Below are 53,898 nucleotides of genomic sequence, written 5' to 3'. Positions count from 1 at the left end.
GAATTCCCTGTGAATTCCGGGCTTTTTCATGCGCGATGGCGCAGCGCAGCATGGCCATTGACTTGGGAACCAGCCCTTTCTAAACGGGCCGCGCCTTGGCGGGTCAGCTCGCCGCTTTTTGCGTGACTTTTCGGTTGTTGTAGCCTTTGGCCCAATAACAAGGAGTATGGCGAATGGCGGAGAACGAACCCGGGCAAGACCCTTCTGGCGGCGACGCGCGGATCGATCACATCGGTGATCGGCTGCGCGATATAACGCAGCGGGAGCAGGCCGATGTGAGCGGCAAAGGGGGCGCAGTCGATGCGAATTATCGGCTGGGCAACCGCGTGCTCGCCGATCTGCTTGGGGGTATTGCAGGTGGTTTGCTGTTCGGCTGGCTGTTTGATCGCTGGCTGTGCACATCGCCCTGGCTCCTGATCACGTTCCTCGCTCTGGGGATTTTCGTGGCCTTCAGGAACATCATCCGGGTTTCCAACGCATATTCGGCGGGGCTGAAAAATCAGCAGTCCCCGAAGGATAAGCCTGAAGATTGATACGAAGAGGTAAGGTTGTGGCAGCCGAGTCAGGCAAAATCGACCCAATGCACCAGTTCGAAATCGCGCCCATTTTCTCGGGTGGTTTCGACATTGCTGGGCAGACCATCGCCTTCACCAACAGCGCCCTGTGGATGCTGTTGACGCTGGTGGCGCTGTGGGTGTTCATGCAGGGTGGCATGAAGCGCGAGCTGGTGCCGGGTCGCTGGCAGCTGATGGTCGAAAGCTTCACCGGCTTCATCGACGACATGCTGGTGGCCAATATCGGCGCCGAAGGCCGCAAATACGCGCCTTATGTCTTCTCGCTGTTCATGTTCATCCTGTTTGCCAACATCCTGGGCCTGCTGCCCATCGGTGTGATCGGCGGCCATCCGTTCACCGTGACCAGCCATCTGACGATCACCGGCATCCTTGCCATCGTCAGCTTCTCGATCGTGCTGATCGTCGGCTTCACGCGCCACGGGTTCCACTTCTTCTCGCTGTTCGTGCCGCACGGCACGCCGCTGCCGATGATACCGTTCATCTTCCTGGTTGAGCTGCTGTCCTTCCTGGTCCGCCCGTTCAGCCTGGGTCTGCGACTGTTCGTCGCGATGACCGCAGGACACATCCTGCTCAAGGTGCTGGCCGGTTTCGTGATCAACTCGACCAATGCCGGGCTCGGCTATGGCCTGATGGTCGGGCTGCCCAGCCTGACGCTGATGGTCGGCATCAGCGCGCTCGAGATCCTGGTCGCCGTCGTGCAGGCCTATGTGTTCGCGCTGCTCACCTCGCTCTACATCAACGACGCGGTGAACCTGCACTAAGCTATTCTTTTCGCTCTCAATCTTTCCATCCAATCGAGTTTCTTAAGGAGTATTACAATGGACGCAGAAGCTGCAAAACTGGTCGGTGCTGGCCTGGCTGCAATCGGTGCCGGCATGGCCGCCATCGGCGTGGGTAACGTGTTCGGTTCGTTCCTGGAAAGCGCACTGCGCAACCCGGCAGCTGCCGATGGCCAGCAGGGCCGCCTCTTCATCGGCTTCGCCGCTGCCGAACTTCTCGGCCTGCTGGCGTTCGTCGTGGCGATGATCCTGATCTTCGTCGCCTGATTATTCGCGTTTCCGGGGCCGGCCTGCCGCCGGTCCCGGTTCGCACCTTCAAGATTCTGATCCACGGATAGCTTTGATATGCCCCAGATTGACCAGATCATGTCCACCTACGGGTCCCAGTTCTTCTGGCTGGTGATCACGTTCGGACTGATTTATTTCGTTATCGGGCGTTCGATGCTGCCGAAGATCCAGGGCACCGTCGATCTGCGCAAGGGCAAGATCGCCGGCGACATCGCGGCTGCCAAGGCCGCGCATGCCCGCGCTGACGAAATCGAGGAAGATTATCGTCAAGCCCATGCCCGTGCCCGCGACGCGGCTATGGCGGTCACCGCCGAAGCCAAGGCCAAGGGCATCCGCGAAGCCGAAGCCAAGGTTCGCGAGGCCGATGTCGGCATCGCCGCCCATCTGGCCGACGCCGAAGCCGCGATTGCTGCCCAGCAGGCATCTGCCCTGTCGGAGATCGAAGCTGTAGCGGTCGAAGCCGCACAGGATATCGTCGCCCGGCTGACCCCGGCAAAGATCACCAAGCCGCAGGTCAATCGCGCGGTCAAGGGAGCGCTGGCAGATGCTTGATCTCATCATCCTCGCGTCCGAAGCGGGCGAACATGCTGATCCCTCGATCGGCGGCGTCCACCTGCTCAACGCCACCTTCTTCGTCTCGGCGGCAATGCTGATCCTGATCGGCATCATCCTCTACAAGAAGGTGCCGGCGACGATCGGCGCTTCGCTCGATCGCAAGATCGCCAGCATCAAGGCCGAGCTCGACGAAGCCCAGGCGCTGCGTGCGGATGCCGAAAAGCTGCGCGCCGAATATGAGGCCAAGCTGGCTGCGGCAACGCAGGAAGCCGCCGACATGAACGCGCGCGCCGAGGCGGAAGCCGAAGCCATCCGCGCCAAGGCGCGCACCGATGCGGAAAACCTGATCGTCCGCCGTCAGAAGATGGCGACCGACAAGATCGCCGCCGCCGAACGCGCTGCCATCGCCGAGATCCGCAACAAGGTCGCCACCGCTGCAGCAGGTGCCGCCGCAACGCTGATCGCCGAAAACCACAACGCCGATGCGGACAAGTCGCTGGTCGACAGCACCGTCGCCCAGCTCGGCATGCGGCTGAATTGATTCTGTTGCCCCTCTCCCCTGCGAGGGAGAGGGAATTGCTGCAAGTCCGCTAGCCCATTGACCTGCCGCCGTCCTGACGCCACATCACGCGCACCATGGCAGGCCGTCCCGCTCATCCCAATGACACCAATCCGCGCGCGCCCGACCGCTTTCTCGAGGAGGCGGCGACCTATAGCGTGCGCGGGGCCGACACGCCCGATCTCGACACCGGAATCGCCGCGATCCGCAGCCAGCTGAAATCGCTGCCGACGCGGCCTGGCGTGTACCGGATGATCGATGCGCGGGGCGACGTACTCTATGTCGGCAAGGCACGCGCACTCAAGAATCGGGTGACCAACTACACTCAGGTCGACAAATTGCCGCGCCGCCTGCAGCGGATGGTATCGCTGACCCGTTCGATGATGATCGTTACGACCAACAGCGAGGCCGAGGCGCTGCTGCTCGAGGCGCAGCTGATCAAGCGCTATCGCCCGGCGTACAATGTGCTGCTGCGCGACGACAAGAGCTTCCCCTATATCCTGCTGCGCGAGGATCACGACTTCCCGCGGATGTCGAAGTACCGCGGCGCGCAGAAGTACAAGGGCCAGTATTTCGGACCCTTCGCCAGCGCCGGATCGGTGACGAGCACATTGAACTCGCTGCAGAAACTGTTCCTGCTGCGCTCGTGCTCGGACAGCTTTTTCGCCAACCGTTCGCGGCCGTGCCTGCTGTACCAGATCAAGCGCTGCTCGGCGCCGTGCGTAGACCGGATCAGCAAGGAGGAATATGCGGCCTTGGTGGGCGATGCGCGTGCGTTCCTTACCGGCAAGTCGACCGACGTCCAGGCCAAATTGGGCGCGCGGATGGAAGCGGCGGCGCAGGCGCTCGATTTCGAGAGCGCGGCGGCGTATCGCGACCGATTGAAGGCGCTGACCTTCATTCAGGGCAGCCAGGCGGTGAACGCGAACGGCATCGCCGACGCCGATGTGTTCGCAATGGCGAGCCAGGGCGGCACGGTGTGCATCCAGGCGTTCTTTATCCGTGCCGGGCAAAACTGGGGCCATCGCAGCTTCTTCCCCGCGCATGTGCAGGAACTCGACGAGGCCGAAATCCTCACCAGCTTCCTGATGCAGTTCTATCAGGACATGCCGCCGCCGCGGCTGATCCTCACCGACCGCGCGCCGTTCGAATGCGATCTGGTGGTCGAGGCGCTGTCGGCGAACATGGCGCACAAGCTCGAGCTGCTCGTCCCCCAGCGCGGCGAGCGCAAAAGGCTGATCGAGCAGGCACAGCGCAACGCGCTCGAGGAGCTGCAGCGCCGCGTCGCCGAAAGTGCAAGCCAGGCCAAGTACCTCGCCGAGATGGCCGACCTGTTCGGGCTCGATGGTCCGCCCGACCGCATCGAGGTCTACGACAACAGCCACATCCAGGGCACCAATGCGCTCGGCGCGATGGTGGTCGCGGGGCCCGAGGGCTTCCGCAAGGCCGCGTATCGCAAGTTCAACATCAAGCGCGCCGACACCGTGCCGGGCGATGACTATGCGATGATGCGCGAGGTGTTCGAGCGGCGGTTTGCGCGCGCGCAGAGCGAAGACCCCGATCGCAGCGGCGGCGACTGGCCCGATCTGGTTCTGGTCGATGGAGGCAAGGGCCAGCTCAAGGCTGCGATGGAAGCGCTGGCGGTGCTGGGGATCGAGGATGTCGCGTTGGTCGGCGTCGCCAAGGGCCCGGATCGCAATGCCGGGCGCGAGACCTTCTTCATGCCCGATGGCAAGGAGTTCACGCTGCCGACCAACAGCCCAGTGCTGTTCTACCTCCAGCGGCTGCGCGACGAGGCGCACCGCTTCGCGATCGGCGCGCACCGTGGCAAGCGCAAAAAGGCGATGACCAGCAGCCCGCTCGACGAGGTCCCCGGTATTGGCCCGGCGCGCAAACGCGCGCTGCTGATGCACTTCGGCACGGCGAAAGCGGTGCGCAGCGCTTCCTTGCAGGACCTGCAGATGGCCCCCGGCGTCTCCAAGGCGATGGCGCAGCTGGTCTATGACTATTTTCGGGGTTAGCTGAGCTTGCCCGTCATCCGCACCCCCGCGATCGTCTGCACGGTGCGCAAGCATGGCGAGCACGGGGCGGTGGCTCGGCTGTTTACGCCCGAGCATGGCCTGCAGGCGGGTTATGTGCAGGGCGGGCGATCGACGGCGATGCGACCGGTGCTGATGCCTGCCAATCTCGTGACGGCGGAATTGCGCAGCCGTTCGCCTGACCAGCTCGCCAGCCTCACGGTCGAACTCGCCAGCAGCCGCGCGCCGTATTATGCCGAGCCCCTCGCGGCGGCGGCTTTCGAGTGGGTGACGTTGCTCACCGCGACGGTCGCGCCGGACGACCAGCCTTTCCCGCGGCTTTATGCCGCGTTGGCAGCCTTGCTTGATCTTGTTTGCGTCGCCCCCTCGGCGCGGTGGTGGGCGCGGGCGATGGTGCAGTATGAGGCGTTGCTGCTGGCAGAGCTCGGCTTCGGGCTCGACCTCGAGCGCTGCGCGGTGACCGGTGAGCGCGAAGATCTGGCCTATGTCAGCCCGCGCACCGGGCGTGCGGTGTCGCTGCACGCCGCCGGAGTCTATGCCGAAAAGCTGCTGCTTTTGCCTCCCTTCATGACCAGCGATGCCGAGCCCGGCTGGGAGCAATTGCTGCAGGGGTTTGCGCTCACCGGGCACTTTATCGAGCGCCAGTTCTTCGCCGAACGTCGCGCCGATCCGCTGGCGGCGCGGGTGATGATGATCGACCGGCTCAAGCGCATTGCCGGCTGATCGCGCGCCTCCACGCAAAACAATGTTGCCTGAATGCGCCGCCGGACGCTATGCGCGCGGCGGTAGCTGACAGGGATACACCATGAAAATTGCAATTCTACCCGGCGACGGCATCGGGCCCGAGATCATGGCCGAAGCGGTGCGCGTGCTGCGCGCGCTCGATCTGCCGGGGATGGAACTGCACGACGGACTCGTTGGCGCTGCAGCCTGGCGTGTCCATGGACACCCGTTACCCCCCGAAACGTTGGCGCTGATGCACGATTGCGATGCTCTGCTGTTCGGCGCGGTGGGCGATCCCGCATGCGACGGGCTCGAGCGCCATCTGCGCCCCGAACAGGCGGTGCTGGGGATGCGCAAGGAGCTGGGCCTGTTCGCCAATTTGCGCCCGGCCAAGGTGTTTCCGGGGCTCGAGGCGCACAGCTCGCTTCGCCCCGAGGTCGCCGGCGCGATCGATCTGATGATCGTGCGCGAGCTCAACGGCGATGTCTATTTCGGTGAGAAGGGCATGCGCACCACCGCCGATGGGGGGCGCGAAGGCTATGACATCATGTCGTACAGCGAGAGCGAGGTGCGCCGCATCGCGCATGTCGCTTTCCGCACGGCGCAAGGTCGCTCGGGACGGCTGTGCTCGGTCGACAAGGCCAATGTGCTCGAAACCTCGCAGCTCTGGCGCGACGTGATGATTGAGGTCGCGGCGGAATATCCCGATGTCACGCTCGAGCATATGTATGTCGACAACGCCGCGATGCAGCTCGTTCGTGCGCCAGGCAAGTTCGACACTATCGTTACCGGCAACCTGTTCGGCGATATCCTGTCAGACCAGGCGAGCATGTGCGTCGGCTCGATTGGCCTGCTTGCCTCGGCGTCTCTGGGTGCGCAGCAGACCGCGTTCGGCACCAAGGGTGCCTATGAACCGATCCACGGCAGCGCGCCCGATATCGCGGGCAAGGGCCTCGCCAATCCGGTCGCGATGATCCTCTCCGCCGCGATGATGCTGCGCCACAGCTTCGGGCTGGAAGCGGAAGCCGCGCGGATCGAGGCTGCGGTGGCGAGTGCGCTCAATGCGGGGGCGCTGGGCGCGGACCTCGGCGGGACGATGGGGACGCGGGAGATCGGCGACGCGGTGTTGGCGGCGCTTTAACCCCGTTCGCGCGCAACTTCGCGCCAGCCGATGTCGCGGCGGCAGAAGCCGGTGGGGAAAGTGATCGCATCGACAGCGGCATAGGCGGCCTGCTGTGCCTCTGTGACGCTGCTGCCGGTGCCGGTGACGTTGAGTACGCGGCCACCATTGGCGACCAGCGCGCCGTCCTTGAGCGCGGTACCGGCGTGGAACACCTTCGCATTGCCCACATCGCCGAGTGAAATCGCGCCGCCCTTTTCGGGCGTGCCGGGATAGCCCTTGGCCGCCATCACCACGGTGAGCGCATAGTCGTCCGAGAAGCGGGGAGGGGGGCAGCTGGCCAGATCGCCCTTCGCGGTCGCCAGCAGCAATTCGGCCAGATCGCTCTGCAGCCGGGTCATCAGCACCTGGCATTCGGGGTCACCGAAGCGACAATTGTATTCGATGAGCTTCGGCCCTTCGCTGGTCAGCATCAGCCCGGCGAACAGAACGCCCGAATAGGGCATCCCCTCGGCGGCGAGCGTTGTCACGGTCGGCGCAATGATCCGCTCCATCACCTGCGCTTCAAGCTCCGGCGTCAGGACGGGAGCCGGGCTGTACGCGCCCATGCCGCCGGTGTTCGGCCCGGTATCGCCTTCACCCACCCGTTTATGGTCCTGCGCAGATCCGAACGCGACGACTGCGCTGCCATCGGTGATCGCGAAGAAGCTCGCCTCTTCGCCCGTCATGAATTCCTCGATCACCACCTCGGCCCCGGCGTCACCGAAGGCGCCTGCGAACATGTGCCCGATGGCGTCCTCAGCCTCCTCGGCGGTTTCGGCGATGATCACGCCCTTGCCCGCGGCGAGGCCATCGGCCTTGATCACCATCGGCAGGTCGAAATCGGCCAGAGCAGCGCGCGCCTCTGCTGCATGGCTCGCGCGGACATAGCGCGCGGTGGGGATGCCCGCGCGGTCGCACAGGGCTTTGGTGAAGCCCTTGGAGCCTTCGAGCTGCGCGGCCTTCGCGGAGGGCCCGAACACGGGCACGTCGGCAGCGCGCAGGCTGTCGGCAAGGCCGTCGACGAGAGGCGCTTCAGGCCCGATTACGACCAGCCCGATGCGATGTTCCGCACAGAACGCGACAACCGCCGGATGATCGGACACCGCGAGGCTAACGCATTGTGCATGCTCGGCTATCCCCGGATTTCCGGGCGCGGCGAAGATGCTTTCCACCTGCGGGGATTGCGCCAGTTTCCAGCACAGGGCATGCTCGCGGCCACCGCTCCCCACCAACAGGATATTCATGCCCGACCCCTTTTCAGATGATGCCAACTCGCGTTCCGGCGGGCTGTTAGCCCAGATGGCGCCGGGCGACAACGCTCCGCCGCTGTCGGTTTCGGAAATCTCGAACCTGCTCAAGCGCACGGTGGAGGACCGCTTTGGCCATGTCCGGATTCGCGGTGAAATTTCGGGCTTTAAGCGCGCCGCGTCGGGGCATTGCTATCTCGCGCTCAAGGACGACAAGGCGCTGATTGACGGGATCATCTGGAAGGGTACGGCGCAGCGGCTGAACTTCGCGCCAGAAGATGGGCTCGACGTCATCGCCACCGGCAAGCTGACGACCTTCCCCGGACGTTCGAAGTACCAGATCACCATCGAATCGCTCGAACTCGCGGGCGAGGGCGCGCTGATGCAGCTGTTCGAAAAGCTCAAGGCGCGGCTGGCGGGGGAGGGGCTGTTCGATCCCGCACGCAAGCGCGCGCTGCCTTTCCTGCCGCGCACCATCGGGGTGGTGACGTCGCCGACCGGATCGGTGATCCGCGACATTCTCCACCGGTTGGCGGACCGCTTCCCCAGCCATGTTCTGGTGTGGCCGGTGCTGGTGCAGGGCGAGGGCGCTGCTGCGCAGGTCGCAGCGGCGGTGCGCGGCTTTGGCGCGATGCCCGAGGACAGGCGGCCTGACCTGCTGATCGTTGCGCGCGGTGGCGGCTCGATCGAAGACCTGTGGGCCTTCAACGAGGAACCCGTCGTCCGCGCGATAGCCGAAAGCCCGATCCCGGTGATCTCAGCCGTTGGGCACGAGACGGACACCACGCTCGCCGATTTCGCCGCCGACCGCCGCGCGCCCACCCCGACGGCTGCGGCCGAAATGGCGGTGCCGGTGCGCGCCGATCTGCTGGCGGGTCTGGGCGAACTCGGCCTGCGCGCCACGCGGGCGATCAACCGTACCCAGGGGCTGGCGCGCGAGCGGCTCGAGTCGCGAGCCCAGCGGCTGCCGAAGCTGCAGGACCTGCTCAGCCCGCAACAGCAGCGCGCCGACGATCTGGGCGAGCGGCTGCGCGCGGCCTTGGGCCTGCGGCTCGCCGATGCGCGCGGTAAGCTCGCGCGCGCTTCGGGCGCATTGCGGCCAGCGGTGCTCGATGCGCGTGCTGGCCTGGCGCGCGAGCGGCTTTCGCGGCTGAGGCTCGATCCGGCGATGCTCGAGCGGATCGCCACGCGGGCAGGCGAGCGACTGGCCGGGCTCGAGCGGGTTCTGGCGCAGCTTGACCCCGACGCGCCGCTGCAGCGCGGTTATGCCCGGGTGACGGCTGCCGATGGCCGCACGCTGCTCGATCGCGCCTCAGCCCAGAACGAGCCCAGCCTGGCGCTGCATTTTCGCGACGGGGTGCTCGATGTCGTGCCCGCCGATGGACCGGTGCCGCCACCGCCGCGCACACCGCCGGCTGCGGCTCGTCCGAAACCGCAGGCCACTGAACCGCGCCAGTCCAGCCTGTTCTGACCGGGCGCAATTTGCACCTCGGCGCGCATTGTTATAGGCTGCAGGTCAAGGGCAGGGCATCCGCCGACCGAGCGGTAAACCTGCGATACAGATTTGATGGAGCATGATCTTTAGATGTTGATGTCCAACCGCGATCGGGCTGCGCGCCTGCATTATATGCCCAACGGCTTTCGTCTGCTCAGCCCGGGCGATCATGTGCTGTGCGCCGAAACCGGGCAGAAGATCGATCTGGAAGAGCTGCGCTACTGGAGCGTCGAGCGGCAGGAGCCTTATGCCAGCTGCGAGATTTCGGTGCGCGCCGCGCTGGGGCAGGGCTGAACCTGTGGCGCGGGGCGGAATCGCGCTGAGCCTGATCGCCGCGGCGCTTGCCGGTCCCGCGATCGGCCAAGCCGCGCCCGCCTCGCAAGACACGCCTTCTGCGGCTACGCAGGCCAGCGGACCCGACTTTCTCACCCGTCCCTTTGGCGCTGTGCGTCCATTGACCAGCGGCATCCGGCTGAGCGGCGCACCCGTGCAGGGCGCGCTGCTGCGTGGCACTGCGCCCCGCGGTGTGGTCGGGCTGGATCTGGACGGGGTGAAGGTGCCGCTGGCCGAGGACGGCCAGTTCCTGCTGGGGTTCAACCGCGATGCGCCGCCGCTGGGCGTGCTGACCGTCAGCTTTGACGATGGCGAGGTGGTGAGCGAGCCGCTCTCGATCGAGCCGCGATCCTGGCGGCGCGAGTTCATCGCGGTCGCCGCACGCGGCGGGGTGCCGAGCGAAGCGTTCATGGCGCGGCGCAAGCCCGAGCTCGAGCTGATCGCTGCCGCGCGGCTGCGCAGTTCGGACAGCGCCGGCTGGCGCCAGCCGTTCATCTGGCCTGCCACGGGGCGGGTGTCGGGGATTTTCGGGTCGCAGCGCATCTATGCGGGCGAGCCCGGCAGCTTCCACAGCGGTGTCGATGTCGCAGGGCCAGTCGGCGCGCCGGTGATGGCACCGGCGGACGGCGTGGTCATCCTGGCTGCGCAGACACCGTTCTCGCTCGAAGGCAATCTGCTGATGATCGATCATGGCATGGGGCTCAACAGCGCCTTCCTGCACCTGTCTTCGATCGACGTGAAGGATGGCGAGCGCGTGCGCCAGGGCCAGCAGATCGGCCGAATCGGCGCGACCGGGCGCGCAACCGGCCCGCATCTGCACTGGAGCATGAAGTGGAACGAGGCGCGGATCGACCCGCAGATGCTGGTTCCGCCAATGGGCCAGTGATTGCCCGTCAGTGATTGGCCGTCAGTGATTGCAAGTAACTGGCGCGCAACTTCGCGCGCCGACGCGATCACTCCACCCGGCGGACTCGGGTAAAGCCCGTGCGGCCTTCGATCTTGGCCCGATAGCCCCCCATTGCTCCGCGATCGATCACCAGCATCTGGCCGGGCTTGGGCGAAAAGATGTAGCTCGGTGGATCGGTCTGTTCCCAGCGGCTGCCATTCTCCAGCGTGATCGACAGACGGCCGCTGCCGGGCAGGGGGCGCAGCCCGGTGATCTTGGACGATAGCGACTTGAGCGGCTCTCCATCGGGACCGCGCAGCAGGGTGATTTCCCCCACCGCCAGGCCGAACGCGGATTCGCGCGCCTGTTCCACCACCTTGCGTTCCGCGACGATCACCTCGCCGGTCTTCTGGGCATCGGCAAAGGCGGCGACCTGCCGGTCGAAACAGGCGAGCCGGGCGGAATCATCGGTGATCGTCCGGCATTGCAGCATGCCCTCGAACACCGGTCCGGGATCTGCCCCAGCGGACTTCTTCTGGGCCTGGGCCGGGGTGGCCATGGCCACGATGGTCACAACGGAGAGGGCGGCAAGAGCCGAAAAATGACGTTGCCTGATCGCTGACATAAGCTTTGCTCCGGACTGTGGACCGACACCCTGAAGCCGCTTTTGAGCTTGCGCAAGAGAGGATTTGTTAACGAACAAAGCGGCTGCGACGCTTTCTGTGACCTTTTTGCTACAGCCCCATGGAAACAGTATGTCGGAGGGGCGACCAGTGTTGCGTTTTCAACGCGTTCTTGCGTAAGCAAGGCTCAAGAAGGGTGAAAATGCCTTTCCAACCATAATTTTTTCAAAAGACGGTCGCTCTCGACGGCGACGCTCCAAGGGGAAAAAAGCATGACGTCTCGTTTCAAACTCGGCCTGCTGACAAGCAGCCTGCTGGTAGCAGCTGGCAGCTTTGCAGCACCTGCGATGGCGCAGGATCAATCGGACGAAAGCGCAGCATCGGATAACCAGGCAATCGTGGTTACCGGTTCGCGTATCGCCCGTACCGACCTCAGCTCCACCAGCCCGACCGCTGTTGTGACCGCCGAAGAATTTCTGCTTTCTGGCGCCACCAACGTTGAACAGGTGCTGAACACCCTGCCGCAGGTTCTGCCTGGCGTGACCAGCTTCTCGAACAACCCCGGCAACGGCGCAGCTACGCTGAACCTTCGCAACCTGGGCGCGCAGCGTACCCTGGTGCTGGTCAACGGCCGCCGCTGGATGTTCTATGATACCAACCAGATCGTCGACTTGAACACCATCCCGCAGTTCCTGCTCGAAGGCGTTGACGTTGTGACCGGTGGTCAGTCGGCCGTTTACGGTTCGGACGCGATCGCAGGCGTCGTCAACTTCCGTCTGCGTCAGAACATCGACGGCATCATCCTGGGCGGCAACTACTCGCTGACCGGCAAGGGCGATGGCGCACGTTATGACGTGAACTTCGCAATCGGCACCCCGTTTGCAGACGGCCGCGGCCAGGTCACCATTTATGGTAACTACCTGCGTCGTGAATCGATCTTCCAGGGCGCCCGCGCCTATTCGCGTTTCGCTGCCGGTGACGGCTGCGTCCGCGCTGGAACCACCAACCCGCAGACCGGCGTTGGCGTCAGCCTCGGCGGCGCTCTGGGCACCTGCGTTGCTCGTGGCGGCGAAATCGGTCTCGTTCCCGGCGGTTCGGCTTCGACGCCGATCGCAACCCTGCCCGGTGTTGGCGGCGGCAACGGCCTGATCTTCAACCCGACCGGTGGCGGCACCCGTCCGTTCCTGAACCCGGAAGATCTGTACAACTTCGCACCCGACAACTACCTGCAGCTGCCCCAGGAGCGTTACCTGTTCGGCGGTTATGGTAACTTCCAGATCACCGACGGCATCGAAGCCTATGCTGAAGTCAGCTATGTCAACAGCAAGGTGAACCAGGAACTGGCTCCGACTCCGGGCGGCATCGCTGCCAGCCTGCAGATCAACAGCCCGTTCTTCAACGCTGGAACCCAGGCTGCGCTGGCTGCTGCTGCAACGCCTGCCGATCTCGCTCTTGGTCGTTCGACCCAGAACGTCGGCTTCCGTTTCAACCAGTCCGGTCCGCGTAACTCGAGCCAGGGTCGCTCGGCATTCCGCATCATGACTGGTGTTCGCGGCGAAATCGTCAGCAACATCAACTATGACCTGTACTACATGTACTCGCGTACCGAGAACACGCAGTTCCAGCAGGGCAACGTTTCGGTCAGCCGTTATCGCGCCACTCTGGAAACCGAAACCGTTGGTGGCGTGACCCGCTGCCGCGATGCTGCTGCCCGCGCTGCTGGCTGCGTACCGCTCAATGTGTTCGGTCAGGGTCTGGCTGATCCCGCCGCGCTGCGTTACGTCACGATCAACTCGACCAACCTGGAAACCTCGGATCTTCAGAACATCGTCGGTTCGATCAGCGGCACGCTCGGAAGCATCTTCGGCAACTCGGAACCGATCGGGTTCGCAGTCGGTGGTGAATATCGTCGCGTTTCGGCTTCGTACACGCCCGATACCTTCCTTGCTTCGGGCGACGTGATCGGCTTCAACGCCGGCCAGCCGACCGGTGGCAACTACAACGCCAAGGAAGTGTTCGCCGAGCTCCGTATCCCGCTGGTGAATGAATCCTTCATCCACCGTCTGGAACTGACCGGTGCTGCGCGTTACTCGGATTACTCGCTCGATAACGTCGGCGGTGTGTGGACCTATGCTGGTGGCGGTGAATTCGCTCCCATCCAGGACATCACCTTCCGCGGTCAGTATCAGCGTGCGGTTCGTGCACCGAACGTGCAGGATCTGTTCGGCGGCCAGTCGGTCGGCTTCCCGCAGGCAATCGATCCCTGCTCGAGCCGTACCCCGGTTGCGCTGCAGACGGCAGCCATTCGCGCACTCTGCGTCGCCAACGGCGTGCCGGCTGGCAACGTGTTCACCACTGCAGTTCAGCCGAACCAGCAGATCCAGGCACAGTTCGGCGGCAACCCGAACCTGGGCGAAGAAACCTCGGACACCTTCACCATTGGTGCGGTCATTCGTCCGAGCTTCATCCCCCGCCTGAATATCACGGTCGACTACTTCAACATCAAGGTGAAGGACACGATCTCGACCTTCGGTGGTGGTCTGAACAGCGCTCTGCAGCTCTGCTTCACCGTGGCTCAGGATCTGACCAACCCGATCTGCTCGATCTTCGCCGGTCAGCGCAACCCGACCACGGGTGCACTCGGCGAGACCTCGGGTGGACGTAACCCTCCGGTGCTGTCGGCCAACATCGCAAAGCTGGCGACCTCGGGCGTCGATATTCAGGTGGATTACAACATCCCGCTGAACTTCTCGCTCACCGGTTCGGACGAATCGCGCCTGACCTTCTTCTTCCTCGGGACCTATCTCGACGAATATCGCACCACTGCAGTGGCTGCGATCCCCGAGCGGGTCACGATTGGTGAAGGCACGATCGCTCTGCCGAAATGGCGTCACACCGCCCGTCTGGGTTATGTTGACGGTCCGGCTCAGATCTCGCTGCGTTGGCGCTATAACGGCCCCGGCATCGACAGCCGCATCATCAACACCTTCAACGGTCTGGTTCGCACCGAGCAGGATCCTGCTCTGTTCCCGAACCGTCGCGTTGGCGCGTTCAACTACTTTGACCTGACCGGCTCGTTCGCCGTGACGGACAACTTCCAGCTGACCGCCGGTGTGAACAACCTGTTCAACAAGACCCCCGTGGTTCTCGGAACGGCTCAGGAGCAGGGCAACAACGTCCCCGGCTTCTACGATCCGCTCGGCCGTGACTTCTTCGTAAGCGCACGTCTGAACTTCTGATCGGGTTCAAACCTAAAAGAGATGGCGGCGAACTTCGGTTCGCCGCCATTTTTTTGTGCCCGCCGCCCGGGGTTGGTCGGGGATAACCGGGCGCAGCAAAGCCTCCGGGAAAACTCCCGTCAGGCCGTGGTGCGCAGCGATGGAAAGAGGTTTAGCGGCTGAGGACCGCGTCGAACGCGACGGTCACCCGCTCGCCCTGGGCAAAGGGGCGGGTGCCATGGAACATGTAGCTGGGGAACAGCGCCAGCCGTCCCGGGACCGGCTGGATCGTCTCCAGCGGGTCTAGCGCGAGGCCCAGCTCGGTCGGCGCAGCGCCAACCTCCAGCCAACCCGCCTTGTCCGGGCCGTCGGCTTCCTGCGGCACCACGATATAGCAGGCCGAGCTCAACAGGCCCTGCGGATGGATGTGCGCGACATGATAGCCTGAGTCCGTCAGCCTGACCGACCACGAACCCGCGATGGCGAGGCTCTCGCCGCGGTGCTTGAGTAGTGGGTGGGTTGCGTCGCGCGGCGGCAGGCTTGCCCAATGCGCGGCAACCGCGTCCTCGATCGCCTGTCGCAGCGCCTGGATCTGCGGTTCCTGTCGCCAGAACAGCCGGCCCCGGGTCTGCGTGCCTCCCCGCAAGGACTGGCCGACGGGGTGCGATCGCGCGGTGTGGATCGACCGCAGGAGATCGGCGGTATCGGCGAGCGTTGCAGGATCGATGTCCAGCGCGCGTGCCTGCACCAGGCCCGGTTGTCCCGAAAGCCATTCGTGTCGGGGATCGCCTGTCACACGCCAGGCGAGGCCAAGATACGCCCAGGCGACGATGTCGTCGGGGGCGCGCGCGACCAGCGCTTCGAGCAGCGATGCCGCTTCATCCGGCCTGCGTAGCCCCAGCATTATGCGTCCGCGGGTGCACCGCGTCAGATCGGTATCGGGCAGCGCGGCGAGCATGGCGGCGGCGCGGTCGAACCGTCCGCATTCGCCCTCCAGCCGCGCAAGTTCGAACAGCCAGCCCTGTTGCGCGCCACACTGGCGCTCGCCATCGTGCAGGGTCTTTAGCGCAGGCTCGAATTCGCCGGCCGAGGCCTGGACGGCGGCCAATGCTTCGTACAGCCCGGGGTGCTTCGGGAACCGGCCGATCGCCTCGTGGATATGGTCGACATAAGCGTCGCCCTCGCCAATCTCGGCGCGCATCTTGGCGAACTCGTGATGCCCTTCGAGCCACAGCGGGTCTTGCTTGAGCACGTCTTCCAGCACGTCGAGGCCGCTGTTGTCGCCCTGTTCCATCATCGCCTGGACAATGCCCAGCACCAGCACTCGGTCGCCCTGCGATCGCTGCAGTGCCGCGATATGGCGGTCCTTCGCGTCCGCGGCGCCGGTTTCCAGCGCCATCCGGGCGCGTCCGGCGAGAGCCACCGGACGGTCAGGGTCGATCGCCAGCGCCTGATCGAATGCGGCGATGGCCTCCTGCGGGCGCTCCATGTCCTTCAGCACCGCGCCACGTGCGGAATGCACCTTGGCGGAGGCATGTCCGGCTTCGAGCAGCCAGTCGAAGGTCGCCAGCGCGTCGGAATGGCGTTGCATGCGATGCAGCGCCAGCCCGCGATTGTAATGCGCATCGGCAAAACCCGGGTCGATCTCGAGCGCGCGGTCATATTTCGCGAGAGCCGCGGAATGATCGCCCGCAGCAACCAGCATGTTGCCCCAGTTGCCCAGGATCTGCACGTCGTGCGGTTGGTGCTGGTGGGCGGTCGCAAACAGGCTCGCCGCGCTGGCGAGGTCGCCCTGCTGCTTGCGGCACAGCGCGCGCAGGTGAAAAGCATCGGCATTCGGGCCGCCGATATGCTCGACCTGGTCCAGCAACCGTTCGGCTTCGGCGATGTTGCCGGCGGCATAGGCTTGCTGCGCGGCGATGAAGCGCCGTTGAAAATCCTGCATCAAAAACTCATCCCTTGAGGTGCGGCGTTTGCGTCGCCCTATCTGTCACGAAACCAGCCGGTGATCGAGAGTCGCCCGACCGGCGCGAAGGGGGGGACATAGCTGACCAGATGCGGCTGGGGCACCGCAAACAGGCTCAAGCTGTTGAACCGGGGCCGGTAGCCCACAATGATGTCGCCGTCATCATCCAGAAAATTGAGATAGCCGCCCCAGTCCGGCTTCCAGTCATCGGGCGCAAGGCTGAGCACATAGGCGATGCGCCATCCTTCGCCGACATGGCTGTCGCTGTGCAGGCCGAGGAACTGCGAGGGAGCAAACAGTGTCGCCTGCGCATCGGCCTTGATCAGCTCGGTGATCCCGGTGACCGATCGGATCAGATCGAGAAATGGCTGGTCGTTGATATGCTCGAGCAGGATGTCGTGCGCGGAATCGGGTGCCCATCGCCCGAGATAGGCATCGAGGATCGGGTAGCGTGCAAAGCTGAAGGCGTAATCGCCGCGCTGTGCGGCATCGGCCACGTTCTGGGCGATGCGCTGGCGTTCGGCCGCGGGCAGCGCAGCCATCTCATCGGGGCGGCGCCCATGCGGGCCATCGTTGCCTGCCGACCATGCCAGGCCCCAGGGTGTGTGCTGCGCAAGGATCTTGCGCAGCTCGCGCGCGGCCTCGGGTTCGAGCACATCGCGGATCTGCAGCCGCTGGTTGACGGCAAAGTCCCGCGCCAAGGCACCCCGGTCCAGCGACGGATTCAAGGCCAGAAGATGCAGCGGAGCAGCCGTGGCAGCCGACATGTCAACAGTGCCTTCCTCAAGAGTGCTGGCCTTGCCCCATGCATAGCGGGCCAGGGCCGCCCCCTCAACCCTCGCATCACCGCGTAGCCTCTCCTTGACCAGCAACAGCAGAGACTATGCGCACGAGAATGCGAATCTGTTGCAATAGCATTTGGGCGTTGCTAACAGCCTGCCCAGATTGGGGAACGAGATGAAACTGGGAAAGCTGGCGGGCTTCGTGCTTGCGACATTGTGGGTGGGCCCGGCTCTTGCGCAGGCTTCGGCGGCGGATCTGGCAGCAGACGCGGCGGAAGAGCCATCGCCTGCGGAGGAGGCTGATATCGTGGTCACTGCAGCGCGCACGGTGCTGCCGCCCAGCGCCTTGCCTTTGACAATCGATATCATCGGCAAGGAAGCGCTTGACCAGCAGATCATCCTGTCAGGGTCGATCACCGATGCCGTTGCGGCACTGACGCCGTCCTTCTCGCCCACGCGTGGCAAGCTGTCGGGGGCAGGGGAGACGCTGCGCGGCCGTTCGCCGCTCTATGCGATCAACGGCATTCCTCAGTCCACCCCGCTGCGCGATGGCAGCCGCGACGGCTTCACCATCGATGGCTTTTTCGTCGACCGGGTCGAGCTGATCTATGGTTCCAACGCGCTGCAGGGGATTGGCGGCACCGGTGGCATCGTCAACCAGGTGACCGTGGGCGCGCCCATGCTGGAGGGAGTTTCCGGCAGGGTGTTGTTGCAGGGTTCAGCCGATGGCGATGTCCGTTCGGACGGGTTCGGCGCCAAGGCGGCGGGGCTTGTGCAGTACAAGGCGGACCGCTTCGATGCCACCGTGGGTGCGTCCTACGAACGGCGCGGCGTGTTCTTTGATGCGCGCGGCCGCCGCATCGGCCTCAACCTCACCCAAGGCGAGACACAGACCTCCGATGCGGTCTCGCTGTTCGGGCGCTTCGGCTATGCGCTTTCCCCGACCGCGCGACTCGACCTGATGGCCAGCCGCTACGAGCTCAAGGGCGATGGCGAGTTCGTCGCGGTGCCGGGCAACCGGCTGACCGGCGTGCCCACCACTGCGGCGCGCGGCACGCCGCCGGGCATACCCGCCGCGAACCGCACCGAAAGCGTTGCGCTGTCGCTGACCGATACCGATCTTGGCGGCGGCAATTTCGTGAGCCAGATCTTCTTCAACCGCAGCCGCGACACGTTTGGCGGAGAGCTCGGCCCGATCGCGGCCTTTCAGGATGTCCGCATTGCCCCGGTCGGCACGCTGTTCGACCAGTCGCAGAACCGCTCGCGCAAGCTGGGCGGCAAGATCAGCTATGAACGCGCAGTCCCGGGCTTCGAAGACCTGACCGCGATCGTCGGGTTCGACGCGCTGTTCGATACCACCGAACAGCGGCTGATCGCCACCAACCGCGTCTGGGTGCCACCCACCGAGTTCCGCAGCCTCGCGCCGTTTGCGCAGGCCAATCTCAAGCTGTTCGACGGGCTGGTCCGGCTGGCGGGTGGTGCGCGCTGGGAAAATGTCGAGATCAAGATTGACGATTACACCACGCTCGCCACCACCACCAACCCGCGCGGCGGAGTGCTGGTCTCCGGCGGCAGCCCCAAGTTCGACGATGTGCTGCTCAACGGCGGGGTGATCGTCGAACCGGCGCAGGGAATCCGCTTCTACGCCAGCTATGCCGAGGGCTTTACTGTTCCAGATGTCGGCCGCATCACCCGCGCGATCGGCGCGCCGGGAGTCGATCTCGACAACTTCCTCGATATCAGCCCGATCATCTCGAACAACCGCGAGATCGGCGCCGAGGTGAAGCGCGGGCCGGTGGATGCCAGCGTCACCTATTTCTGGTCTACGAGCTCGCGCGGGCAGCTGCTCGTCGCCCGGCCTGACGGGATATTCGACGTGCAGCGCCAGCGCGTCGAGATCGAGGGGCTCGAGCTCAATCTGGGCGTGGCGATGCCGATCGATGGTCTGCGCCTTTCCGCCGGCTATGCTCATATCCTGGGCCGCAGCGATACCAATGCCGACGACCGGGTCGATACCGATCTGGATGGTACGAACATCTCGCCCGACCGCCTCAATCTGGCCGCCAGCTTCGACCTGGGCAGGGTATCGGCACGGGTGCAGACCCAAGTCTATTTCTCGCGGACCTTTGACGGGCTGGTGCGCGATCCGCGCAACGACTTCGGCGGCTATACGCTCACCGATGCCTATCTGGGCTATCAGGTAGGCCCAGGCCGCATCATCCTGAGCGCGCAGAACATCTTCAACCGCCAGTATATCGATTACAACAGCGATGTCCGGTTGCCGACCGACAACCTGTCGTTCTTTGCCGGGCGCGGCCGCAATATGACGCTGGCCTGGGACATGCGCTTCTGATGCGGCAGCTGGACTGGCTTCACCGCTGGACCGGCGGGCTCATCGGGCTTGTGCTCGCGATGCTGGGTCTGAGCGGCACGGTGCTGCTGCACCGCGACGCCTGGATCATGCTGCCCCATGCGCATGACACGCAGGTTGCCGACAACGCCGCGGTCGTGGGCGCGCTCGAGGCGATCATGGCAGACCCGCATTCGCGCCCCGGCAGCGTGCTGTTCGCCACCCAAAGCCTTGGCCTCAACCGGCTGACCTATGCCGATGGCAGCGGCGCCTATACCGATCAGAGCGGCGCCGTGGTGAGCCGGTGGGACAGCGTGTGGGGACGGCCCGAGCTGTTCCTGTTCGATCTGCACCACCATCTGCTCGCCGGAGATACCGGGGAGTGGGTGATCGGGATCGCGGGGCTGTGCGGGCTGTTCTTCGTGCTCAGCGGGCTGGTGCTGTGGTGGCGCACCCGGCGGACCTTCCGCTTCAGGCTGCTGCCTTCGCGCCTCACGCGCCCGGCGATCCTGTGGCATCACCGGGATATGGGCGTGGTCCTCGCGCCGCTGCTTCTGCTCACCCTCTTCACCGGCACCAGCATGATCTTCCGCCCGGTGGCAGCCTTGGTGCTGGGTCCGTCTGCGCCCGCCACCATCGGTGCGGCGCTGAAGGCGCCCGAGTCTGCGGCCACGCCGCTGGCCGACCAACCCGACTGGCGCCAGATCGTGCGCACCGCGCGCCAGCATTTCCCCGATGCCGAAATCCGGCTGATCAGCCTGCCGAAGCAGGATGGCGGACCGATCACCATGCGGATGAAGCAGCCCGAGGAATGGCTTCCCAACGGCCGCACGATGCTGTGGTTTGCATCCGATACCAGTCGGCTGATCGAGGCGCGCAACGCGCTGCTGCTGCCCTCGCAGGTGCAATGGTTCAACACCTTCTATCCGCTGCACGCGGCCAAGGTGGGCGGCTTGCCCTATCGACTCGTGATGACGCTGGTGGGGTTGGCGCTGACGTTGCTGGGATCGCTCACGGTCTGGACCTTCTGGTTCCGCCGCAGGCCATCGACTCGCCACGCAGAGTCGCGCCGTCCCGTCACGGTCGAGTAGCCAAAGGCGGCAGAAAAACCGCCTTTTCGATCTCAGTTCAGACGTTTATGCAACTGACTTGCAACAGCGGTATTCAGGGTCCATGGAGCAGGGATGACTGCGACCTCATACTGCCTTAACCCTGCCCTGAAACCTCCTCACCTGCGCCAGACCTTCAAGCGGTTGGGCCGGGTGCGCATTCGCGGCTTCCTCGCCGACGACGCGGCCCGGATGCTGCACCAACTGCTGCGCGATCGCAGCGACTGGATGCAGGTGATCAATTCGGGTGAGTTGCTGTATGAACTGAGCCGCGATGTCCGTTCGCATATGGAGCCGACGCGCGCCGCGGCGCTGGATCAGGCGGTCTATGCCGGAGCGCGCAACGGCTTCCAGTTCCGCTACGAAAGCATTCGCGTCCCCGATGACGCGGTTGCCCGGATGGCCAGCCCCGATCCGCTCACGGCGTTCGCGACGTTCATGTCGTCGCCTGAGGTGATCGGGTTGCTGCGCGACATCACCGGGATACGCGGCATCCGGTTCGCCGATGCGCAGGCCACCGCCTATTCGCCCGGGGATTTCCTGACCGAGCACGATGACGCGGTCGAAGGCAAGGGGCGGCTCGCGGCGTTCGTGCTGGGTCTGACCCCGCAATGGCGGCTTGAATGGGGCGGCCAGCTTCTGTTTCACGGCGAGCAGGGCACGATCAGCCATGGCGAAATGCCCGGCTTCAACACGCTCGATGTCTTTGCAGTTCCCCAGCGGCACAGCGTCTCGGAAGTGACTCGCGCCGCGGCCTATCGGCGCTATGCGGTGACCGGCTGGCTGCGGGGCTGAGCGGCCGTCACAGGTCGAACAGGCCTTCCTGTGCGCCTGCGGGCGGGTTGAGGCCCAGATGCTTCCACCCGCGCGCATTGAGGCAGCGGCCGCGCGCGGTGCGGGCGATCAGGCCCAGCTGGATGAGATAGGGCTCGATCACATCCTCGATCGTGTCGCGCGGCTCGGACAGGCCCGCCGCCAGCGTTTCCACGCCAACAGGGCCGCCGCGATAGATATCGGCGATCATCATCAGATAGCGCCGGTCCATCGCATCGAGCCCCAGCTTGTCGACCTCAAGCCGGGTGAGGGCTGCGTCCGCTGCCAGCGCATCCACGGTGGGCTGGCCCGCCACATTGGCGAAATCGCGCACCCGGCGCAGCAGGCGTCCGGCAACGCGCGGCGTTCCGCGTGCGCGGCGGGCAATCTCGGTCGCGCCATCGGCAGCGATTCCCAGCCCCAGCAGGCGCGCGGCGCGCGTCACCACCGCCTCGAGCTCCCCGACGGTATAGAAATTGAGCCGCACCGGGATGCCGAAACGGTCGCGCAAGGGCGTGGTCAGCAGTCCCTGCCGGGTCGTAGCTCCGATCAGCGTGAACGCGGGCAGGTCAATCCGTACGCTGCGCGCGCTCGGGCCTTCGCCGATGATCAGATCGAGCGCGCGGTCTTCCATCGCGGGATAGAGCACTTCCTCGACCACCGGATTGAGACGGTGAATCTCGTCGATGAACAGCACATCGCCTTCTTCAAGGTTGGTGAGCAGCGCCGCCAGATCGCCCGACTTGGCGATCACTGGGCCCGAGGTTGCACGAAAGCCCACGCCCATCTCGCGCGCGATGATCTGCGCCAGCGTCGTCTTGCCGAGGCCGGGCGGGCCGAACAGCAGCACATGGTCGAGCGCCTCGGACCGCCCCCGTGCCGCCTCGATGAACACACGCAGATTATCACGCGCCGCCGCCTGGCCGATGAACTCGGCCAGCGTCTTGGGGCGCAGCGCGGCATCCTGGTCTTCAGGGATGCGGTCTGGGGTGAGGAGGCGGTCTGTGGTCATGTCAACTTTTCAACGCGCTGCGGATGTCGCGTGCATGGTGGATGATGCGGACGATAACCACGACACCACCTTCAATGATATAGAATATTCGATGCCGACGATGCACCAGGCATCGAACACCGGTACCCAGTTCGGGCTTGGGTACGCCTACATGCGGGTGCTGTGCCAGGCGATCAAAAGCTTGGTCAAAACCCAGAAAATACGCATCGGCTATGTCGGGGCCGAACTGTTCAAGACTGAAGAGACGAATTTCAACCAGATCCTGCCGCGCCTCTGGGCTGATATCCAGTTCAGCCACGATTTGCGGGGTACTCAGTCATGATTTCCCGCAGCACGTTCTTGGGATTCTGATTCAACCGCCCTGAGGCACGCCCCTCGTCGATCTTCGCCTTGAGCCATTCAGCTTCGTCTGCCGACTGCTCCTGATCCCGCCGTAGCAGGTCGCGCACATACTCGGCAGCATCGGCGTACTCGCCCAGCGCGACGCGCTCGTCGATCCACTGCTTCAGGGCAGGCGACACCGATATGGTCATGTCCGTCATGGCGAAAATTATAGACGATCGCGGAACCAAGTCCAGCGATGGCGCTTTACCGCGTCTTCGTGTTGCGGACATTTCAAAATCAGGGTCCAGTTATGGATATATCTCAACGACGGTTCCATCAGGGGTACTCTGGTAGAGCCAGTCGACCTCTCCATTCGTAAGCGCAATGCATCCCCTCGTCCAATCCATCCAAATATGCGCTCTTCCCAGCGCGCCAAGACCATTGGGCAGACCGTGGATCATGATGTCGCCGCCGGGGTCGACCCCTAGTGCCTTCGCCTTTGTGATTTGCTTGTTGATCGGATAGCCTAACCGCAACGCCCGGTAATATCGGCTGTCTCGTTTGTGCTCGGTTATTCGATAGAGACCTTCGGGTGTCCGGCTGTCGCCTTCCATGTGCTTTTGCCCAACTGGTTCTCTGCCGAGGGACACAGACATCGTTTCCGCGACTTTGCCACCGGACAGGGCAATTAGCTTTCGCTGTGATTTTTTGATGAGGATACGATCGATCTTTGGCAGATCGGTTTGACATCCAAGCTGGCCAAACCATGCACCACCGCTGTCGAGGCAGGCGTCCTGTTCCAGAAATTCTAATGCATAGAGGCCTGCAGGAATTGTTAGCGTCAATGCCGCGGCCATGCCCAGCAGACGCCGCTTCACCGCGCCGCCTTCTTAAGCGCCAGTCGCACCAGCGCATCGAGGCTCGCGCCGTCGCCCAGATCCTCTTCCGCCCCCACCACGGCCCTTGCCGCATCAGCGGGCTTGAAGCCCAGATTCTGCAGCGCGGAGACCGCGTCGGCGGCGTGGTTGCCGACCAAGGCGGGGATGCCGATGCCGGCAGGACCGAGCGACATCGCACCCATCTTGTCCTTGAGCTCGTTGACGATGCGCAGCGCCAGCTTGGGGCCCACGCCCTGCGAACGGGCGATCATCGCCTTGTCGCCCTGTGCCACGGCGCGCGCGAGTTCTTCGGGGGTGAGCGCGGACAGGATGGCGAGCGCAACCTTCGATCCCACGCCCTGCACGCCGGTGAGCAGGCGAAAGCCGTCGCGCTCGCTCGCCGAAGCAAAGCCGATCAGCCGCATGTCGGTTTCGCTCACCTGCATTTCGGTGTGCAACACGACCTTGTCGCCCTTGGCGGCTAGACCTGAGAGGGTGCGCGAGGAAGCAAACACCAGATAGCCGACGCCGCCGACATCGATCACCGCGTGATCGTGCCCCATGCTGTCGAGCGTACCGGTGAGTTTGGCGATCATCTGTTTTCCCTCTCCCCTTGCGCGGGAGAGGAGGGGGTTAGCGCAGTTTTTCGTACCCCGCCAGATGCGCGTGGGTGATCGCCACCGCGAGCGCGTCCGCCGCATCGGGCCCGGCGATCTGCACGCCAGGCAGCAGCCGCTGCACCATCGCGTCGATCTGCGCCTTTTCGGCAGCGCCGGTCCCGACGATCGCCTTCTTGATCAGCCGCGGCGCATATTCGCCGACGTTCAGGCCCGCCCGCGCGAGTCCTAGTATCAGGCCCCCGCGCGCCTGAACGAGCTTCAGCGTCGATTGCGGGTTCTTGTTGACGTAGATTTCCTCGATCGCCGCGCTGTCGGGATCATAATCCGTAATGACCGCCGCCAACGCAGTGTCGAGCTCCAGCAGCCGAGAAGGCAGGGCCGCCTTGGCGTTGGTCTTGATCTGCCCGTTGGCGATATGGCTCAGGCGATTGCCCTCGGACCGGATCACGCCCCAACCGGTGGTGCCAAGGCCCGGGTCGATGCCTAGGATGATCATCTAAAGCCCCTCCCCTTCAAGGGAGGGGTTGGGGTGGGGAAGCAACTTGCCAGGCCAACGACCTGGGAGGGTGTCCAGCTTTGCTAGGATCAAGTCCAAGACCCCTTCAAGGCTTTGGCTTACTTCATAGTTAGTGAACCGCATGGTGAAATATCCAAGTTCAGCCAGAGCGGCATCCCGTTTGGCGTCTCGCACGGCGTCGTGCGTGTCACCGTCAACTTCAACGATCAGCCCTTTCGACGGGCACAGAAAATCGCAGATAAATGGGCCGATAACGGATTGGCGACGAAATTTGTAGCCGCCCAACTGTGAGCCATTGAGATATTTCCAGAGGATAATCTCCAAGGGTGTCGGGTTGTTGCGCAACTCATTTGCGAACAGCGACAAGCGAAGGCTGTTGTCCATTCCCCACCCCAACCCCTCCCCTGAAGGGGAGGGGCTTTCTTCAAGCTTATCCCAGCTTCTCCATCACCTCGTCCGAAACCTCATAATTGCCCCAGACGGTCTGGACGTCGTCGTCATCGTCGAGCGCGTCGATCAGCTTGAACAGGGTCTGCGCGTCGGCTTCGGCGACATCGACGCGGACCTGCGGGCGCCAGGCGAGCTTGACGCTCTCGGCTTCGCCCAGGGCCTTTTCCAGCTCGCCGGAGACCGCGTGCAGGTCTTCCATGTTGGTCCAGATGTCGTGGCCGTCTTCGGTCGACTCGATGTCTTCCGCGCCCGCTTCCATCGCGGCCTCGAGCACCTTTTCCTCGTCGCCTGCGCTTGCGGGATAAGTGATCAGGCCCATGCGGTCGAAGCCGTGGCTCACCGCGCCGGACGCGCCCAAGTTGCCACCGTTTTTGCTGAACGCGGTGCGGACATTGGTCGCGGTGCGGTTGCGGTTGTCGGTCAGCGCCTCGACGATCAGCGCAATGCCGCCCGGGCCATAGCCTTCGTAGCGGATTTCTTCGTAATCCTCGCCGCCGGCGGCCGATGCCTTGTCGATCGCGCGCTGAATGTTGTCCTTGGGCATCGACTGCGCCTTGGCCGCGTTGACCGCGAGCCGCAGGCGCGGGTTCATGTCAGGGTCTGGCATGCCCATCTTGGCGGCCACGGTAATTTCGCGGCTGAGCTTGGAAAACATCGCCGAGCGCTTTTTGTCCTGCGCGCCCTTGCGGTGCATGATGTTCTTGAATTTGCTATGGCCTGCCATGGCGGATTTCTGCCTGTTCAGTTGAGGTGATGCGAATGCTGGTGCGCGCCTTTACACCAGCCAGATGGTTCATAGCAACCGCTGCCACCAGCCGACATCGCGCCAGCCGCCCAGCTTCCAGCCGACCTCGCGATATATGCCCACGGGCACCATCCCCATCGCCTCGTGCAGCGCGATGCTTGCCGGGTTGGGCAGCGCGATCCCGGCGAACACCGCGTGGATCGAGCGGCTGCGCAGCCGGTCGAACAGCGCGGTGTACAGTGCGCGACCGAGCCCCTGGCCCTGTGCGGCTGGCGCGACATAGATCGCGATATCGGCAGAGGTGGCATAGGCGGCGCGGACCCGGTGCGGGCTGGCATAGGCATAGCCCATGACTGCGCCATCCAGCTCCGCAACCACCCAGCCGTGCGAACTGCCATGGCTCGAAATCCGCGTGGCCATCTCCGCAGCACCGGGCGCCTGTGTCTCGAAGCTGACCCAGCTGTCGGTCACGAACGGCGCGTAGAGGACGGCAAGCGCTGCGCCATCTGCCGCAGTGGCATCGCGGATGTGCAGCGCCGCCATCGTGCCGGTTCAGACCAGGGTCTCAGCCAAGGCCGAGAGCGGCCTTGTAGGTGTCGAGGATCAGTTCCATTTCCTGGCGGTCATGCGGTTCCATTTTGCGCAGGCGCACGATCTGGCGCATGATCTTGGGGTCGTACCCTTGCGATTTCGCTTCGGCATAGGTGTCGCGAATGTCATCGGCGACGCCCTTTTTCTCTTCTTCCAGACGCTCGATACGCTCGATGAAAAGGCGCAGCTGATCGTCAGCCGACATGATGGGTTCGCTCATGATATGTCTTTCATTTCGGGTGGGGCGCCGGGCGAATCTCCCGGTGCAAAATGGTGGACCGCTCCCTTAAGGGTGGTCGGCGTTCTTCGCCACGCTTTCCTTCATCCGGGCAAGCTGTTCTTCGCTGGCCTCGCCCTGATAGCGCGATTTCCATGTCGCAAAGTCCATGCCGTAGATCAGGCGGCGCGCAGCATCGCGGTCGTCGGCGCCGCCGGCTTCCTGCACCCAGTCAGCCAGGCAGTTGCGGCAGAAACCGGCGAGCCCCATCAGGTCGATGTTTTCCGCATCATGCCGGTGGCGCAGGTGGCGCACCAGGCGGCGAAAGGCTTGGGCAGCGACCTCGTCGGGGATGTCGACATCCATGGGCGGGGCGGGAACGGAATTGGTCATCAGATTATTTCCAGAACGGTTTTGCGATTGGTGACGCACTGGCCTAAGCATCGCATAGATATTTCGTCGCAACGCAAACGGTTGCGGCGCAGACCAGTCCAGGGGATTTGAGTGAGCAAGACTATCGCCAAGCGCAGCCGCAAGGTCAAGATTCTCGCAACGCTGGGTCCGGCCAGCAGCAGCGCCGAAATGATCGAAAGGCTGTTCCGGGCAGGGGCCGATGCCTTCCGCGTCAACATGAGCCATGGCGACCATGCTACCCACGCCGCGACGATCAATACCATCCGCCAGATCGAAACCAGACTGCAGCGGCCGATCACCATCCTGTGCGATTTGCAGGGTCCGAAATTGCGCGTCGGAACGTTCGAAGGCGGCAAGGCTTTCCTCAAGCACGGCCAGCACTTCACGCTCGATTCGAACCCCGCGCCGGGCAATGACGAGCGCGCATATCTGCCGCATAAGGAGATTTTCGCCGCGCTCGACAAGGGCCAGCGGCTGCTGATCGACGACGGCAAGATGGTGTTGCGCGTGCTGCGTCCCGGCGAGAGCGAAATCCTGTGCTCGGTCGAGGTCGGCGGCTTCATCTCGGACCGCAAGGGGCTGAACGTGCCCGACAGCCTGGTGCCCATGGCGGCGCTGACCGAGAAGGACCGCCGCGATCTGGCGTTCGCGCTCGAAATGGGCGCGGACTGGATCGCCTTGAGCTTCGTCCAGCGCCCCGATGACGTCGCCGAAGCACGCAGCCTGATCGGCGGACGCGCGGCACTGATCGCCAAGATCGAAAAGCCCGCCGCGCTGAATTCGCTCGAAGAGATCATCGAGCTTTCCGACGCAGTGATGGTCGCTCGCGGCGACCTTGGCGTCGAAATGGCGCCTGAAGAGGTGCCGGTGATGCAAAAGCGCATAGTCGAAACCGCGCGCCGTTCGGGCAAGCCGGTGGTGGTCGCGACGCAGATGCTCGAATCGATGATCACCAGCCCGTCGCCCACCCGCGCCGAAGTCTCGGACGTCGCCAACGCGGTGTATGATGGCGCCGACGCGGTGATGCTGTCGGCGGAAACCGCTGCTGGCGACTGGCCGGAGCTCGCCGTCGGCATGATGGACCGCATCGCCACCCAGGTGGAGGGCGACCCCGGCTATGCCGCGCGCGTGCACTTCATCGAGACCTTGCCCGATTCGACCACGGCTGATGCGCTGTCAGCGGCGTGCAGCGAGATTGCCAACACCGTGCGGGTGAGCGCGATCGTGTGCTTCACGCTGTCCGGCTCGACCGCGCGGCGCGTGTCGCGCGAGAGGCCGTCGGTGCCGGTGATGGTGCTGACCCCGTCGCGCGAGACCGCGCGCCGCGTCGGGCTGCTCTGGGGTGCCTATCCGGTGGTGACCCGCGACATCGGCAGCTTCGAGGAGATGATCGGCAAGGGCAAGCGCATGGCGTTGCGCCACGGCTTTGGCGAAGCCGGCGGTCGGATCATCACGCTGGCGGGCGTGCCTTTCGGCACCCCGGGATCGACCAATGTGTTGCACATCGTGACGCTGACCGGCGAGGAGCTCAAGGGCTACAAGGACTGATCAGCGAGCTGCAGGTGCCAAACATACCGCCGCTCTGCCCTGAAATCAGATCGTCGCGATGTTGAACACATCCCGAGCCGCCAGATCGGCATAGAGGGCAGGTGCATCGCGGAACAGGTGCCCCTGCAGGCCGCAGGCGATCGCGCCCTGGATGTTCGCCTCGCGGTCGTCGATGAACAGGGTGCGCGCTGGGTCGATGCCGAAGCGGTCGATGGCGAGGCGATAGATCGCAGCGTCGGGCTTTACCATCTTCTCGTCGCCCGAAACCACGATGTCCTGAAACAGGTCGAACACCGGTGCGGTGGGGCGGAACTTGCGCCACAGGTCGGACCCGAAATTGGTGATGCCGTAGATCGGCACTCCGCGCACCGCGAGTTCCTCGACCAGATCGATCATGCCCGGTACCGGCCCGGGGATCGTCTCCAGCCAGCGCGGCTCGTAGAGGCGGATCAGCGCGGCATGCTGCGGATACTCTGCGGCGAGTTCATCGATCATCGTAGCGATCGGGCGCCCCGCATCGTGCTGGTCATGCCAGTGGAGCGTGAGGACATTGCCGAGAAAATGGTCTAGCTCGGCCGGATCATCGATCAGCCTGGCGTAGAGGTTGCGGATGTCCCACTGGAACAGGACATTGCCGACGTCGAAGATGATGGTGTCGACCGGCTGCATCTGATCCCCCCTCGCGCACGCAAGCAAAAGGCCCCGGAGCCTGCCGGAGCCTTTGCATGAAAATCGCAGCTTCAAGACACGGCGCGGCCCGATGGGCGCGCCGCTGCCGGATCAGCCCTGGCGGGCCTTGAAGCGACGGTTGGTCTTGTTGATCACATAGGTGCGGCCGCGACGACGGATCACGCGGTTGTCGCGATGGCGATCCTTGAGCGACTTCAGCGAATTGCGAATCTTCATGACGTTCAGGCCCTTGATTGAAACTTCTGATGCAGCGAAAGCCCCTTGCGACCCCGCGTATGTCACGCGAATGCCGTGCTGGAGCTTCCATGCCGGAAAGCGGCGCGGATACGTGGCAGGGCAGGCAAAGTCAAGCATCGCTGCCGGGGATGGAACGGATTTTTATGCGCTTCATTGGTCATTCATCACAGGTTGCGTTAGGCAGCAACAATGCGGGCAAGGCTCGCTGAAACAGGAAAGGGCGCGAACATCATGGGCTTTTCATGCACATCCCGCAGCATTGCGGTCAGTATGGCCGCCGCCGCGGCGTTGCTGGCAGGTGCCTGCGTGTCGCCTGCCGGACCGGTTGAGGCCGTCCGCTTTGTTTCGCCCGACCGTGCAAGCGAACTTGGCCGCGGATCGATTCGCGTGACCGCAGGCGAGGGCATGGACGCGGGCTCGCTGGAATATCGCAGCTATGCCGCCGCGGTGGAGCGAGAGCTGGAACGCGTCGGCTATCAGGTGCTCCCGGTGGGAGCCGGCAGCGGCCGCGATGTGCAGACCGCGACGGTTCGCATCGAGCGGATGGTGCTCTCGCCCGCAGGGGGTGAGCGCAATCCCGTCAGCGTGGGTGTAGGGGGCGGGACCGGTGGATTCGGATCGGGTCTGGGCGTCGGCATCGGCATCAATCTGGGGGGACGGCCCAAGGACCGCATCGCCACCGAGCTGTTCGCCAACATCCGCTCGGGCGACGGCGTGGTGCTGTGGGAAGGGCGCGCCACGGTGGAAGCGAAGGCTGGAACGCCGATGGCCGAGACCCAGCTCAACGCCGCCAAACTTGCGCAGGGGCTGTTTACTGGGTTCCCCGGCGAATCCGGAGCGACTATCAAGGTCCCATGACCCAGACCAAAATTCCCAGCATTTCTTGCGCTTTCGATTCCGGTAACATCGTCGTCCAATCGGTTTCCCCGACGCCAACCGGCAAGTTTCGGGCCGAACTTGCGATTCGCAAGGACAAGGATTCGGACTTCTTCCAGTGGTTCCATTTCCGTGTGGCGGCACAGCCGGGTGATGAGCTCGAGCTGGTGATCACGGGTCTGAAGGATTCGGCCTATCCGGGCGGCTGGCCCGGATACCGGGCCTGCGTCAGCGAGGACCGCGATTTCTGGGGGCGGACGGATACTTCCTATGATGTCAATGCCGGCACGCTGACGATCCATTATCAGATGACCGGCGGGGTCGCCTGGTTCGCCTATTTCGCTCCCTATTCGATCGAACGGCACCATGATCTGGTCGCCGAGATCGCCAGCCGCGCCGGTGTGCGCCATCGCGAGCTTGGGCTCAGCATCGAAGGCCAGCCGATCGACTGCCTGGAAATGGGCGAAGGCCCTGTTCAGGTGTGGCTTTATGCCCGCCAGCACCCGGGCGAAAGCATGGCCGAATGGTGGATGGAAGGCGCGCTTGAAAAGCTCACCGATCCGGCTGACCCGCATGCGCGTCTGCTGCGCAGCAAGTGCACGCTGCACATCGTGCCCAACATGAACCCCGACGGCTCTGCACGCGGCCATCTGCGCACCAATGCCGCAGGGGTGAATCTCAACCGCGAGTGGCATGAGCCGAGCGCCGACCGCAGCCCCGAAGTGCTGTGCGTGCGCAATGCCATGGACGCAACCGGAGTTCACTGGGCGATGGACGTGCATGGCGACGAGGCCATCCCGCATGTGTTCATCGCGGGCTTTGACGGCATCCCTTCGTGGACCGAGGACCAGGGCACTCGCTACGAGCGCTATCGCGATCTGCTGGCCAGCCGCACGCCCGATTTCCAGACGAAGCAGGGCTATCCGCGCGCACATGCGGGCCGGGCCAATCTGTCGATGTCGACCAACCAGCTGGCCGAACGGTTCGGCGCTTCGCATGGCTGCGTGGCGATGACGCTGGAAATGCCGTTCAAGGACAATGACGACCTGCCCGATCCCGACCAGGGTTGGAGCCCGGAGCGTTCCAAGCTGCTGGCGCATGATTGCCTGGCGGTTCTGGCGGAAATGGTGGCGGGCTGAACGCCGTCCTTTGTTCATGGCCAAGCAAGGCGCGTTGAGGCATTCTTGGCATGGCCAGAACTTGAAGGACCGCCGCCATGCCGCTTCACCGTCGTCTGATCGCTGCCGGATTGTTCGCCACGGGAGCTGCGCTCTTCGCGCTGCAGCCGCTGGCGAACGCACAGGATGCCGCGCCCAAGAAATCGAAGGTCCCCGCCGCGGAGGTGGTCGGCGAGCCGGTGAGCTGCATCAACCTTTCGCAGATCCGGAGCACCCAGGTGCGCGACGATCGCACCATCGATTTCATCCTGTCGGGTGGCCGGGTGTATCGCAACCAGCTGCCCAACCAGTGCGGCAGCCTGGGCTTTGATCGCGCTTTCACCTATTCGACCTCGCTCACCCAGCTGTGCAATGTCGACATCATCACCGTGCTGCAGAACGTGGGCGGCGGGCTGATGCCTGGCGCCAGCTGCGGGCTGGGTGAATTCACTCCGGTCAAGCTGGTCAAGAAGGCGAAATAGCGGTCTGCCTCAGACGTCGTCGTCCGAGATCATTTCTCCGCGGTTGAGCTCGCCGGTCATCGCCGCGACGGTGACCGCGATGGCGGCATCGCCGGTGATGTTGGTGGTGGTGCGGATCATGTCCATGATGCGGTCGACGCCCGCCACCAGCGCGATCGTTTCCAGCGGAACGCCCACCGATCCGAACACCAGTGCCATCATGATCAGCCCGGCGCCCGGAATGCCCGCGGCACCCACCGCGCCCAGCGTCGATGTCACCGCGATCATCGCATAATCCCCCCAGCTGAGATCGACGCCGAAGATCTGCGCACCGAACAGCGTGGCTAGGCCCAGATACATCGCTGTACCGTTCATGTTGATCGTCGCGCCCAATGACACGACAAAGCTCGACACGCTGGGCGATACCCCCAGGTTGCGCTGGGTGCAGCGCAAGGTGACGGGCAGGGTGGCGTTGGATGACGCGGTGGAAAAGCTCACCGCAATGGCGTCGATCATGCCGCGGAAGAAATCGATCACCGGCAGCCGGGCGATGAACTTGATCATCGCCGAATACATGACCAGCATGATGATCGCGCATCCGATGTAATTGAGCGCCACCAATTTGGCGAGCGGGATCAGTCCCTCGAACCCGAACGTCCCTGCGACCCAGGCCATCAGGGCAAAGACGCCAAAGGGGGTCAGCTCCATCACCAGGATGGTGACCTTCTGCATGATGATCGCGCCGGAATCGAAGATCTTCGCGACCGGTTCGCCGTCCTTTTCCGCCATCAGGATGCCGATGCCGAGCAGCAGCGAGAACACGATCAGCGCCAGCACATCCATCGTCGCCATGGCTTCGACGACGTTCTCCGGCACCATCTTGAGGATCATCTCGGTTGCGGATGTCTGGGGCGGGGCAGGGGGCTGCGTCACCCCGGCGAGGCTGGCATCCACGCCCATTCCCGGCTTGGCCAAAGTGGCCATGGTGAGGCCCAGGATGACCGCCAGCTGGCCGGTGACGAGGAACAGCAGCATCGCGCGCCCACCGACCGCACCCAGCTTGCGCAGATCGCCGATCGAGGCCACGCCCGCCACCAGCGAGAAAAAGATCAGCGGAACGACCAGCATCTTGATCGCGCGGATGAACAGGTCACCGATCCACTTTATCGCGACCGCGCCTTCACCCCAGATGAGCCCGGTAATGACGCCGAGGATAAGGGCAGCGATAACGCGCTGCCAAAGCGGAATACGAAACCAGAAACCCAAAATGCTTCCTCTGCTCAACCAGAGCGCCCGACGCTAGACATCGCAGGCAGTCACCGCAAGCGCAGCAGCACCTCAGCTCAGCGCAACGATGGCAAAGCAGGTCGCGAGGCCAACCCCGATGGTGAGCGGAATGCCGGCCTTGAAGAAGTCGGTGAAACGATATCCGCCGGCAGCATAGACGAGGGTGTTGGTCTGATAGCCGATCGGGGTGGCAAAGCTCGCCGACGCGGCGAACATCACCGCAATCACCAGCGGGCGCGGATCGATGCCAAGGTCCATACCCAGCTTGATGACGATGGGCGTGACGATGATCGCGACGGCATTGTTGGTGATGATCTCGGTCAGCAGCACCGAAAGGACATAGACCGCGAACACCACCGCCCAGACCGGAACATCGTCCAGATACGGCGCGAGCGCATCGACGACGATGTTGACGCTGCCTGCCTGCTCGAGCCCCAGCCCGACCGCGAGCATGCCGAAAATCAGCACCAGCACATTGCCGTCGATCGAACCCCACGCCTCTTCGGCATCGATGCAGCGCGCGATGAGGATGAAGCCGACCGCGAGGATCGCGGCCACCTCGATCGCGACGACGTTGAACGCCGAGAGCAGCACGACGGCGGCCAGCGCACCGATCGCCAGCGGCGCCTTGTCGCGGCGAAAGGCCCGCGCGCTGGTGCTGGCAACGCCGAACAGATTGGGGTTCTCGTACATCCGCGCGATGTCCGCCTTCGACCCGGTCACCACCAATTTGTCGGCGGCATGGATCTTGGCGTTGGGCAGATCGGAACGGGGCAGGTTGCGAAAACGGCTGAGGCCCAGGATGCGCACGTTGAGCATCGACAGGAAGGGGATGTCGTACAACCGGTTGCCGATGCTGGGATGGCTGGGCGCGACCATCGCCTCCACCACCACTTCGCCCATCGCGCCGACATCGCCTTTGCGCACAATGCCGACCTTGAAGTCGGCGCTTTTGCGCAGCGACATCAGTTCGGGCAGCTCGGTGCGGATGACCAGGATGTCGTCCGGTTGGAGGATCTCGGCCGCGAGGTTGTGCCGGATATAGCGGCCGTCGCGCTTGATCGCGGTGACCGCTATTTTGGATCGCTTGGCGATCGCAGTTTCAGAGAGGGATTTGCCGCGCATCGTCGAGGCATTGCGGATGGTGAGTTCGGTGAGGAACAATTCGTCGCTGGTGCTACCGGCCAGTCCATCGTCGCCCTTTGGCAGAAGCCACGAGCTGAACGCCGCCAGCATGATCATGCCGGCCACGCCCGCGATCAGGCCATAAGGTGTGATCTCGAAGATGCCGAAGGGCGCGAGCCCGTTGCCGCGCGCTACCGAATCGACGATGAGGTTGGTCGAGGTGCCGATCAGCGTGGTGGTGCCGCCCAGGATGCAGACAAAGCTCAACGGGATGAGCAGCTTCTTGGCCGAATAGCCGGTCGCTTGCGCAAGCTTGAGGATGATCGGGATCATCACCACCACCACCGGCGTGTTGTTCATGAAGGCCGAGGCGACGTAGACGCCCAGGAACATCTCGCCCACCGCCAACCGAGGATATTTGCCCGCCCGTCGGATGATCGCGCCGGCGATCGCGTCGATCGTGCCGGTGCGCAGCAGCGCGCCCGACAGGATGAACATCGCCCCGATGGTGATCGGCGCGCTGTTCGAGAAGACCGAAAACAGCTGCTTGGAATCGATGATGCCCAGGAACAGGAACGAGCATGCGCCCAGGATCGCAATCACCGCGGCGGGGAAGCGTTCCATAACAAAGCCGACGAACATCAGCCCCAGGATGACAAGACCGATCTGGGCCTGCCAAGTTTCAATGAACAGGCGGATGTCTTCCATCGGCTGTGTGGTCCCCCTTCACCACGTCACTCGATCACGCTTTACCCACTCTTGAGTTCCCGTGTCAGCCTCAAACTCGCGCGCCAGAACAGAAAGGCGGGGATCAGGCCCAGCCAGGCTGCGCCATAAAGCACCCAGCGGACACTGTCGGCGCCTGCCAGCGGCTGGAAGGCATCGGACATCACGCCGAACAGCAACGGGCCCAGGCCCAGCCCGATCAGGTTCTGCGAAAACAGCATGACCGATGCGGCCACCGCGCGCAGTTCAGGCCGCACCAGCCCCTGGACGCAGGCATAGACCGGGCCGTAATACATGATGTTCATCGCGGTCGGCAGGATCAGCAACGCCAATGCTACGCGCCAGTCGCTGGCGGAATAGGCGAGGAAAAGCATGGGTGCAGCCACCGCAATGGCGATGGCGGGACCGGTGAGCATATGCTTGCGATCGCGCTTGCCGAAGTGATCTGCCAGCTTGCCGCCGCCCCAGGTGCCGATCATGCTCGCCACACCCAGCGAGACGCCGAGGTACAGGCCCGTCTCCCCGGGGGTGAGCCCGAAATTGCGGATGAACAGCACCGAGACCCAGACGGTCTTGCCGTAGGACAGGAAGGCGATCAGCCCGCCTGCCAGGCACAGCAGCACGAAGCACCGCGATGTCGCCAGCTCGCGCAGCGCTTCGCCCACCGGCACCTGCACCTTGGCTTTGGGCATCCGGTCCCCGGCAACCATGCCGACCCGGCGCGGTTCCTTCATCAGGAACGGCACAAGCACCGCCAGCACAAGGCCCGGAAGGCCCACGGCCATGAAGGCGGTGCGCCAGCCATAGGCATCGGCGAGACCGCCGCCGATCACCATCCCCAGCAGCGATCCGATGGGGATGCCGAGGCCATAGAACGCGATCGCGGATGAACGTTTCTCCGGTGGCACGCTGTCGCTGATCAGCGAGTGCGCAGCAGGCGTGCACCCGGCTTCGCCAACGCCCACGCCGACGCGCGCCAGAAGCAGTTGCGGAAAGGTGCGCGCCGCGCCGCAGGCCATCGTCATCGCCGACCAGATCGCCACCGACCATGCGATCAGCGACACCCGGTTGGTGGTGCTGCGGTCGGCATAGCGCGCAATCGGAATGCCAAGCAGCGTGTAGAACAACGCAAAGGCGAGCCCGGTCATCAGCCCCAGTTGCGTGTCGCTCAGCCCGAAATCGCGTTTGATCGGCTCGGCCAGGATCGAGACGATCTGCCGGTCGAGGAAATTGAAGATGTAGATGATCATCAGCGTCCACAGCATCGTGCGGGGCATGGCGGTGTAGGTCGGGGCAGTGGCGGCAGGCGCTGCGGTTACGGCCAATCCGGCCGGCGGCAGGGTATCTCCTGCGCCTGTGCGGGTTACGGTCATTCTCTCTCCTGTCGCGCCGCTTGGCGCCCCTGCGGGCGTGCGGCTGCTGTTGGAGGGATGCTAGACCCAGAACCGTTGGGGTGGCAATCGCTGTTCGACGAATTGTGACGTTTACGTCAACGGGAGGGTGTCAGACCCGCCACAATCAGCCGCATTGCGCGCGGTGCAGCAGCTTCTGGTCGGCAAGAACCAGCGCCACCATCGCTTCGACCACCGGAGTGCCGCGGATGCCGACGCACGGGTCGTGGCGGCCCTTGGTGACGATCTCGCTGGCGTCGCCATCACGGGTGATTGTCTCGACCGGGGTCAGGATCGAGCTGGTCGGCTTGAAGGCGACGCGCACCACCACTGGCTGGCCTGTCGAGATGCCGCCTGCAATGCCGCCGGCATGGTTAGCGAGGAATTCGGGATCGCCATCGGCGCCGGGGCGCATCGGGTCGGCATTGCGCTCGCCGCTCAGCCGCGCGGCGGCAAAGCCGTCGCCGATTTCGACGCCCTTGACCGCGTTGATCGACATGCACGCGGCGGCCAGCTCGCTGTCGAGCTTGGCATAGAGCGGCGCGCCCCAGCCGGCAGGAACGCCGGTGGCCACGCATTCGACCACGGCGCCCAGCGAGCTGCCCGATTTGCGCGCGGCATCGACCTTCGCTTCCCAGCGCTTTGCAGCTTCGGGGTCGGGGCAGAAGAACGGGTTGCGGGCGATCTCGGCGGCGTCGAAGCGGGCAGGGTCGATGCTGTCGCCGCCCAGTTCGGCGACATAGGCGACCAAAGTCACTTCGGGGATCACCAGCCGCGCAACCCCGCCTGCCGCCACCCGCGCCGCAGTCTCGCGCGCGCTCGACCGGCCACCGCCGCGATAATCGCGAAATCCGTATTTCCGGTCATAGGCGTAATCGGCATGGCCGGGGCGATAGGCCTTGGCGACCTCGCTATAGTCCTTGGAGCGCTGGTCGACATTCTCGATCATCAGCGAGATCGGGGTGCCGGTGGTGCGGCCTTCGAACACGCCCGAGAGGATCCGAACCGCATCGGGCTCCTGCCGCTGTGTGGTGAAGCGCGAGGTGCCGGGGCGCCGCGCATCGAGGAAGGGCTGGATGTCGGCTTCGCTGAGGGTCAGCCCCGGCGGGCACCCATCCACCACCGCGCCCAGCGCAGGGCCATGGCTTTCCCCCCAGGTGGTGAAGCGAAAAACGCGGCCAAAGGTGTTGAAGCTCATGGGTAAGTCCGTTCAGGCACAGGATGATTTCCCGCGCTTTGCGGGATTGCGGCTGCACTGTCCAGATAGACGTTTTCGGTGCGTCGGTGCGGTCAGCCTATGCCGCGCGCGACGAGGGCCGCGTCATGTCACCCCGTCCCGCAATCAGGCCTGCAACGGAAATATCCTCATCAATCTCTTCCCAATGCAGCCCGGCAGGGGACAGCGTAACCGCTGCCCGCTGTTCTGGCGTCGCGTCGAGCAAACGGGGAAACCACGCCAGTGGCACTCCGATGGTGCGTCCATCAGACAGATTAACCCACAGGGTGTCCTCATCGCACCGGGCGGATGTCGGGCTAATAGAAATATCCATGCCAGGCCCTTTCGATCTGACTGCGCTTTGCCCGTACGACCATCATGGCAAAGGCCAGATCGCGCCGGTTGAGGCCGCGATTGTATGCCACCGTCACATCATCGCCAACCCAGAACTTCGCTTCGCCATCGCCATTGCTGACATGAACATGGCAAGGCTCTAGCGGACTGCCTTCGTCCGAATAGAAGAAATAGCGAAACCCGCGATCTCTCAGGACGGTTGGCACTGCCTCACTGATCCAGCGCGATATCCGGGGCGTCTTCTTGCTTCATGCCGACGACGTGATAGCCGGCATCGACATGATGGGTTTCGCCGGTGACGCCCGAGGACAGGTGCGAGCACAGATAGAGGCCAGCGCCGCCGACATCCTCGATCGTGACGTTGCGGCGCATCGGGGCGTTGTATTCGTTCCACTTGAGGATGTAGCGGAAATCGCCGATGCCGCTCGCCGCCAGCGTCTTGATCGGGCCTGCGGAGATCGCGTTGACGCGGATATTCTCAGGCCCCAGATCGTTGGCGAGATACTTTACGCTCGCCTCCAGCGCGGCCTTGGCGACACCCATCACGTTGTAATGCGGGATGACCTTTTCGGCGCCGTAATAGCTCAAGGTCACGATTGATCCGCCATTGGGCATCATCGGCCGGGCGCGCTTGGCAACCGCGACCAGCGAATAGGCCGAGATGTTCATCGTCATCAGGAAGTTTTCGAGGCTGGTGTCGACATACAGTCCGCGCAGCTCGTTCTTGTCCGAAAATCCGATCGCGTGGACGACGAAGTCGATCGTCGGCCAGCGTGTCGCCAGCGTGGCGAAAGCGCTGTCGAGCGCGTCCATGTCCGACACGTCGCATTCGAAGGTGAAATCGCTGCCCAGTTCAGCCGCGAGCGGGATGACCCGCTTGCCCAGCGCTTCGCCCTGATAGGAAAAGGCCAGCTCTGCGCCCTGCGCGGCAAGCTGCTGCGCAATGCCCCAGGCCAGCGACTTGTTGTTGGCCAGGCCCATGATCAGGCCGCGTTTGCCCTGCATCAAACCGTTCATGGAGATATCCTTATTCAATAGCTGTTGCTTGCGACACACCGCCGCGCGCGCGCGCGATGGCCGCGTTGAGTTCGGCCCCGATTACCATAGCAAGGCCGATGAGAAAGAAGAAAATGAGGCTGACCATCACGCCTGCAAGGCTGCCATAAGTGAGGTCGTAGTCGGCAAAATTGCTGAGGAAAAACGGCAGCACCGAAAGGCTCACCATCCACCAGATGCTGATGAACAGCGGGCCCGGCCAGATCGGGTGGCCTGCGCGGCGATAGACCGTCGGGGTGAGCATTCCGAACACCAGATACAGCATGCCGAGCAGCACCAGAAAGGTGAACAGCTGGCTGAAGGCGACCAGCGACAGCGCGTCTTCGGGAAAGCGGAAGCTGGCGGCGATCACTTCTGCCGCCCCCACCAGCACCACCTGCATGCTGAGCGCCAGCATGGTGGCGATCACCGCGATGATGATCAGTGCCATCGACCCCAGCCGGTAGCGCCAGAACGGCTTGTCCGAGGTGGCGCCATAAGCCCGGCGGATCAGCGAGCGGATCGTTTCGATCAGGCTGCCGGTGGTCCACAGCCCGACGATCACCGCTAGCCACAGCAGCGGGCCGGTGCGCGCGCTCATCGCCGATTCCATCGGTGCTGCGATCACCGACGCGGTGCTGGGCGGAACCGCGGCGAGAAAGGCGTTGACCGCCTGCTGGCCGTATTCGCTGCGCCCGAACACTCCGCCCATCGCGGCGGCGACGATGAAAAACGGAAAGATGGTAAGCAGCGCCAGATACGCGAAATTGCCGGCAACCACCCCGCCATGGACAGCAACGTTGCCCACGACCTCGCGGACGATCTTCAGCGACTTGGCATAGGCGCGCCGGAAGTGGTGCGGGTTCAACAGATCGGTAAGCGGCATTGCTGGCTGACGGTTCAGGCTATCAGGCCTGAACGCGGGTCGTAATCGGCCTGCCAGCCCTCGACGAACTGCGCCAGCGCGGCATCGCCGCCCTCGGGCAGGCGGATCTGGAGCTCGATGATCTGGTCGCCGCGCACTCCGGTCTTGCCGTGAAAGCCCTTGCCCTTGAGGCGCATCTGCTGGCCCGACTGGCTGCCGGGCTTGATCTTCATCATCACTGCGCCATCGACAGTGGGCACGCGCACCTCGCCGCCGGCCACCGCTTCCTTGAGCGTGATCGGCAGATCGAGCCGGACATTGTCGCCATCGCGGCGGAAGAAGCGGTGGCTACGCACCTCGATGGTGACGATGCCGTCGCCCGCGCCACCGGGGCCGGGCTGGCCCTTGCCCGACAGGCGCATGTTGGTTCCGGTCTCGACGCCATTGGGGAGCTTGAGATCGATGGTCTTGCCATCGGCCAGCGTGATCCGCTGCGGCTTCAGCGCGGCGGCATCGGTGAAATCGACCGCCAGCTTGTAGGCGACATTGGCGCCCTTGGGCGCGCTGCTGCGGCCCGCGCCGCGATAGGTGCTGCCGCCCCCCAGACCGCCGAACAGCCCGTCGAAGATATCGGCAAAGTCGACGCCGTCATTGCCGAAGCCCGAAAAACCCGCATTCTCGTTCGCGCGGCCCTGCTGGCGAAATCCGCCGCGGCCGCCGCCAAATCCGAACGGCGCCGCCGGATTGCCGTCGATATCGATCTCGCCCCGATCGAACCGCGCGCGCTTGTCCTTGTCGGAAAGCAGGTCATAGGCGCGCGTCACTTCGGAAAAGCGCGCTGCGGCTGCTGCATTGTCCTTGTTGTAATCTGGGTGCAGTTCCTTGGCGAGCTTGCGGTACGCGCTCTTGATGTCCTTTTCGCTCGCGCCCTTGGACACGCCGAGAATTGCATAGGGATCAGCCATGAATGTGGTCGCCATCGTTGGTGAGAATGTCCATTGTTGCCGATTTACAACAATATCTGGGGTTGGGGCAGGGCTATTTTCAAGCCGGTATCAGATGAGCCGAGCGGCCGCGCAAAAAAATTGCCCGCAGCGCGATATACAGCGCCAGTCCGAATGGCCCAGCGGCAAAGGTGAAGAACAGGATCGGCGCCTGGATCAGCCGGCCTTTGAGCGTATCGAGCCCATGGGCGTCGGCGTTGCGCGCGATCCACAGCCCGACGAACAGGTCGAAAACGAGATAATGCACCCAGCCGATCGTCACTCCCGGGTCGCTCGAGAAGATGCTGCGCACGCCTTCGATCGACGCAAAGTTCGCGCCGCCGCCGGTCGGAACCGCCCCGGTCAGAACAAGCGTCAGCCCGGTGACATAGCCCAGCGCCAGCACCAGCAGCGGACCGAAGAAGACCGCGCGCATCACGATCTCTCGCCGGGGCCCCAGGATGAGCACCACCCAGGCGATCATCGCCAGCAGGTTGGCGACCCCGAAAATCTGCTCCCACATCGGATGCAAAGCCCTTTTGCAAAATCCTGTTCATCGCCAGCGCGTTGCGCGCTAAGACGCACCGACACCACTGCACTGTCTTATCTGATTAAGGCAGTCAATGAAACCGGCACCTTCAGGATGCAAGATTATGGCTGACAATCCCTTTGCACTGTTCGACGAATGGTATGGGCGCGCCCGCGAGACCGAGATCAACGACAGCAACGCCATGGCGCTCGCAACTGCCGATGCAGCCGGGTACCCCTCGGTGCGGATGGTGCTGCTCAAGGGGCACGGTCCCGACGGGTTCGTGTTCTACACCAATTACGAGGGCCGCAAGGGGGGCGAACTGCTCGCCAATCCGCAGGCCGCGCTGCTGTTTCACTGGAAATCGTTGCGCCGCCAGATCCGCATCGAAGGCCCGGTGGAGCCGGTCGACGATGCGACGGCCGATGCCTATTTCGCCAGCCGCTCGCGCGATTCGCAGCTGGGTGCCTGGGCATCCGACCAGTCGCGGCCACTGCCAGAGCGCGCCATCTTCGAGCAGCGCTTTGCCGAAGTGGAAGCGCGGTTCGCCGAAAGCCAGGTGCCGCGCCCGCCGCACTGGTCAGGATTTCGTGTCGTGCCGCAGCGCATCGAGTTCTGGGAGGATCGCGACCACCGGCTGCACCACCGCCGGGTGTTCACCCGCACTTCCACCGGCTGGGATGAAGGACTGCTGTACCCATGACCCAATCGCCCGCAACGCTGCCCTACTGCCATATCGATGCCTTTGCCGACCAGCCCTTCACCGGCAACCAGGCAGCGGTGATGCCTCTTGATGCCTGGCTCGACGATGCGGTGCTGCAGGCGATCGGTGAGGAGAACAACTTCGCCGAGACCGCGTTCATCGTGCCCAGCGACAGCGAGGATGCCGATTACGAGCTGCGCTGGTTCACGCCTGCGGTCGAGATCGCGATGTGCGGCCATGCGACGCTGGCATCGGGGCATTATGCCTTCGAGAACGGCTTTGCCGGTGACACGGTGCGGTTCGCCACGCGCAAAGCGGGCGTGCTGGTGGTGACACGCGACGGCGATCGGCTGGCGCTGTCGCTGCCTGCCTATGCGCCATCGCCGGCGCCGCTGCCCGACTGGACGTCGGCGCTTGGCGCGCTTCCGGCGGAATATCATGTCTATCCCGGCGATTATCACGTGCTGCTGTTCGACCATGCCGATGACGTGGTGGCGCTTGCGCCGGACATGAAGGCGCTGGCTGCGCTGGGCGATCACCAGTTCATCTGCACTGCGCCGGGCAAGGACACCGATGTGCTCAGCCGGGTGTTCGTGCCGGGGGCAGGGGTGGATGAGGACAGCGTCACGGGATCGGCGCACGCGGTGCTCACCCCGTTCTGGGCGGCACGGCTGGGGCGCAGCAGCTTCACCGCATTCCAGGCCAGCAAGCGCGGCGGCCTGCTGCACTGCACGCTCGACAGCGACCGCGCGGTGCTCGGCGGCCATTGCGTCACCGTGGTGACGGGGACGTTTCGGCTGCGCTGATCTCAAGTTTCTCCCCTCCCGCAGGCGGGAGGGGAGAGCGCTTATGTTCAGCCCATATTAAAGCCTATTTCGCCGCCACCTTCGCATCCCAGGTTGCCCAGTCGATTGACCGCCCCGGATAAGCAACCTTCGCGAACGGCCACTCCTTCGCCACCCACTCGGTCGCCCAGGCGTAAAGCTCCGCATCGAAGCCTGCATCGAACTCGGCCTTAGTGACCCACATCGTCACCACCGCGTCATATCCCGGAACATCGCTGGGATAGACATAGACGCAGCCGCGCTCGCGCTTGCCGTCGGGGGTCAGCACCGCATAGGCGAAGGACTCGCGCTTGGCGAACCGCGCCTGCTCGGTCTGCATGTCCTTCATCGCATCGGCGGCGGACACGTTGGCGTGCGGCCAGCTGGTGGAGCGGGTGAAGGTCGTCTGCAGGTGCTCGATCGAGGACATGTAGGCTGCGAAATCGATATCGACCAGTTCGGGGCCCAGCGGGACGACCTTGAACCCGGGCGCTTCGACCAGCGTCGGCACCTGGAAATCCGCCGCGACGAAAGGTGCATGCGATCCCGCCGGCACCGCTGCGTCCTGCGATGCCGTTTCCGCCAGCGCCGGATGGGCCGGCACCATCGTCACCATCACCATCGCTGCGATGGCAGCGCTCCGTTTGCTCCAGCCCATGCCGTGTCCCCCAGTTCCCAGTCCGGGGCGCAGTGTGCCAGACCGCGGCCGATCCGCCTATCCCCTGGGGAAGAGCGCCGCGATTTTGCCGAGCTGCGCCTTGACCGGGTCCAGTTCGTTGTCCTGCGTCTTGCCCAGCCGCACGATCGTCAGCCGCTGGCTGGGGCTGACGATGACGAACTGGCCCAGATGGCCCTGCGCCGCGAAGACGTCGCCGGGCAGCAGATCGGGATAGAGAATCTTGCGCTGCCCGGCGGCGTTCGGCTTGTTGAGCCAGATATGTCCGCCATAGGTAGGATTGTTGGGCGAGCTGGTGAGCATGAAATCGACCCAGCCGCGCGTCAGGAACTGGTTGCCCGCGATCGAGCCCTTGTTGCGCAGGAACTCGCCGAACTTCGCCCAGTCGCGCGCGTTGCCCTGGATGATCGATCCGCCGATCATCGTGCCCGAGGAATCGAACTCCGGGACCATCGAAGTGATGCCCAGAGGTTCGAACAGACGCCCGCGCATATAATCGAGCATGGCACGGCGGCGGACCTCGGGGTCCTTGCTGTCGGTCAGCTGCCGGGTGATGATGTCGCTGAGGATCACGGTGGTGTTGGTCGAATATTCGAACTTCGATCCGGGCTCGGCCTCCAGCGGTTGGCTGGCGGCGTAGCGCACCATGTCGTCGCGCCCGTCGAGGAACAGCATCCGCACCTCGTCCGATTCATAGGGTGGATCACCTGCCTCGGTATGCTGCAGCCCCGATGCCATGTGCAGCAGGTGCCGCAGCGTGATCGCGCCGCGTGGATCGCCAGGGCGCTGCCAGTCGGGCACCGGGGCGGGGGCATCGAGCGCCAGCCTGCCATCGGCGACCATCAGCCCGACCAGCACCGCGGTCACGCTCTTGGCCATCGACCAGCTGATGAAACGGGTGTCGCGGTCATAGCCCGGCGCATAACGCTCGGCGACGATCTCGCCGCCGCGCACGATCAGCAGCGCGCGGGTCTCTTCCATCTCGTCTTCGGCAAACAGCCGGTCGATCTCGGCATTCAGCGCTTCCGTCGACACGCCCGGTACCGCCGCGATCATCGTCTCGCCGCCGTCGGCGGCCTTGCTCTCGATGCCGTAAAGGCTGAAAGCGGTTGCGCCCAGAAGGCCGGTTGCGGCAAGGGCAAGGAGGATGCGGTGCTTCATGCGTGCTTCCATCAATCAGGCGGGGATCAATGGCAACTCGAAATATCAGCGCAATGCAGGGCGGCAGCGGGCGCGGCAGGGTCAAATGGGTGCTGCTGGCGCTGGCGCTGCTGCTGGTCGCGGCCATCATCTACGCTCTGCCCGCAATGCGCGCCTACAGCCAGACCGGCGCTGCCTATTCTGCGCGCGTGGTGTGCTCGTGCCGCTATATCGGGGGGCGCGGCCTCGACGATTGCGAGAAGGATTTCGAGCCGGGGATGGAGATCGTCAGCCTCAGCGAAGCCGGCAATGCCAAGCGAATCGATGCCACGGTTCCGCTGATGGCCAGCGAAAGCGCGGAATACCGCCAGGGCTGGGGCTGCGTGCTGATGACCGACAAGCAGCGCGAGGCAGTGCGCTGATCCGCAAAGGATCAGAAGCTCACTGTCATCTGGCCATAGGCATAGCGCGTATCGCCGAACCGCGGCGCATTGGGTGCAGTCTCCAGCAGCGCGCCACTGGTGAGCACCGCCGTGCCAGCCTCAAGCCGCAGTCTGTTCTCGACCAGCCAATGGCCAAGCCTGACCTCGATCATATGCCCTGCAAAGCGACCGGATGTGCCGGTCGGGTCGGCAGGGCCGGTGTTGCTGAACCGGTCGCGGCGGCTGTGCACCCAGATGGGTCGCCACAGCGCCATCACGTCCCAGCGCGGGGCGGGCGCGGTTTCCAGCCGCAGCCCCGGCGCGAGGATGTTGGTCCGCGCCAGCGCGCCGAAAATCCCGCTGGGTCCGAATTCCCAGCGGCGCGCGCCGAACAGCGTGTCGAACCGCGTGAAGCTCGCGCTGCGCGGATCATCCCCGCTGGCGATATCGAACAGCGCCGAAATCCGCGGATGCCCCGGCAGGTCGGGACTGAAGCCAAGCTCTGCATGCGCAAAGAACGCGCGGACATCCTGGCGGGGCGCTCCCGGCGCGATCGACTGGCGGATGCTGCCGGTCTGCACCGCGCCCTCCATGTCGATATCCCAGCTCCCCGCCTGCGGCGCGCGATGCAGCCGCGCACCTGCGGTGAGCAACTGGCGGTTGCGGTTGGGGCCGTTGTCGCCGTCGCGCTCGTTCAGGCGGAAGATGTTGGCCTGCAGCGTGATGCCGCCGAACAGGTCGGGGCGGGTGTAATGCGCCCCCCAGAAGGCAAGGTCGAAGCTCTCGCGGTCCCAGCGCACCCGGTTGTCGATCAGCGCCGCCCGGTCGGAGGGCAGCCGAGTGTGCGGCAGCGTATAGAAGGCGGTCAGCGTGTCGCCGCTGCGCCCGTGCCAGTCCAGCCGCAGCCCGGTGAAGCTGTTGGTGGTGTTGCGGAACGCGTTGCGCGCCGCCAGCCTGCGCGAACCCAGATTGAGATGCAGCCGCCCCGCGGTGATCTCGACCGGGCCGTCGCGATAGGCGATCGAGGCGCGGCTGAGCTCCATCGCGTCGACCTCGCTGGTGCTGACGGCGCCGGGTGCATCGATCCAATAGCCCCGCGCATCGATCAACTCGGCGGACAGGTGCCAGTGCCCGCTGCGATAATCTAGGGCGATCGCGGTCTGGGTTGTGAGGGCATCGTCGCGCGGGGGCAAAGCGGGGCGGTACTGGCCCTCGAGCATTTCATAGCGGACGCGCACGGTGCCCGAGATGGTCAGGCCGTCCTCTGCGGGCGCCTGCGCACACACCGGGGAGGCCAGCCCAGCTACCGCTGTCATCATCAAGGCTGGCAATATGCGCACACTCGTCCCCTGATGACCGGGATAGCCCAACTGGCGTGGATTGTTGAGAGCGAACCGCTTCAGGCGGCGAGTGCGGGCTCGACCGGCTCGGTGCTGGCGATCCAGCCGCCGCCGAGCACGCGGGTGCCGGCATAGAGCACCGCTGCCTGTCCCGGCGCAACGCCGTATTCGGGTCGCAGGAACACCAGCCGCCGGTCGGCACCGGTGCCCTCGATGCGCGCGGACGCGGGCTTGGCCAGCGAGCGTACCTTGACCTCCATCGGCCCTTCATAGGCGCCGCCGATCCAGTTCATGTCGACGATCTGCGCAGCCCGGGTCGCCAGCGCTTCGCGCGGGCCGACGACGACGCGCCGCGTCGCGGCATCGAGCTTCACGACATACAACGGCTCAGGCTGGCCGCCGATCTCGAGCCCTTTGCGCTGGCCGATGGTGAAATGGATCAGCCCCTTGTGCTCGCCCAGCACGCGGCCGTCGATGTGCACGATCGTCCCGCCGGTGTCGGCATCGGGGCGGACCTTGCGCACCACCGAGGCATAATCGCCATCGGGGACGAAACAGATGTCCTGGCTGTCGGGCTTGGCCGCATTGATCAGCCCCATCTGCTGCGCCAGCGCGCGCACCTGGGGCTTGGGCAGATCGCCTAGCGGGAAGCGCAGGAAATCCATCTGCGCATCGGTGGTCGCGAACAGGAAATAGCTCTGGTCGCGCGCCGGATCGAGCGCGCGGTGCAGTTCGGAGCGGCCATCGCTACCCGTCATGCGACGGACGTAGTGGCCGGTGGCGAGGCAATCGGCCCCCAGATCGCGCGCCATCTGCAGCAGGTCGGTGAACTTCACCCCCATGTTGCACTGGATGCAGGGGATCGGGGTGCGTCCCGCCATATACTCGTCCGCAAACCGCTCGACCACGGATTCGCGGAAGCGGCTTTCATGGTCGAACACGTAATGCGATATGCCGAGGCCATCGGCGACCGCGCGCGCATCGCGGATATCCTGCCCGGCACAGCACGATCCTGCGCGCTTGACCGCTGCGCCATGATCATAAAGCTGCAGTGTGATGCCGATCGTTTCCGCGCCGGTTGCCGCGGCCAGCCCTGCGACCACCGACGAATCGACTCCGCCCGACATGGCCACGACGATTCGCCGGGCCTTCATATCGCCGTTCAGCTGGAAATCGGGGGTGGGAAGAGCGTTCATGGGGCATCATGTAGCGGTCGCGGCAGCTTTCTGCCACCCCGCACCGGCAAAATTTTGCCGGTTCCTTTCGGCTTCGAAATGGCGGAAATCCGGGGCTCTCCCCCCGCTGGTCATGCCGAATTAACCAAGGCTAATCAGCGATGAAGGCAGCTTTTACCTGCTCTTACGGATTGGTTGGTAGACGGCTCAACATGGAAATGAACTTCCCCCACGACACGCCCATTCCGGTCAGCAGCGCTGCGATCAGCCTGCGTCGGCTGGATATGGACATCCTGCGCGTGCTGGCCTTTGCGCCGGTGATGGCGCGCAGGCATGGCCGACTGGCGGAGCCTGCTGCACGTCCCCGCAAGGATGCGCTGATGGCGCTGTTTGCCGGTACCGGCAGTGCCGACCATGTTGCCAGGGGAAGCTTCAATCCGCACTTTGCCGTGGCGCTCGACCGGTTCGGCGTGGCGCAGCAGCAAGGTGAAACTGACGTTTACCATTCTGCTTCAGTCAATCGCAAAGCCGCTCGGTTACTCCGTTCCCACGCACCCCTTTTTACAAATCAGGCCTTTTGAGGACATGATGATCGAGAATCAGAAAATCAAACCAGCACAGGTCATCGGTCCGCTCGGCGAGCCGCTGACGCTGGACAATCTGCCGGCCCCCGGCACGAAGCGCTGGGTGGTTCGTCGCAAGGCCGAGGTCGTGGCTGCCGTTAATGGCGGGCTGCTGACCATCGACGAGGTGTGCGAGCGTTACGATCTGACGCTGGAAGAATTCGCCTCGTGGCAGCGGGCTGTCGACCGGTCGGGCATGCCCGGCCTCAGGGTGACCCGTATCCAGCATTACCGCGATCTGTACGAGCGCCAGCAGCGCTACTGACACCGGCCGGGTAACCGCAAACGAGAAAGGGGTGCGATCCATGCCGGATCGCACCCCTTTCTTGTTTGCGGTTCCTGCCCCGTCGGGGGCAGGAAATCCGACGCCTTAGCTATCGGCTGCGGCTGCTTCGACATCGCCCGATTCCGCCGCCTTGCGACGCGGAGCTGCGCGGCGCTTGGGCTTGGCGGCTTCGGACTCGGCAGAGGCTGTCTCGGGCGCGGCACCGATGGCGGGCGGCAGGATCATCGGATCCAGGCCGTTGCCTTCTGATGCTTCGACAGCGCGGGGCGGACGACCGCGGCCGCGACGCGGCGGTGCCTGGTCGCCATCGCTCGATGCTGCGGGCGAGGGCGCCTGCGAAGCATCGTCGCGCGGCTGCGGGCGCAGCGTCCGTTCGTTGCGCTGGCGCGACGGACGCTCGCCGCCGGTATCGTCGTTGCGGTTGGCATCGCGATTGGTGTCGCGCTGGTCGGGACGGTCCTCGCGCGGACGCCGTTCCCGCCGTGCGTCGTTTTGACGGCCTTCGTTTTGACGCCCTTCGTTCTGGCGGTTGTCGTTTTGACGGCCCTCACTCTGGCGGCCTTCGTTCTGACGCCCCTCGTTCTGACGGTTCACCGGACGGATGTTGCCACGGTTGTCGTCGTCGCCTTCGTCCTGATCGTCATCCTGATTGCCGCGCGACTGTTCGTCGGCGTGATCGAGCGAAGAGGTGTAGCCGCGCTGGCTGTTGCCCTGGCCGGGATAGCCACCGTTGTCGTCATCGTCATCGGCGTAATCGCCGCCGGCATCGCGGCCCTGGTCCTCGCGCGGACGACGATATTCGTCCTGCCGGGCGCGGTTGTCGGCGAGCACGCGGAAATAGTGATCGGCAAACTGCAGATAATATTCGGTGGCCACGCGGTCACCGTTCATCTGCGCATCGTGCGCCATCTTCTTGTATTTTTCGAGCATCTGGGTGGCATTGCCACGCGCCCGGCTGTCGATCCGGTTGCCCTGGTCCATGCCACCGCTCCGGCCAGTGGGCTGCGGACGGTTATTGCCACGGCCGCGACGACGGCTCGTTCCACGATTGTTGTTCAATTTAGACGCTTCCTTATCAGTCGCAAATTGCCTGCGTGTCCTCTGCGCGCCCGTGCAGCCCGACACCCTGTGGTGCGCGGCGCGTCCCAAGCCTTTCATCCGCTTTGAGTGGCCTTGATAGCTGCCCTAATAAGATGACTGGGGTCAGCAAGCGTGACGGGCCATCTGCCAACGTCACCTGCCTTGCTGTACGGGTGGTAGCGGGTAGCCAATGCCTTGCCAAGCGAAATATCAATCCGGCCTTCCGGGACGCAATATCAGTGCGCGGTCGTGTCCGGCGAGGTCCTGTCGGCAATCCACGGCAAAGCCGCTTGCGGTTGCCAGCGCAGCAACATCCTCCCGCTGGCCCGCGCCGATCTCGAGGATCGCGATGCCTTGCGGCGCAAGCAGTGCGGGGAGCGCAGGGATGAGGATGCGATAATCATCCAGACCGTCTTCGCCTGCAAACAGCGCGCAGTGCGGCTCGTGTTCCATCACCTGCGGCGCGAGCATGGCCGTGGTCTCCACATAAGGCGGGTTGCAAACGATCAGGTCGAACGGGGCAGGCAGCGCGTCCCACCAGCCGGGCTGGCGCCAGTCGCCGGGTAGCATCCGGGCGCGATCGCCAGAGCCGAGCGTGCTGGCATTCGACTGCGCGATGGCCAGCGCGTCGGCGCTGGCATCGACGCCGACGCCCTGCGCGTCTGGCCACTGCGCGAGCGCCGCGAGCAACAGCGCGCCCGATCCGGTACCAAGGTCAAGGATTCGCGCTGGTGGCCGCTCGGTCAGGGCACTGATCGCCGCCTCGATCAGCGTCTCGCTGTCGGCGCGCGGGATCAGCACCGCCGGCGTTACCTTGAGCGTCAGCGTCCAGAAGTCCTGCCTTCCGGTGATATACGCCACGGGCTCATGCGCCGAGCGGCGGGCGATCAACGCGGCGAATGCAGCTGGAACGTCATCGCGCATTCGCTTCAGCAGCAATGTGCTGCGTGAGATGCCGAAGGTGTGCGCCATCAGCAGTTCGGCATCGAGCCGCGGGGTGTCGGAGACGCGAGCCAGCGTCTGCGTTGCCTCGCGCAGTGCCTCTGCGATGGTCATCACCAACCCCGCTCAGCCTGAGCCTGTCGAAGGCCGCGCACCCACGCCGGCCGTATAGCGGTGCCTTCGACAAGCTCAGGCTGAGCGGAGGTTTGACAGGGCGTACGGCATTGACCGGTCCTCAGCTGAATCAGTGATGTCTGCCTGTAGCGCAAAGGCCCACCGGCAGCGCAGCGATGACCCATCACCCCGCCATCTCCATGTTGGCAAGCCGGCTCGCCTGGTCCTGCGCGGTAAGCGCGTCGATCAGTTCGCTCAGCCCCGCACCCGCCAGGATCTCGTCGAGCCTGTGCAATGTCAGGTTGATGCGGTGGTCGGTCACCCGGCCTTGCGGGAAATTGTAGGTGCGGATGCGTTCGGACCGGTCGCCCGATCCGACCATCGACTTGCGCGCATCGGCCTCGGTCGCGGCGGCCTTGCTGCGCTCGAGCTCATAGAGCCGTGCGCCCAGGACCTTGAGCGCCTTGGCCTTGTTCTTGTGCTGCGACTTTTCGTCCTGCTGCGTCACGACAAGACCAGAGGGCAGGTGGGTGATGCGCACCGCGCTGTCTGTGGTGTTGACGTGCTGCCCGCCCGATCCCGACGCGCGATAGACATCGATGCGCAGGTCGTTGTCGTTGATCTGGATATCGACCGCTTCGGGCTCGGGGAGCACCGCGACGGTGGCCGCTGACGTATGGATCCGCCCCCCGCTTTCGGTCACCGGCACGCGCTGCACTCGGTGGACGCCGCTTTCGTATTTCAGCTTGGCGAACACGCCCGCGCCGTTGACCGAGGCGATGACCTCCTTGAAGCCGCCGACATCCGAAGCGCTGGCCGACATGATCTCGATCCGCCAGCCCTGCTCTTCGGCAAAGCGCGAATACATCCGCAACAGGTCGCCCGCGAACAGCGCGGCCTCATCGCCGCCCGTGCCTGCGCGGATTTCGAGCATCGCCGGGCGCATGTCGGCGCTATCGCGCGGCAGCAGCTGGATGGCCAGTTGCTGTTCGGCTGCGGGCAGGCGTTCGCGCAGGTCCTGCGCTTCCTCGGCGGCCATCTCGATGATCTCGGGCTCGGACTCGGGCGCGGCGATCAGGCCCTGGAGCACTTCCAGCTCGGCGCGCAGCCGACGCACCTCGCCCGCCGCGCGCGCGACCGGCTCGAGCTCGGCATAGTCCTTCGAGGTGCGCACGAACTCCTCGCCATCGAGCGCCCCCGACGCCATCCGCGCCTGCAGCTCCTGATACCGCGCCTCGATCTGCGCGATGCGTTCGGGCGAGATGCGGGTCATGGCAGACGCTCGCAATCTTCGTCATCCTGAACTTGTTTCAGGACCCATCGTGCCCCATCCATCCAACACGCGGGGGGAGAAACGGGCCCTGAAACACGTTCAGGGGGGCGACGAAAGGTGGGGGAAGGCGAGGCAGGGGGCATCAGTTGCTGGCGCTACTCTGCAGCAGCGCGGCAACCCTTGCGTGCAGTTCGCTGTCCGGCGCAGCCTTGATGTTCGCTTTGGCTGCCGCGCCATCGTGCTGGAAGGAAATCAGCAGGCTGGCGTTGATCTTTGCCGCCTTGTCATAGCGCTTGCGCGGCGAGCCGGTGGCGATCATGTCGCTCGAAATGCCGTGGTTGCGCAAGGTGGCCTGCGCCGACGTGGCATCGGCGAGCGCGCGGTCGTCCTCCAGCGCGATGATGACATCGAGCCCGCCGCCAAGCACGGCATCGTCACACAGCATCGCCAGCCGCTCGATGCCCGCAGCCCATCCAACCGCAGGCGTGTGAGGCCCGCCGAGGTTCTCGATCAGCCCGTCATAGCGCCCGCCGCCGAGCACCGTACCCTGCGCGCCCAGCCGGTCGGTGACGAACTCGAACGCGGTGTGGCGATAGTAATCGAGCCCGCGCACAAGTCGCGCATTGCGCGTCCAGGCGACACCCGCGGCGTCGAGGCCGTTCGTCACGCTTTCGAAGAAAGCACCCGCCTCGTCGGTGAGATAGGCGTCGATATCGGGCGCGCTGTCGGCGATGGGGCGGTCCTGCGCTTCCTTGCTGTCGAGGATGCGCAAGGGGTTGCGCTCGAGACGATCCTGCGAATCCTTCGAGAGATCGCCGCTATGTGCGCGGAAATGCTCGATCAGCGCGGCACGCCAGGCATCGCGGCTGGCGGCATCGCCCAAAGTGTTGAGCTGCAGCGTCACACCTTCGGTGATGCCAAGCTCGCGCAGGATCTGGTCGGCCATCACCAGCAGTTCGACGTCTGCTTGTGGTTCGGCCGCACCGATGATCTCGGCGTCGATCTGGTGGAACTGGCGATAGCGGCCCTTTTGCGGGCGCTCATAGCGGAATAGCGGACCGTGCGTCGCAAGCTTGAGCGGCGCATATTGCTGCCAGCCGTTGGTGAGGTACGCGCGCGCGAGGCCCGCGGTGAATTCAGGCCGAAGGGTCAGCGAATCGCCGCCCTTGTCGTCGAACGAGTACATTTCCTTGCTGACGACATCGGTGGTTTCGCCGAGCGATCGGGCGAACACTGCGGTCGCCTCGAACACCGGCATCTCGACCCGGCGGAAGTTGTAGAGACGGCGCACGCGATCGAACGTATCGACGACATGGCCGAACCGCTCCTGGTCCTGCCCGAAGATGTCCTGCGTCCCGCGGATCGCGCCTGGTGTTGTAATTTTGCCCATATTTCGCCGCCATTAGCGACTTTTTGGTCGGACGCCAAACAGGCGGGTGCATTTTTTTGGGACAGGGGGTTATGGTGGCGGCCATAACCGAAAATCCTCCCCTGCAAGGGGAGGGGGACCGCGCAGCGGTGGAGGGGTGCCCCCCCCTCGCAGCCGTGGA

At 64.5% G+C, this 53,898-nt stretch carries 59 protein-coding genes; 24 read left to right on the top strand and 35 right to left on the bottom strand.

The window, feature by feature from the left end; all coding sequences use genetic code 11:
* Window positions 1–173 precede the first annotated feature (173 nt).
* From IP68_RS07840 to leuB, 8 genes are all read left to right on the top strand, one after another.
* Window positions 174–533 carry an AtpZ/AtpI family protein gene (locus tag IP68_RS07840; RefSeq protein ID WP_054134430.1) on the top strand — a complete coding sequence of 120 codons (360 nt, stop codon included), beginning with the start codon at window positions 174–176 and terminating at the stop codon, window positions 531–533.
* A 17-nt stretch (window positions 534–550) separates the two neighbouring features.
* A complete protein-coding gene (locus tag IP68_RS07835; protein WP_054134429.1) occupies window positions 551–1,336 on the top strand; it encodes a F0F1 ATP synthase subunit A in 786 nt (261 codons plus the stop codon).
* Window positions 1,337–1,393: 57 nt separating this feature from the next.
* Window positions 1,394–1,621, top strand: a complete 228-nt coding sequence (locus IP68_RS07830; RefSeq protein WP_023839593.1) for a F0F1 ATP synthase subunit C — start codon at window positions 1,394–1,396, stop codon at window positions 1,619–1,621.
* 78 nt (window positions 1,622–1,699) lie between these two features.
* Window positions 1,700–2,194 carry an ATPase gene (locus IP68_RS07825; RefSeq protein ID WP_054134428.1) on the top strand — a complete coding sequence of 165 codons (495 nt, stop codon included), beginning with the start codon at window positions 1,700–1,702 and terminating at the stop codon, window positions 2,192–2,194.
* The gene (locus IP68_RS07820) at window positions 2,187–2,738 is read left to right on the top strand and encodes an ATP synthase subunit B (RefSeq protein ID WP_054134427.1); all 552 of its coding nucleotides are present in this window, start codon (window positions 2,187–2,189) and stop codon (window positions 2,736–2,738) included. Before IP68_RS07825 ends, IP68_RS07820 begins: the two co-directional genes overlap by 8 nt.
* Before the next feature lie 95 nt (window positions 2,739–2,833).
* On the top strand, window positions 2,834–4,777 hold the full coding sequence (uvrC, locus tag IP68_RS07815) for an excinuclease ABC subunit UvrC (protein ID WP_054134426.1): 1,944 nt from the start codon (window positions 2,834–2,836) through the stop codon (window positions 4,775–4,777).
* Between the two features lie 6 nt (window positions 4,778–4,783).
* Window positions 4,784–5,518, top strand: a complete 735-nt coding sequence (gene recO, locus IP68_RS07810; RefSeq protein WP_054134425.1) for a DNA repair protein RecO — start codon at window positions 4,784–4,786, stop codon at window positions 5,516–5,518.
* 82 nt (window positions 5,519–5,600) lie between these two features.
* Window positions 5,601–6,659, top strand: a complete 1,059-nt coding sequence (gene leuB / locus IP68_RS07805; protein WP_054134424.1) for a 3-isopropylmalate dehydrogenase — start codon at window positions 5,601–5,603, stop codon at window positions 6,657–6,659.
* Here leuB and purD read toward each other — a convergent pair.
* A complete protein-coding gene (purD, locus tag IP68_RS07800) occupies window positions 6,656–7,924 on the bottom strand; it encodes a phosphoribosylamine--glycine ligase (RefSeq protein WP_054134423.1) in 1,269 nt (422 codons plus the stop codon). The genes leuB and purD overlap by 4 nt on opposite strands.
* Here purD and xseA point away from each other — a divergent pair.
* From xseA to IP68_RS07785, 3 genes are all read left to right on the top strand, one after another.
* The gene (gene xseA, locus IP68_RS07795) at window positions 7,923–9,398 is read left to right on the top strand and encodes an exodeoxyribonuclease VII large subunit (protein ID WP_054134422.1); all 1,476 of its coding nucleotides are present in this window, start codon (window positions 7,923–7,925) and stop codon (window positions 9,396–9,398) included. The two genes, purD and xseA, sit on opposite strands and share 2 nt — an antisense overlap.
* A gap of 114 nt (window positions 9,399–9,512) precedes the next feature.
* Window positions 9,513–9,716, top strand: coding sequence for a DUF2093 domain-containing protein (locus IP68_RS07790; protein ID WP_054134421.1), 204 nt, complete (start codon window positions 9,513–9,515; stop codon window positions 9,714–9,716).
* A 4-nt stretch (window positions 9,717–9,720) separates the two neighbouring features.
* Window positions 9,721–10,641, top strand: coding sequence for a M23 family metallopeptidase (locus tag IP68_RS07785; RefSeq protein WP_054134420.1), 921 nt, complete (start codon window positions 9,721–9,723; stop codon window positions 10,639–10,641).
* A 67-nt stretch (window positions 10,642–10,708) separates the two neighbouring features.
* Here the strand turns inward: IP68_RS07785 and IP68_RS07780 are convergent, their stop codons facing one another.
* Window positions 10,709–11,200, bottom strand: a complete 492-nt coding sequence (locus tag IP68_RS07780; protein ID WP_156317984.1) for a hypothetical protein — start codon at window positions 11,198–11,200, stop codon at window positions 10,709–10,711.
* 336 nt (window positions 11,201–11,536) lie between these two features.
* Here IP68_RS07780 and IP68_RS07775 point away from each other — a divergent pair, with 336 nt between their 5' ends.
* Entirely contained in the window at window positions 11,537–14,503 is a 2,967-nt protein-coding gene (locus IP68_RS07775; protein WP_082382213.1) for a TonB-dependent receptor domain-containing protein, read from the top strand.
* A 151-nt stretch (window positions 14,504–14,654) separates the two neighbouring features.
* On the opposite strand, the gene IP68_RS07770 is transcribed toward IP68_RS07775, so the two are convergent.
* Window positions 14,655–16,427 (bottom strand): tetratricopeptide repeat protein, encoded by a 1,773-nt coding sequence (locus IP68_RS07770; RefSeq protein ID WP_054134417.1) that lies wholly within the window; start codon window positions 16,425–16,427, stop codon window positions 14,655–14,657.
* 38 nt (window positions 16,428–16,465) lie between these two features.
* A complete protein-coding gene (locus IP68_RS07765) occupies window positions 16,466–17,215 on the bottom strand; it encodes a 2OG-Fe(II) oxygenase family protein (protein WP_054134416.1) in 750 nt (249 codons plus the stop codon).
* Between the two features lie 190 nt (window positions 17,216–17,405).
* Between IP68_RS07765 and IP68_RS07760 the strand changes: the two genes are divergently transcribed.
* The 3 genes from IP68_RS07760 (at window position 17,406) to IP68_RS07750 (ending at window position 21,484) form a co-directional block, all read left to right on the top strand.
* Window positions 17,406–19,583 carry a TonB-dependent receptor gene (locus IP68_RS07760; RefSeq protein WP_054134415.1) on the top strand — a complete coding sequence of 726 codons (2,178 nt, stop codon included), beginning with the start codon at window positions 17,406–17,408 and terminating at the stop codon, window positions 19,581–19,583.
* Complete coding sequence (locus IP68_RS07755) at window positions 19,583–20,671, top strand: PepSY domain-containing protein (RefSeq protein WP_054134414.1); 1,089 nt, start codon at window positions 19,583–19,585, stop codon at window positions 20,669–20,671. Before IP68_RS07760 ends, IP68_RS07755 begins: the two co-directional genes overlap by 1 nt.
* A 93-nt stretch (window positions 20,672–20,764) precedes the next feature.
* Window positions 20,765–21,484, top strand: coding sequence for a 2OG-Fe(II) oxygenase family protein (locus IP68_RS07750; RefSeq protein WP_054134413.1), 720 nt, complete (start codon window positions 20,765–20,767; stop codon window positions 21,482–21,484).
* A gap of 7 nt (window positions 21,485–21,491) precedes the next feature.
* On the opposite strand, the gene ruvB is transcribed toward IP68_RS07750, so the two are convergent.
* The 11 genes from ruvB to IP68_RS07695 all read right to left on the bottom strand — a co-directional run bounded on the left by ruvB (window position 21,492) and on the right by IP68_RS07695 (window position 27,249).
* Window positions 21,492–22,514 (bottom strand): Holliday junction branch migration DNA helicase RuvB, encoded by a 1,023-nt coding sequence (gene ruvB, locus IP68_RS07745; protein ID WP_054134412.1) that lies wholly within the window; start codon window positions 22,512–22,514, stop codon window positions 21,492–21,494.
* Between the two features lies 1 nt (window position 22,515).
* Window positions 22,516–22,812: a type II toxin-antitoxin system RelE/ParE family toxin gene (locus IP68_RS19740; protein WP_197275756.1), complete on the bottom strand. Its 297-nt coding sequence runs from the start codon at window positions 22,810–22,812 to the stop codon at window positions 22,516–22,518.
* Window positions 22,805–23,056 (bottom strand): type II toxin-antitoxin system ParD family antitoxin, encoded by a 252-nt coding sequence (locus IP68_RS07735; protein WP_054134410.1) that lies wholly within the window; start codon window positions 23,054–23,056, stop codon window positions 22,805–22,807. The genes IP68_RS19740 and IP68_RS07735 overlap by 8 nt, the downstream gene beginning before the upstream one ends.
* 90 nt (window positions 23,057–23,146) lie before the next feature.
* Window positions 23,147–23,716 (bottom strand): murein L,D-transpeptidase family protein, encoded by a 570-nt coding sequence (locus tag IP68_RS07730; protein WP_156317982.1) that lies wholly within the window; start codon window positions 23,714–23,716, stop codon window positions 23,147–23,149.
* Window positions 23,713–24,312, bottom strand: coding sequence for a Holliday junction branch migration protein RuvA (gene ruvA / locus IP68_RS07725; RefSeq protein ID WP_054134408.1), 600 nt, complete (start codon window positions 24,310–24,312; stop codon window positions 23,713–23,715). Before ruvA ends, IP68_RS07730 begins: the two co-directional genes overlap by 4 nt.
* Window positions 24,313–24,349: 37 nt before the next feature.
* A complete protein-coding gene (gene ruvC / locus IP68_RS07720; RefSeq protein ID WP_054134407.1) occupies window positions 24,350–24,832 on the bottom strand; it encodes a crossover junction endodeoxyribonuclease RuvC in 483 nt (160 codons plus the stop codon).
* Entirely contained in the window at window positions 24,833–25,237 is a 405-nt protein-coding gene (locus IP68_RS07715; protein WP_054134406.1) for an endonuclease domain-containing protein, read from the bottom strand.
* 46 nt (window positions 25,238–25,283) lie between these two features.
* Window positions 25,284–26,027 carry a YebC/PmpR family DNA-binding transcriptional regulator gene (locus tag IP68_RS07710; RefSeq protein ID WP_054134405.1) on the bottom strand — a complete coding sequence of 248 codons (744 nt, stop codon included), beginning with the start codon at window positions 26,025–26,027 and terminating at the stop codon, window positions 25,284–25,286.
* A 69-nt stretch (window positions 26,028–26,096) separates the two neighbouring features.
* Window positions 26,097–26,591 (bottom strand): GNAT family N-acetyltransferase, encoded by a 495-nt coding sequence (locus tag IP68_RS07705; protein ID WP_054134404.1) that lies wholly within the window; start codon window positions 26,589–26,591, stop codon window positions 26,097–26,099.
* Between the two features lie 22 nt (window positions 26,592–26,613).
* Complete coding sequence (locus IP68_RS07700) at window positions 26,614–26,859, bottom strand: DUF2312 domain-containing protein (RefSeq protein WP_054134403.1); 246 nt, start codon at window positions 26,857–26,859, stop codon at window positions 26,614–26,616.
* Between the two features lie 66 nt (window positions 26,860–26,925).
* Window positions 26,926–27,249, bottom strand: coding sequence for a DUF1244 domain-containing protein (locus IP68_RS07695; protein WP_082382210.1), 324 nt, complete (start codon window positions 27,247–27,249; stop codon window positions 26,926–26,928).
* A gap of 111 nt (window positions 27,250–27,360) precedes the next feature.
* Between IP68_RS07695 and pyk the strand changes: the two genes are divergently transcribed.
* Entirely contained in the window at window positions 27,361–28,818 is a 1,458-nt protein-coding gene (gene pyk, locus IP68_RS07690; protein WP_054134401.1) for a pyruvate kinase, read from the top strand.
* Window positions 28,819–28,863: 45 nt separating this feature from the next.
* On the opposite strand, the gene IP68_RS07685 is transcribed toward pyk, so the two are convergent.
* Together IP68_RS07685 and ykgO are read right to left on the bottom strand one after the other, a co-directional pair.
* Window positions 28,864–29,487, bottom strand: coding sequence for an HAD family phosphatase (locus tag IP68_RS07685; RefSeq protein ID WP_054134400.1), 624 nt, complete (start codon window positions 29,485–29,487; stop codon window positions 28,864–28,866).
* A gap of 111 nt (window positions 29,488–29,598) precedes the next feature.
* Window positions 29,599–29,724: a type B 50S ribosomal protein L36 gene (ykgO, locus tag IP68_RS07680; RefSeq protein WP_003046794.1), complete on the bottom strand. Its 126-nt coding sequence runs from the start codon at window positions 29,722–29,724 to the stop codon at window positions 29,599–29,601.
* Between the two features lie 291 nt (window positions 29,725–30,015).
* Here ykgO and IP68_RS07675 point away from each other — a divergent pair, with 291 nt between their 5' ends.
* The 3 genes from IP68_RS07675 (at window position 30,016) to IP68_RS07665 (ending at window position 32,260) form a co-directional block, all read left to right on the top strand.
* Window positions 30,016–30,603 carry a hypothetical protein gene (locus IP68_RS07675; protein ID WP_054134399.1) on the top strand — a complete coding sequence of 196 codons (588 nt, stop codon included), beginning with the start codon at window positions 30,016–30,018 and terminating at the stop codon, window positions 30,601–30,603.
* On the top strand, window positions 30,600–31,760 hold the full coding sequence (locus IP68_RS07670; RefSeq protein ID WP_054134398.1) for a M14-type cytosolic carboxypeptidase: 1,161 nt from the start codon (window positions 30,600–30,602) through the stop codon (window positions 31,758–31,760). Before IP68_RS07675 ends, IP68_RS07670 begins: the two co-directional genes overlap by 4 nt.
* Window positions 31,761–31,837: 77 nt before the next feature.
* A complete protein-coding gene (locus IP68_RS07665; RefSeq protein ID WP_197275755.1) occupies window positions 31,838–32,260 on the top strand; it encodes a hypothetical protein in 423 nt (140 codons plus the stop codon).
* 9 nt (window positions 32,261–32,269) lie between these two features.
* Here IP68_RS07665 and IP68_RS07660 read toward each other — a convergent pair whose 3' ends face one another.
* The 10 genes from IP68_RS07660 to IP68_RS07620 form a co-directional block, all read right to left on the bottom strand.
* Entirely contained in the window at window positions 32,270–33,508 is a 1,239-nt protein-coding gene (locus tag IP68_RS07660; protein ID WP_054134511.1) for a dicarboxylate/amino acid:cation symporter, read from the bottom strand.
* 69 nt (window positions 33,509–33,577) lie between these two features.
* Entirely contained in the window at window positions 33,578–35,359 is a 1,782-nt protein-coding gene (locus tag IP68_RS07655) for an SLC13 family permease (protein ID WP_054134397.1), read from the bottom strand.
* A 41-nt stretch (window positions 35,360–35,400) separates the two neighbouring features.
* On the bottom strand, window positions 35,401–36,750 hold the full coding sequence (locus IP68_RS07650; protein WP_082382209.1) for an MFS transporter: 1,350 nt from the start codon (window positions 36,748–36,750) through the stop codon (window positions 35,401–35,403).
* 145 nt (window positions 36,751–36,895) lie between these two features.
* Complete coding sequence (aroC, locus tag IP68_RS07645; RefSeq protein ID WP_054134396.1) at window positions 36,896–37,966, bottom strand: chorismate synthase; 1,071 nt, start codon at window positions 37,964–37,966, stop codon at window positions 36,896–36,898.
* 97 nt (window positions 37,967–38,063) lie between these two features.
* Window positions 38,064–38,318: a DUF2442 domain-containing protein gene (locus IP68_RS19735; RefSeq protein WP_197275754.1), complete on the bottom strand. Its 255-nt coding sequence runs from the start codon at window positions 38,316–38,318 to the stop codon at window positions 38,064–38,066.
* Window positions 38,302–38,544, bottom strand: coding sequence for a DUF4160 domain-containing protein (locus IP68_RS07640; protein ID WP_054134395.1), 243 nt, complete (start codon window positions 38,542–38,544; stop codon window positions 38,302–38,304). The genes IP68_RS19735 and IP68_RS07640 overlap by 17 nt, the downstream gene beginning before the upstream one ends.
* Window positions 38,545–38,548: 4 nt before the next feature.
* Window positions 38,549–39,355, bottom strand: a complete 807-nt coding sequence (gene fabI / locus IP68_RS07635) for an enoyl-ACP reductase FabI (RefSeq protein ID WP_054134394.1) — start codon at window positions 39,353–39,355, stop codon at window positions 38,549–38,551.
* A 10-nt stretch (window positions 39,356–39,365) separates the two neighbouring features.
* Window positions 39,366–40,259 carry a YihY/virulence factor BrkB family protein gene (locus tag IP68_RS07630; RefSeq protein ID WP_054134393.1) on the bottom strand — a complete coding sequence of 298 codons (894 nt, stop codon included), beginning with the start codon at window positions 40,257–40,259 and terminating at the stop codon, window positions 39,366–39,368.
* Window positions 40,260–40,273: 14 nt separating this feature from the next.
* Entirely contained in the window at window positions 40,274–41,203 is a 930-nt protein-coding gene (locus tag IP68_RS07625; RefSeq protein ID WP_054134509.1) for a DnaJ C-terminal domain-containing protein, read from the bottom strand.
* A 79-nt stretch (window positions 41,204–41,282) separates the two neighbouring features.
* Complete coding sequence (locus tag IP68_RS07620; protein ID WP_054134392.1) at window positions 41,283–41,744, bottom strand: ABA4-like family protein; 462 nt, start codon at window positions 41,742–41,744, stop codon at window positions 41,283–41,285.
* A 130-nt stretch (window positions 41,745–41,874) separates the two neighbouring features.
* Between IP68_RS07620 and pdxH the strand changes: the two genes are divergently transcribed.
* Window positions 41,875–42,453, top strand: coding sequence for a pyridoxamine 5'-phosphate oxidase (gene pdxH / locus IP68_RS07615; protein WP_054134391.1), 579 nt, complete (start codon window positions 41,875–41,877; stop codon window positions 42,451–42,453).
* Window positions 42,450–43,259: a PhzF family phenazine biosynthesis protein gene (locus IP68_RS07610; protein WP_054134390.1), complete on the top strand. Its 810-nt coding sequence runs from the start codon at window positions 42,450–42,452 to the stop codon at window positions 43,257–43,259. The genes pdxH and IP68_RS07610 overlap by 4 nt, the downstream gene beginning before the upstream one ends.
* 64 nt (window positions 43,260–43,323) lie before the next feature.
* On the opposite strand, the gene IP68_RS07605 is transcribed toward IP68_RS07610, so the two are convergent.
* Complete coding sequence (locus tag IP68_RS07605) at window positions 43,324–43,935, bottom strand: hypothetical protein (protein ID WP_054134389.1); 612 nt, start codon at window positions 43,933–43,935, stop codon at window positions 43,324–43,326.
* A gap of 57 nt (window positions 43,936–43,992) precedes the next feature.
* A complete protein-coding gene (locus tag IP68_RS07600; protein WP_082382208.1) occupies window positions 43,993–45,114 on the bottom strand; it encodes a serine hydrolase in 1,122 nt (373 codons plus the stop codon).
* A gap of 29 nt (window positions 45,115–45,143) precedes the next feature.
* Here IP68_RS07600 and IP68_RS07595 point away from each other — a divergent pair, with 29 nt between their 5' ends.
* Window positions 45,144–45,515 (top strand): hypothetical protein, encoded by a 372-nt coding sequence (locus IP68_RS07595; protein WP_231683803.1) that lies wholly within the window; start codon window positions 45,144–45,146, stop codon window positions 45,513–45,515.
* 11 nt (window positions 45,516–45,526) lie between these two features.
* On the opposite strand, the gene IP68_RS07590 is transcribed toward IP68_RS07595, so the two are convergent.
* Window positions 45,527–46,831 (bottom strand): alginate export family protein, encoded by a 1,305-nt coding sequence (locus IP68_RS07590; protein ID WP_197275753.1) that lies wholly within the window; start codon window positions 46,829–46,831, stop codon window positions 45,527–45,529.
* An 83-nt stretch (window positions 46,832–46,914) separates the two neighbouring features.
* Complete coding sequence (gene mnmA / locus IP68_RS07585; protein ID WP_054134385.1) at window positions 46,915–48,051, bottom strand: tRNA 2-thiouridine(34) synthase MnmA; 1,137 nt, start codon at window positions 48,049–48,051, stop codon at window positions 46,915–46,917.
* 140 nt (window positions 48,052–48,191) lie between these two features.
* Here mnmA and IP68_RS07580 point away from each other — a divergent pair, with 140 nt between their 5' ends.
* Together IP68_RS07580 and IP68_RS07575 are read left to right on the top strand one after the other, a co-directional pair.
* The gene (locus tag IP68_RS07580; RefSeq protein ID WP_156317981.1) at window positions 48,192–48,611 is read left to right on the top strand and encodes a hypothetical protein; all 420 of its coding nucleotides are present in this window, start codon (window positions 48,192–48,194) and stop codon (window positions 48,609–48,611) included.
* A 7-nt stretch (window positions 48,612–48,618) separates the two neighbouring features.
* Window positions 48,619–48,918, top strand: coding sequence for a DUF1153 domain-containing protein (locus IP68_RS07575; protein WP_017670538.1), 300 nt, complete (start codon window positions 48,619–48,621; stop codon window positions 48,916–48,918).
* Window positions 48,919–49,023: 105 nt separating this feature from the next.
* On the opposite strand, the gene IP68_RS07570 is transcribed toward IP68_RS07575, so the two are convergent.
* The 4 genes from IP68_RS07570 to hisS form a co-directional block, all read right to left on the bottom strand.
* Window positions 49,024–50,097 carry a DUF4167 domain-containing protein gene (locus IP68_RS07570; RefSeq protein WP_082382206.1) on the bottom strand — a complete coding sequence of 358 codons (1,074 nt, stop codon included), beginning with the start codon at window positions 50,095–50,097 and terminating at the stop codon, window positions 49,024–49,026.
* Between the two features lie 132 nt (window positions 50,098–50,229).
* On the bottom strand, window positions 50,230–51,075 hold the full coding sequence (gene prmC, locus IP68_RS07565; protein ID WP_054134382.1) for a peptide chain release factor N(5)-glutamine methyltransferase: 846 nt from the start codon (window positions 51,073–51,075) through the stop codon (window positions 50,230–50,232).
* Between the two features lie 184 nt (window positions 51,076–51,259).
* Window positions 51,260–52,348: a peptide chain release factor 1 gene (gene prfA, locus IP68_RS07560; protein WP_054134381.1), complete on the bottom strand. Its 1,089-nt coding sequence runs from the start codon at window positions 52,346–52,348 to the stop codon at window positions 51,260–51,262.
* Window positions 52,349–52,490: 142 nt separating this feature from the next.
* Window positions 52,491–53,738, bottom strand: a complete 1,248-nt coding sequence (gene hisS, locus IP68_RS07555) for a histidine--tRNA ligase (protein WP_054134380.1) — start codon at window positions 53,736–53,738, stop codon at window positions 52,491–52,493.
* Window positions 53,739–53,898: the final 160 nt, after the last annotated feature.

Source organism: Blastomonas sp. AAP25 (assembly GCF_001295965.1).
Taxonomy (GTDB): Bacteria; Pseudomonadota; Alphaproteobacteria; order Sphingomonadales; family Sphingomonadaceae; genus Blastomonas; species Blastomonas fulva.
Note: the sequence above shows the minus strand (reverse complement) of the source record. Positions and strands in the feature narration are given on the sequence as shown.

What these genes read in the sequence shown, in the direction of transcription:
- IP68_RS07830 (WP_023839593.1), top strand. Translation starts at nt 1,394, where the DNA reads ATGGACGCAGAAGCTGCAAAACTGGTCGGTGCTGGCCTGGCTGCAATC.
- IP68_RS07735 (WP_054134410.1), bottom strand. Translation starts at nt 23,056, where the DNA reads ATGACGGACATGACCATATCGGTGTCGCCTGCCCTGAAGCAGTGGATC.
- IP68_RS07625 (WP_054134509.1), bottom strand. Translation starts at nt 41,203, where the DNA reads ATGGCTGATCCCTATGCAATTCTCGGCGTGTCCAAGGGCGCGAGCGAA.
- IP68_RS07825 (WP_054134428.1), top strand. Translation starts at nt 1,700, where the DNA reads ATGCCCCAGATTGACCAGATCATGTCCACCTACGGGTCCCAGTTCTTC.
- IP68_RS07630 (WP_054134393.1), bottom strand. Translation starts at nt 40,259, where the DNA reads ATGCCGCTTACCGATCTGTTGAACCCGCACCACTTCCGGCGCGCCTAT.
- ykgO (WP_003046794.1), bottom strand. Translation starts at nt 29,724, where the DNA reads ATGAAGATTCGCAATTCGCTGAAGTCGCTCAAGGATCGCCATCGCGAC.
- IP68_RS07790 (WP_054134421.1), top strand. Translation starts at nt 9,513, where the DNA reads ATGTTGATGTCCAACCGCGATCGGGCTGCGCGCCTGCATTATATGCCC.
- IP68_RS07700 (WP_054134403.1), bottom strand. Translation starts at nt 26,859, where the DNA reads ATGAGCGAACCCATCATGTCGGCTGACGATCAGCTGCGCCTTTTCATC.
- IP68_RS07595 (WP_231683803.1), top strand. Translation starts at nt 45,144, where the DNA reads ATGGCAACTCGAAATATCAGCGCAATGCAGGGCGGCAGCGGGCGCGGC.
- xseA (WP_054134422.1), top strand. Translation starts at nt 7,923, where the DNA reads ATGCCCGACCCCTTTTCAGATGATGCCAACTCGCGTTCCGGCGGGCTG.
- IP68_RS19735 (WP_197275754.1), bottom strand. Translation starts at nt 38,318, where the DNA reads ATGGATATTTCTATTAGCCCGACATCCGCCCGGTGCGATGAGGACACC.
- pdxH (WP_054134391.1), top strand. Translation starts at nt 41,875, where the DNA reads ATGGCTGACAATCCCTTTGCACTGTTCGACGAATGGTATGGGCGCGCC.
- ruvA (WP_054134408.1), bottom strand. Translation starts at nt 24,312, where the DNA reads ATGATCGCCAAACTCACCGGTACGCTCGACAGCATGGGGCACGATCAC.
- IP68_RS07760 (WP_054134415.1), top strand. Translation starts at nt 17,406, where the DNA reads ATGAAACTGGGAAAGCTGGCGGGCTTCGTGCTTGCGACATTGTGGGTG.
- IP68_RS07665 (WP_197275755.1), top strand. Translation starts at nt 31,838, where the DNA reads ATGCCGCTTCACCGTCGTCTGATCGCTGCCGGATTGTTCGCCACGGGA.
- IP68_RS07670 (WP_054134398.1), top strand. Translation starts at nt 30,600, where the DNA reads ATGACCCAGACCAAAATTCCCAGCATTTCTTGCGCTTTCGATTCCGGT.
- hisS (WP_054134380.1), bottom strand. Translation starts at nt 53,738, where the DNA reads ATGGGCAAAATTACAACACCAGGCGCGATCCGCGGGACGCAGGACATC.
- IP68_RS07600 (WP_082382208.1), bottom strand. Translation starts at nt 45,114, where the DNA reads ATGAAGCACCGCATCCTCCTTGCCCTTGCCGCAACCGGCCTTCTGGGC.
- IP68_RS07705 (WP_054134404.1), bottom strand. Translation starts at nt 26,591, where the DNA reads ATGGCGGCGCTGCACATCCGCGATGCCACTGCGGCAGATGGCGCAGCG.
- IP68_RS07755 (WP_054134414.1), top strand. Translation starts at nt 19,583, where the DNA reads ATGCGGCAGCTGGACTGGCTTCACCGCTGGACCGGCGGGCTCATCGGG.
- IP68_RS07750 (WP_054134413.1), top strand. Translation starts at nt 20,765, where the DNA reads ATGACTGCGACCTCATACTGCCTTAACCCTGCCCTGAAACCTCCTCAC.
- fabI (WP_054134394.1), bottom strand. Translation starts at nt 39,355, where the DNA reads ATGAACGGTTTGATGCAGGGCAAACGCGGCCTGATCATGGGCCTGGCC.
- IP68_RS07765 (WP_054134416.1), bottom strand. Translation starts at nt 17,215, where the DNA reads ATGTCGGCTGCCACGGCTGCTCCGCTGCATCTTCTGGCCTTGAATCCG.
- IP68_RS07780 (WP_156317984.1), bottom strand. Translation starts at nt 11,200, where the DNA reads ATGGCCACCCCGGCCCAGGCCCAGAAGAAGTCCGCTGGGGCAGATCCC.
- IP68_RS07820 (WP_054134427.1), top strand. Translation starts at nt 2,187, where the DNA reads ATGCTTGATCTCATCATCCTCGCGTCCGAAGCGGGCGAACATGCTGAT.
- purD (WP_054134423.1), bottom strand. Translation starts at nt 7,924, where the DNA reads ATGAATATCCTGTTGGTGGGGAGCGGTGGCCGCGAGCATGCCCTGTGC.
- IP68_RS07570 (WP_082382206.1), bottom strand. Translation starts at nt 50,097, where the DNA reads ATGAAAGGCTTGGGACGCGCCGCGCACCACAGGGTGTCGGGCTGCACG.
- mnmA (WP_054134385.1), bottom strand. Translation starts at nt 48,051, where the DNA reads ATGAACGCTCTTCCCACCCCCGATTTCCAGCTGAACGGCGATATGAAG.
- IP68_RS07685 (WP_054134400.1), bottom strand. Translation starts at nt 29,487, where the DNA reads ATGCAGCCGGTCGACACCATCATCTTCGACGTCGGCAATGTCCTGTTC.
- IP68_RS07695 (WP_082382210.1), bottom strand. Translation starts at nt 27,249, where the DNA reads ATGACCAATTCCGTTCCCGCCCCGCCCATGGATGTCGACATCCCCGAC.
- prmC (WP_054134382.1), bottom strand. Translation starts at nt 51,075, where the DNA reads ATGACCATCGCAGAGGCACTGCGCGAGGCAACGCAGACGCTGGCTCGC.
- IP68_RS07575 (WP_017670538.1), top strand. Translation starts at nt 48,619, where the DNA reads ATGATCGAGAATCAGAAAATCAAACCAGCACAGGTCATCGGTCCGCTC.
- ruvB (WP_054134412.1), bottom strand. Translation starts at nt 22,514, where the DNA reads ATGACCACAGACCGCCTCCTCACCCCAGACCGCATCCCTGAAGACCAG.
- uvrC (WP_054134426.1), top strand. Translation starts at nt 2,834, where the DNA reads ATGGCAGGCCGTCCCGCTCATCCCAATGACACCAATCCGCGCGCGCCC.
- leuB (WP_054134424.1), top strand. Translation starts at nt 5,601, where the DNA reads ATGAAAATTGCAATTCTACCCGGCGACGGCATCGGGCCCGAGATCATG.
- IP68_RS07650 (WP_082382209.1), bottom strand. Translation starts at nt 36,750, where the DNA reads ATGACCGTAACCCGCACAGGCGCAGGAGATACCCTGCCGCCGGCCGGA.
- IP68_RS07580 (WP_156317981.1), top strand. Translation starts at nt 48,192, where the DNA reads ATGAAGGCAGCTTTTACCTGCTCTTACGGATTGGTTGGTAGACGGCTC.
- IP68_RS07590 (WP_197275753.1), bottom strand. Translation starts at nt 46,831, where the DNA reads ATGACAGCGGTAGCTGGGCTGGCCTCCCCGGTGTGTGCGCAGGCGCCC.
- prfA (WP_054134381.1), bottom strand. Translation starts at nt 52,348, where the DNA reads ATGACCCGCATCTCGCCCGAACGCATCGCGCAGATCGAGGCGCGGTAT.
- IP68_RS07675 (WP_054134399.1), top strand. Translation starts at nt 30,016, where the DNA reads ATGGCCGCCGCCGCGGCGTTGCTGGCAGGTGCCTGCGTGTCGCCTGCC.
- aroC (WP_054134396.1), bottom strand. Translation starts at nt 37,966, where the DNA reads ATGAGCTTCAACACCTTTGGCCGCGTTTTTCGCTTCACCACCTGGGGG.
- IP68_RS07710 (WP_054134405.1), bottom strand. Translation starts at nt 26,027, where the DNA reads ATGGCAGGCCATAGCAAATTCAAGAACATCATGCACCGCAAGGGCGCG.
- IP68_RS07610 (WP_054134390.1), top strand. Translation starts at nt 42,450, where the DNA reads ATGACCCAATCGCCCGCAACGCTGCCCTACTGCCATATCGATGCCTTT.
- IP68_RS07715 (WP_054134406.1), bottom strand. Translation starts at nt 25,237, where the DNA reads ATGGACAACAGCCTTCGCTTGTCGCTGTTCGCAAATGAGTTGCGCAAC.
- IP68_RS07605 (WP_054134389.1), bottom strand. Translation starts at nt 43,935, where the DNA reads ATGGGCTGGAGCAAACGGAGCGCTGCCATCGCAGCGATGGTGATGGTG.
- ruvC (WP_054134407.1), bottom strand. Translation starts at nt 24,832, where the DNA reads ATGATCATCCTAGGCATCGACCCGGGCCTTGGCACCACCGGTTGGGGC.
- IP68_RS07840 (WP_054134430.1), top strand. Translation starts at nt 174, where the DNA reads ATGGCGGAGAACGAACCCGGGCAAGACCCTTCTGGCGGCGACGCGCGG.
- IP68_RS07655 (WP_054134397.1), bottom strand. Translation starts at nt 35,359, where the DNA reads ATGGAAGACATCCGCCTGTTCATTGAAACTTGGCAGGCCCAGATCGGT.
- IP68_RS07770 (WP_054134417.1), bottom strand. Translation starts at nt 16,427, where the DNA reads ATGCAGGATTTTCAACGGCGCTTCATCGCCGCGCAGCAAGCCTATGCC.
- IP68_RS07775 (WP_082382213.1), top strand. Translation starts at nt 11,537, where the DNA reads ATGACGTCTCGTTTCAAACTCGGCCTGCTGACAAGCAGCCTGCTGGTA.
- IP68_RS07620 (WP_054134392.1), bottom strand. Translation starts at nt 41,744, where the DNA reads ATGTGGGAGCAGATTTTCGGGGTCGCCAACCTGCTGGCGATGATCGCC.